This window comes from Brevibacillus brevis (assembly GCF_031583145.1).
In the GTDB taxonomy this organism is placed as follows: domain Bacteria; phylum Bacillota; class Bacilli; order Brevibacillales; family Brevibacillaceae; genus Brevibacillus; species Brevibacillus brevis_E.
In genome coordinates, this window is record NZ_CP134050.1 from 1,779,216 (window position 1) to 1,836,886 (window position 57,671).

General features: G+C 55.8%; 54 protein-coding genes (2 of these 54 cut by a window edge). 30 read left to right on the forward strand and 24 right to left on the reverse strand.

Annotated elements, in window-relative coordinates:
* The 5 genes from RGB73_RS08945 to nagZ form a co-directional block, all read left to right on the forward strand.
* On the forward strand, positions 1–90 hold the 3' portion of the coding sequence (locus RGB73_RS08945) for a DmpA family aminopeptidase (RefSeq protein ID WP_310771077.1). It extends 996 nt beyond the left edge of the window; the window shows 90 of its 1,086 coding nt (coding positions 997–1,086); its start codon lies beyond the left edge, outside the window; its stop codon occupies positions 88–90.
* A 49-nt stretch (positions 91–139) separates the two neighbouring features.
* The gene (locus tag RGB73_RS08950; RefSeq protein WP_310771079.1) at positions 140–1,468 is read left to right on the forward strand and encodes a serine hydrolase domain-containing protein; all 1,329 of its coding nucleotides are present in this window, start codon (positions 140–142) and stop codon (positions 1,466–1,468) included.
* A 181-nt stretch (positions 1,469–1,649) separates the two neighbouring features.
* Entirely contained in the window at positions 1,650–2,918 is a 1,269-nt protein-coding gene (locus RGB73_RS08955) for an exo-beta-N-acetylmuramidase NamZ family protein (protein WP_310771081.1), read from the forward strand.
* Between the two features lie 6 nt (positions 2,919–2,924).
* Positions 2,925–4,613 (forward strand): serine hydrolase domain-containing protein, encoded by a 1,689-nt coding sequence (locus RGB73_RS08960; protein ID WP_310771082.1) that lies wholly within the window; start codon positions 2,925–2,927, stop codon positions 4,611–4,613.
* Entirely contained in the window at positions 4,610–6,727 is a 2,118-nt protein-coding gene (gene nagZ, locus RGB73_RS08965) for a beta-N-acetylhexosaminidase (RefSeq protein WP_310771083.1), read from the forward strand. The genes RGB73_RS08960 and nagZ overlap by 4 nt, the downstream gene beginning before the upstream one ends.
* 83 nt (positions 6,728–6,810) lie before the next feature.
* Here nagZ and RGB73_RS08970 read toward each other — a convergent pair whose 3' ends face one another.
* On the reverse strand, positions 6,811–7,698 hold the full coding sequence (locus tag RGB73_RS08970; RefSeq protein WP_310771085.1) for an AraC family transcriptional regulator: 888 nt from the start codon (positions 7,696–7,698) through the stop codon (positions 6,811–6,813).
* A 157-nt stretch (positions 7,699–7,855) separates the two neighbouring features.
* Here RGB73_RS08970 and RGB73_RS08975 point away from each other — a divergent pair, with 157 nt between their 5' ends.
* The gene (locus tag RGB73_RS08975) at positions 7,856–8,347 is read left to right on the forward strand and encodes a YdhK family protein (RefSeq protein WP_310771087.1); all 492 of its coding nucleotides are present in this window, start codon (positions 7,856–7,858) and stop codon (positions 8,345–8,347) included.
* A 177-nt stretch (positions 8,348–8,524) separates the two neighbouring features.
* On the forward strand, positions 8,525–9,181 hold the full coding sequence (locus tag RGB73_RS08980) for a sensor histidine kinase (RefSeq protein WP_310771089.1): 657 nt from the start codon (positions 8,525–8,527) through the stop codon (positions 9,179–9,181).
* Positions 9,182–9,235: 54 nt separating this feature from the next.
* Here the strand turns inward: RGB73_RS08980 and RGB73_RS08985 are convergent, their stop codons facing one another.
* The 9 genes from RGB73_RS08985 to nikC all read right to left on the reverse strand — a co-directional run bounded on the left by RGB73_RS08985 (position 9,236) and on the right by nikC (position 17,558).
* On the reverse strand, positions 9,236–9,682 hold the full coding sequence (locus RGB73_RS08985; RefSeq protein WP_310771090.1) for a hypothetical protein: 447 nt from the start codon (positions 9,680–9,682) through the stop codon (positions 9,236–9,238).
* 113 nt (positions 9,683–9,795) lie between these two features.
* Positions 9,796–10,725 (reverse strand): DMT family transporter, encoded by a 930-nt coding sequence (locus RGB73_RS08990; RefSeq protein ID WP_310771092.1) that lies wholly within the window; start codon positions 10,723–10,725, stop codon positions 9,796–9,798.
* Between the two features lie 48 nt (positions 10,726–10,773).
* The gene (locus RGB73_RS08995; protein WP_310771094.1) at positions 10,774–12,099 is read right to left on the reverse strand and encodes a sodium:solute symporter family transporter; all 1,326 of its coding nucleotides are present in this window, start codon (positions 12,097–12,099) and stop codon (positions 10,774–10,776) included.
* A complete protein-coding gene (locus RGB73_RS09000) occupies positions 12,096–12,800 on the reverse strand; it encodes a response regulator transcription factor (protein ID WP_310771096.1) in 705 nt (234 codons plus the stop codon). The genes RGB73_RS08995 and RGB73_RS09000 overlap by 4 nt, the downstream gene beginning before the upstream one ends.
* Before the next feature lie 5 nt (positions 12,801–12,805).
* Positions 12,806–13,594, reverse strand: a complete 789-nt coding sequence (locus RGB73_RS09005; RefSeq protein ID WP_310771098.1) for a sensor histidine kinase — start codon at positions 13,592–13,594, stop codon at positions 12,806–12,808.
* A gap of 99 nt (positions 13,595–13,693) precedes the next feature.
* Positions 13,694–14,683, reverse strand: a complete 990-nt coding sequence (locus RGB73_RS09010) for an ABC transporter ATP-binding protein (RefSeq protein WP_310771100.1) — start codon at positions 14,681–14,683, stop codon at positions 13,694–13,696.
* Between the two features lie 4 nt (positions 14,684–14,687).
* On the reverse strand, positions 14,688–15,710 hold the full coding sequence (locus tag RGB73_RS09015) for an ABC transporter ATP-binding protein (RefSeq protein WP_310771102.1): 1,023 nt from the start codon (positions 15,708–15,710) through the stop codon (positions 14,688–14,690).
* A gap of 12 nt (positions 15,711–15,722) precedes the next feature.
* Entirely contained in the window at positions 15,723–16,643 is a 921-nt protein-coding gene (nikB, locus tag RGB73_RS09020; RefSeq protein WP_396136181.1) for a nickel ABC transporter permease, read from the reverse strand.
* Positions 16,644–16,655: 12 nt separating this feature from the next.
* On the reverse strand, positions 16,656–17,558 hold the full coding sequence (gene nikC / locus RGB73_RS09025) for a nickel transporter permease (protein WP_310771106.1): 903 nt from the start codon (positions 17,556–17,558) through the stop codon (positions 16,656–16,658).
* Positions 17,559–17,742: 184 nt separating this feature from the next.
* Here nikC and RGB73_RS09030 point away from each other — a divergent pair, with 184 nt between their 5' ends.
* The 3 genes from RGB73_RS09030 to RGB73_RS09040 are packed head-to-tail and all read left to right on the forward strand — an operon-like array spanning position 17,743 to position 21,486.
* On the forward strand, positions 17,743–18,987 hold the full coding sequence (locus tag RGB73_RS09030) for an amidohydrolase (protein ID WP_310771108.1): 1,245 nt from the start codon (positions 17,743–17,745) through the stop codon (positions 18,985–18,987).
* A 6-nt stretch (positions 18,988–18,993) separates the two neighbouring features.
* The gene (locus RGB73_RS09035; protein ID WP_310771110.1) at positions 18,994–20,214 is read left to right on the forward strand and encodes an amidohydrolase; all 1,221 of its coding nucleotides are present in this window, start codon (positions 18,994–18,996) and stop codon (positions 20,212–20,214) included.
* Between the two features lie 48 nt (positions 20,215–20,262).
* Positions 20,263–21,486 (forward strand): amidohydrolase family protein, encoded by a 1,224-nt coding sequence (locus RGB73_RS09040; RefSeq protein ID WP_310771112.1) that lies wholly within the window; start codon positions 20,263–20,265, stop codon positions 21,484–21,486.
* Positions 21,487–21,759: 273 nt separating this feature from the next.
* On the opposite strand, the gene RGB73_RS09045 is transcribed toward RGB73_RS09040, so the two are convergent.
* On the reverse strand, positions 21,760–23,055 hold the full coding sequence (locus RGB73_RS09045) for a copper amine oxidase N-terminal domain-containing protein (protein ID WP_310771114.1): 1,296 nt from the start codon (positions 23,053–23,055) through the stop codon (positions 21,760–21,762).
* A 282-nt stretch (positions 23,056–23,337) separates the two neighbouring features.
* On the opposite strand from RGB73_RS09045, the gene RGB73_RS09050 reads away from it, so the two are divergent.
* Positions 23,338–23,676 (forward strand): VOC family protein, encoded by a 339-nt coding sequence (locus RGB73_RS09050; RefSeq protein ID WP_310771116.1) that lies wholly within the window; start codon positions 23,338–23,340, stop codon positions 23,674–23,676.
* A gap of 195 nt (positions 23,677–23,871) precedes the next feature.
* Here the strand turns inward: RGB73_RS09050 and RGB73_RS09055 are convergent, their stop codons facing one another.
* Positions 23,872–25,143 carry an amidohydrolase family protein gene (locus RGB73_RS09055; protein ID WP_310771118.1) on the reverse strand — a complete coding sequence of 424 codons (1,272 nt, stop codon included), beginning with the start codon at positions 25,141–25,143 and terminating at the stop codon, positions 23,872–23,874.
* 364 nt (positions 25,144–25,507) lie between these two features.
* Positions 25,508–26,020, reverse strand: a complete 513-nt coding sequence (locus tag RGB73_RS09060; RefSeq protein WP_310771120.1) for an SRPBCC domain-containing protein — start codon at positions 26,018–26,020, stop codon at positions 25,508–25,510.
* 519 nt (positions 26,021–26,539) lie between these two features.
* Between RGB73_RS09060 and RGB73_RS09065 the strand changes: the two genes are divergently transcribed.
* Positions 26,540–27,319 (forward strand): TrmB family transcriptional regulator, encoded by a 780-nt coding sequence (locus tag RGB73_RS09065; protein WP_310771122.1) that lies wholly within the window; start codon positions 26,540–26,542, stop codon positions 27,317–27,319.
* Positions 27,320–27,445: 126 nt separating this feature from the next.
* Here RGB73_RS09065 and RGB73_RS09070 read toward each other — a convergent pair whose 3' ends face one another.
* A complete protein-coding gene (locus RGB73_RS09070) occupies positions 27,446–28,138 on the reverse strand; it encodes a hypothetical protein (RefSeq protein ID WP_310771124.1) in 693 nt (230 codons plus the stop codon).
* 176 nt (positions 28,139–28,314) lie between these two features.
* Between RGB73_RS09070 and RGB73_RS09075 the strand changes: the two genes are divergently transcribed.
* Positions 28,315–29,094: an alpha/beta hydrolase gene (locus tag RGB73_RS09075; protein WP_310771126.1), complete on the forward strand. Its 780-nt coding sequence runs from the start codon at positions 28,315–28,317 to the stop codon at positions 29,092–29,094.
* Between the two features lie 72 nt (positions 29,095–29,166).
* Here RGB73_RS09075 and RGB73_RS09080 read toward each other — a convergent pair whose 3' ends face one another.
* Entirely contained in the window at positions 29,167–30,426 is a 1,260-nt protein-coding gene (locus RGB73_RS09080; RefSeq protein WP_396136182.1) for an MFS transporter, read from the reverse strand.
* Between the two features lie 201 nt (positions 30,427–30,627).
* Between RGB73_RS09080 and RGB73_RS09085 the strand changes: the two genes are divergently transcribed.
* Positions 30,628–31,209, forward strand: coding sequence for a TetR/AcrR family transcriptional regulator (locus RGB73_RS09085; protein WP_310771129.1), 582 nt, complete (start codon positions 30,628–30,630; stop codon positions 31,207–31,209).
* 137 nt (positions 31,210–31,346) lie between these two features.
* Here RGB73_RS09085 and RGB73_RS09090 read toward each other — a convergent pair whose 3' ends face one another.
* The gene (locus RGB73_RS09090) at positions 31,347–32,231 is read right to left on the reverse strand and encodes a LysR family transcriptional regulator (protein WP_310771131.1); all 885 of its coding nucleotides are present in this window, start codon (positions 32,229–32,231) and stop codon (positions 31,347–31,349) included.
* A gap of 150 nt (positions 32,232–32,381) precedes the next feature.
* Between RGB73_RS09090 and RGB73_RS09095 the strand changes: the two genes are divergently transcribed.
* Positions 32,382–33,293 carry an NADP-dependent oxidoreductase gene (locus tag RGB73_RS09095; protein WP_310771133.1) on the forward strand — a complete coding sequence of 304 codons (912 nt, stop codon included), beginning with the start codon at positions 32,382–32,384 and terminating at the stop codon, positions 33,291–33,293.
* Positions 33,294–33,341: 48 nt separating this feature from the next.
* Here RGB73_RS09095 and RGB73_RS09100 read toward each other — a convergent pair whose 3' ends face one another.
* The 3 genes from RGB73_RS09100 to RGB73_RS09110 form a co-directional block, all read right to left on the reverse strand.
* A complete protein-coding gene (locus RGB73_RS09100) occupies positions 33,342–34,667 on the reverse strand; it encodes a sensor histidine kinase (RefSeq protein ID WP_310771135.1) in 1,326 nt (441 codons plus the stop codon).
* Positions 34,664–35,347 (reverse strand): response regulator transcription factor, encoded by a 684-nt coding sequence (locus tag RGB73_RS09105; protein WP_310771137.1) that lies wholly within the window; start codon positions 35,345–35,347, stop codon positions 34,664–34,666. The genes RGB73_RS09100 and RGB73_RS09105 overlap by 4 nt, the downstream gene beginning before the upstream one ends.
* Before the next feature lie 122 nt (positions 35,348–35,469).
* Positions 35,470–35,772 carry a hypothetical protein gene (locus tag RGB73_RS09110; protein ID WP_310771138.1) on the reverse strand — a complete coding sequence of 101 codons (303 nt, stop codon included), beginning with the start codon at positions 35,770–35,772 and terminating at the stop codon, positions 35,470–35,472.
* Between the two features lie 260 nt (positions 35,773–36,032).
* Between RGB73_RS09110 and RGB73_RS09115 the strand changes: the two genes are divergently transcribed.
* Positions 36,033–37,106: a branched-chain amino acid aminotransferase gene (locus RGB73_RS09115; protein ID WP_310771140.1), complete on the forward strand. Its 1,074-nt coding sequence runs from the start codon at positions 36,033–36,035 to the stop codon at positions 37,104–37,106.
* Between the two features lie 225 nt (positions 37,107–37,331).
* Entirely contained in the window at positions 37,332–38,930 is a 1,599-nt protein-coding gene (locus RGB73_RS09120) for a glutathione ABC transporter substrate-binding protein (RefSeq protein ID WP_310771142.1), read from the forward strand.
* A 106-nt stretch (positions 38,931–39,036) separates the two neighbouring features.
* On the opposite strand, the gene RGB73_RS09125 is transcribed toward RGB73_RS09120, so the two are convergent.
* Positions 39,037–41,019 (reverse strand): methyl-accepting chemotaxis protein, encoded by a 1,983-nt coding sequence (locus tag RGB73_RS09125; protein ID WP_310771144.1) that lies wholly within the window; start codon positions 41,017–41,019, stop codon positions 39,037–39,039.
* 226 nt (positions 41,020–41,245) lie between these two features.
* Between RGB73_RS09125 and RGB73_RS09130 the strand changes: the two genes are divergently transcribed.
* The 9 genes from RGB73_RS09130 to RGB73_RS09170 all read left to right on the forward strand — a co-directional run bounded on the left by RGB73_RS09130 (position 41,246) and on the right by RGB73_RS09170 (position 51,425).
* Positions 41,246–42,832, forward strand: coding sequence for an ABC transporter substrate-binding protein (locus RGB73_RS09130; RefSeq protein WP_310771146.1), 1,587 nt, complete (start codon positions 41,246–41,248; stop codon positions 42,830–42,832).
* Positions 42,833–43,176: 344 nt separating this feature from the next.
* Positions 43,177–44,748, forward strand: a complete 1,572-nt coding sequence (locus RGB73_RS09135) for a glutathione ABC transporter substrate-binding protein (RefSeq protein ID WP_310771148.1) — start codon at positions 43,177–43,179, stop codon at positions 44,746–44,748.
* A gap of 203 nt (positions 44,749–44,951) precedes the next feature.
* Positions 44,952–45,587: a LysE family transporter gene (locus RGB73_RS09140; protein ID WP_310771150.1), complete on the forward strand. Its 636-nt coding sequence runs from the start codon at positions 44,952–44,954 to the stop codon at positions 45,585–45,587.
* A gap of 97 nt (positions 45,588–45,684) precedes the next feature.
* Positions 45,685–46,320 (forward strand): NUDIX hydrolase, encoded by a 636-nt coding sequence (locus tag RGB73_RS09145; protein ID WP_310771152.1) that lies wholly within the window; start codon positions 45,685–45,687, stop codon positions 46,318–46,320.
* Between the two features lie 161 nt (positions 46,321–46,481).
* A complete protein-coding gene (locus RGB73_RS09150) occupies positions 46,482–47,924 on the forward strand; it encodes an MDR family MFS transporter (RefSeq protein WP_310771154.1) in 1,443 nt (480 codons plus the stop codon).
* A 135-nt stretch (positions 47,925–48,059) separates the two neighbouring features.
* On the forward strand, positions 48,060–49,310 hold the full coding sequence (locus RGB73_RS09155; RefSeq protein WP_310771156.1) for a GNAT family N-acetyltransferase: 1,251 nt from the start codon (positions 48,060–48,062) through the stop codon (positions 49,308–49,310).
* A gap of 92 nt (positions 49,311–49,402) precedes the next feature.
* Complete coding sequence (locus RGB73_RS09160) at positions 49,403–49,576, forward strand: hypothetical protein (RefSeq protein WP_310771158.1); 174 nt, start codon at positions 49,403–49,405, stop codon at positions 49,574–49,576.
* 131 nt (positions 49,577–49,707) lie between these two features.
* Complete coding sequence (locus tag RGB73_RS09165; protein WP_310771160.1) at positions 49,708–50,178, forward strand: PilZ domain-containing protein; 471 nt, start codon at positions 49,708–49,710, stop codon at positions 50,176–50,178.
* A 152-nt stretch (positions 50,179–50,330) separates the two neighbouring features.
* The gene (locus RGB73_RS09170; protein ID WP_310771162.1) at positions 50,331–51,425 is read left to right on the forward strand and encodes a DUF2087 domain-containing protein; all 1,095 of its coding nucleotides are present in this window, start codon (positions 50,331–50,333) and stop codon (positions 51,423–51,425) included.
* Between the two features lie 57 nt (positions 51,426–51,482).
* Here RGB73_RS09170 and RGB73_RS09175 read toward each other — a convergent pair whose 3' ends face one another.
* From RGB73_RS09175 to RGB73_RS09185, 3 genes are all read right to left on the reverse strand, one after another.
* Complete coding sequence (locus RGB73_RS09175; protein WP_310771164.1) at positions 51,483–51,842, reverse strand: hypothetical protein; 360 nt, start codon at positions 51,840–51,842, stop codon at positions 51,483–51,485.
* 119 nt (positions 51,843–51,961) lie between these two features.
* Positions 51,962–52,396, reverse strand: a complete 435-nt coding sequence (gene gerQ / locus RGB73_RS09180; RefSeq protein ID WP_310771166.1) for a spore coat protein GerQ — start codon at positions 52,394–52,396, stop codon at positions 51,962–51,964.
* Between the two features lie 29 nt (positions 52,397–52,425).
* A complete protein-coding gene (locus tag RGB73_RS09185; protein ID WP_310771167.1) occupies positions 52,426–52,848 on the reverse strand; it encodes a cell wall hydrolase in 423 nt (140 codons plus the stop codon).
* Between the two features lie 231 nt (positions 52,849–53,079).
* Between RGB73_RS09185 and RGB73_RS09190 the strand changes: the two genes are divergently transcribed.
* Entirely contained in the window at positions 53,080–55,209 is a 2,130-nt protein-coding gene (locus RGB73_RS09190) for a M28 family metallopeptidase (protein WP_310771168.1), read from the forward strand.
* Between the two features lie 67 nt (positions 55,210–55,276).
* On the opposite strand, the gene RGB73_RS09195 is transcribed toward RGB73_RS09190, so the two are convergent.
* Entirely contained in the window at positions 55,277–55,843 is a 567-nt protein-coding gene (locus tag RGB73_RS09195; RefSeq protein WP_310771170.1) for a YqaA family protein, read from the reverse strand.
* Between the two features lie 184 nt (positions 55,844–56,027).
* Here RGB73_RS09195 and RGB73_RS09200 point away from each other — a divergent pair, with 184 nt between their 5' ends.
* The 3 genes from RGB73_RS09200 to mqnC all read left to right on the forward strand — a co-directional run.
* Positions 56,028–56,909, forward strand: coding sequence for a spore coat protein (locus RGB73_RS09200; RefSeq protein WP_310771172.1), 882 nt, complete (start codon positions 56,028–56,030; stop codon positions 56,907–56,909).
* An 85-nt stretch (positions 56,910–56,994) separates the two neighbouring features.
* On the forward strand, positions 56,995–57,213 hold the full coding sequence (locus tag RGB73_RS09205) for a hypothetical protein (protein WP_310771173.1): 219 nt from the start codon (positions 56,995–56,997) through the stop codon (positions 57,211–57,213).
* 164 nt (positions 57,214–57,377) lie between these two features.
* Positions 57,378–57,671, forward strand: partial view of a cyclic dehypoxanthinyl futalosine synthase gene (mqnC, locus tag RGB73_RS09210; protein WP_310771175.1) — the 5' portion only. The gene runs 813 nt beyond the window's last position; the window shows 294 of its 1,107 coding nt (coding positions 1–294); it begins with the start codon at positions 57,378–57,380; its stop codon lies off the right edge, out of view.

Here is a 57,671-nt window from a genome sequence, read left to right on the forward strand (position 1 = left end):
TCACTTTCCCAGGCCCGGACGACGACGGGCAGACAGGGGCGCACAGTGTACGCGTTTCCGTTCGAGGAGCTCCTGGCGACTCGAGGCTGACTGACCTGCGCTACAAAGTAAAGTAAGGACGATAGAGGGGGCAGAGGATATGTCGGCTATACCGATCAACGAATCGGCCTTGGATCGGTTCGTTCTGGATTTCAGAGAGCGCCATCAGGTGCCGGGGCTGGCGATCGCCATTTCCCGGCAGGGGGACGTCATCTATCAGAAAGGGTTTGGCGTACGGGATATGCAGACCAAAGAGCCGGTGACACCCGACACGATGTTTGGCGTCGCTTCGGTGACCAAGTCTTTCACGGCTGTCGCGATCATGCAGCTGGCATTTGAGGGCCAGCTGTCGCTGGACGATCCGGTCACTCGCTATCTCCCCTCTTTCCGGTTGCCGAAAGCGGGCGATCCCCACGAGGTGAAAATCCGCCATCTGCTCTCCCATACGACAGGGCTCCCGCCGATTGTACGTCGCGAAGAGTTGACGAAATGGGACGAACATTTCGAACACATCGCGGCTGCGGACTGCGAGCTTTTGGGAGCGCCGGGGGAATTTTTCAGTTACTGCAACGACACCTTCCTTTTGCTGGGGGCGATCATCGAGAGGGTGACGGGCCGCCTGTTCCGACGCTACGTGACTCATTTGCTGCTGGAACCGCTGCAGATGAACCGTTCGACGTTCAGCCTCGAAGAGCTGGCGCGAATGCACAATGTGTCCGTGCCTTACGTGAAGCAGGCAGGGGCGTCTGAACCGAAAAGGGCGGATTGGCCCACGCTGGGGAACTACGAGGTTGGCGGGGGCATTCGCTCCAATGTGCTGGATTTGCTGAAGTACGGGGAGCTCCACGTGAACAGCGGGCGCATCCGGGATGTCAGTATTGCCAGTGAAGCGCTGCTGAAGGAAATGCGCCAGCCGGTCCATCGCCTGACGAGAAATGCCTGGTACGGGTATGCCTTCAAAGTAGTGCCCGAATACGTACCCGGAACGACGCTGGTCGAGCACGGGGGTGGCCAGCCGGGCGTCTCGTCGAATTTCGGATTCGTTCCGGAAGCGGGACTGGTGGTGGCGGTGCTGTCCAATCTCGATCAGGTGCCGATCCGCGATCTTTGGCTCGCGGCGGTCAATGCCGGATTGGGGCTGCCGCTGGAACACAGGGAAGAGCGGGAACCGAGCCTCGAAGCGTCGCCGCAGGAGCTGCAGAGGCTGGTCGGGACTTACCGCTCGGCAGAGGGCGGATATGTCCGTATCTTCCTGCGGGAAGGCGAGCCGGTGGCAGATGTGGCGGGAACACAGTTCGCCATGCGCCCGAGTGCGGTCGACACGCTGGTTTTTCGAGAGACGGAGCAGCCGCTGCGCTTCTTTTTCAAGTCGGAGGAGCGAGCTTGGGCAGTCCTGCTGGGGCTGCGAATGCTCACCCGAGTCGACTAGATTTCTGCTCTTCGGACGGACCTGGATCATCCAGGTTCGTCTTTTTTTTGTGTGGAGCTATTTTCGCAGCTGCGTCATTTTTGACCGCTTTCCCCAAAACGGGGGATTGCCCCTCCAAAAAAAGCCAATAATGAATGGGGTAGTCATGGCTTGCAAACACGATATCAAGAGGTGATGCTGCATGGCTTTGTCCGACTGCTTTCGCCTCCTGTGCTCTTTCGTCCTGCTCGGCTCATTGGCTGTGGGAGGAGCGGGAGAGCTCGCAGATGCGAAGGAAAAACAGATTTCCTACGCCGTTCAGACCGGCATCGAGAGGCTGCTGGAGGATCCCGGCATGCTCGCCGGAAAGCGGGTCGGTCTGATTACCAATGCGACAGGAGTCACCAGACAGCTCGTTCACGATGTGGATGCGCTGCTCGAAAAGAAAGTCAATCTGGTAGCCGTATACGGACCGGAGCACGGCATTCGCGGCGCGGAGCAGGCAGGCTCCGCCACGGATACGTATCGGGACCCGAAAAGCGGGCTGCCTTTTTACAATGTGTATGGAAAAAAGCCGGAGGAAATGGCCCGTCTGCTCAGTGGCGTCGATGTCGTCCTGTATGATATTCAGGACGTCGGCTCGCGCTTTTACACGTACACGGCGACGATGGCGTACGGGATGAAGGCAGCTGCCTTGGCCGGAAAGCCTTTTGTCGTGCTGGACCGCCCCAACCCGATCGGCGGGGAAAAGGTCGAAGGGCCTGTTCTCGATCCGCGGTACCGCTCTTTCGTCGGCCTGTATCCCATTCCCATCCGTCACGGGATGACAGCGGGAGAGCTGGCCCTGTTGTTTCGGGAGCAATTCATAGAAAAGGAGCTCGGCAAAAAGCTCGACCTCACCGTCATTCCCATGGCTGGCTGGAAACGGGGAATGTCGTATGAAGAGACGGGCCTTCCGTGGGTGCTGCCGTCACCCAATATGCCTACCGTCGATACGACTGCCGTCTATCCGGGCAACTGCCTGTTTGAAGGCACCAATCTTTCCGAGGGGCGGGGAACGACGCGCCCATTTGAGTGGATCGGCGCCCCGTACATTGACGGGTGGGAGCTGGCCCAGGCCTTGAATCGTCTGGACTTGCCCGGCGTTCATTTTCGTGCGGCGTATTTTCAGCCCGCCTTTTCCAAGCACGCGGGCAAAACGGTCGGAGGCGTGCAGTTTTACGTGACGGACCCGGATCGGTTTGAACCGGTGAGAACCGCCTTGACCGTGATCGCGGAAGTAAAAAAGCGCTATCCGGGACAGTTTGCCTGGCGACGCGACCACTGGATCGACAGGCTCCTCGGTACGGACGAGGTCCGCAAAGCCATCGACCAGGGAGTAGCGGTCCCGGACATCGTCGCAAAATGGCAGGGCTGTCTGCGCGCTTTTGAAGAACGGCGCAAGCCTTATCTGCTCTATGGTTCGGAGTGATGGAAAATGAAAAAAAGAGCGGTGATCGTCGGATTGTGCGTGTGCTTGTGCGCGGGTTTGATTTGCCCTGCGTGGGCAGCCCAGAAGCCGGACGGTGAGAAGAAGCCGCGGCCCGTCCCTCACCCGCTCACGCACGCGTGGGATGCGCCGGGACCATCCCGTACGGAGCTGCGCCCGGGTTCGCCTGCCGAAGCGGGGCTGTCTGAAAAGGCGCTGGACCAGATCGACCAGGTGATCCAGTCTGCGATCGAGCGCAAACTCGTGCCTGGCGCGGTCGTGCTCGTAGCCCGGCGCGGCGTGATCGCCTGGGAGCAAGCGTACGGATATGCCGCCAAGTACGCGGATGACGGGTACGGCGAGCTGCGTTCGCCCGTCCGGATGCGGACAGACACGTTGTTTGACCTCGCGTCGGTCAGCAAGCTGTTTACCGCAGTAGCAGTCATGCAGCTATACGACCAGGGACGCATCCGGCTGGACGAACCAGTAGTGACCTACCTGCCTGATTTCGTCGGAAAAGGCAAGGAAAAGGTGACGGTTCGCCAGCTGTTGACGCATACGTCCGGTTTCGCGGCATACGTCCCGCTGTACAAGCAGGGGGGCAGCCGCGAAGCGCTGCTGCAGACGGTCCTGCGCCTGCCTCTCGCGGAAGAGCCGGGCCGTGCCCACGTATACAGCGATGTCAACATGCTGGTATTGGGCGTCCTGGTCGAAAGGCTGTCCGGAAAACGCCTGGATGACTTCATCCGGGAGAGCATCGCACAGCCGCTGGGGCTTGCTGAGACCATGTACAACCCTCCCCCTCCATTGCGAAAGAGATCCGCTGCGACGGAGTACCAGGCTGCCACTGACAGGGGACTTATCTGGGGCCAGGTGCAAGACGAGAACGCCTGGGCACTCGGAGGAGTGGCCGGTCATGCCGGCCTGTTTGGGACGGCCCGCGATTTGGCAGTCTTTGCCCAGATGATGCTAAACGGCGGCACGTATGGGGGGAAGCGCATCCTGTCAGAGAAGGCCGCAGCCTGGATGGCTCAAAATCAATTGTCCGCCTTGTCGGATGAAAAGCACGGTCTGGGCTGGCAGCTGGATCGCGGAACGTACATGGATGCGCTCGGCGACAGCCGTTCGATGGGGCACACGGGTTTTACCGGTACATCGCTTCTGGTGAGCCACAGCCAGCAAGCCATCGTCATTTTCCTTACGAACCGGATCCACCCCGTCCGCGATACGGCCTCCCTTACCCCGCTTCGCAATGCGGTCGCAAGGCAGGCCTCCTTGGCGATTTCGGTCGACATTCCCTGGCAGGACGGCGCCTGGTTCGCGGGGACGGGCGACGACCGGCAGGCGACATTGACCGCCGAAGCGAGCATGGCCGCGGGAGGCACGCTGACGTATGACACGTGGTATCGGATCGAGAATGAGTATGACTACGGCTACGTGGAAGTATCGCCGGATAAAATCCGCTGGAAGAAGCTCGGCGATGCGGCGACGGGAGAAAGCGACTGGGTCCGCGTATCGTGGAGGCTGCCGGAAGGGGTGAAATACATCCGGTTCCGCTATGAGACGGACGGGACGATCAACGGCAGGGGCTGGTACGTTCATCATCCGGTGTTGCTCGATCGGACCGGGCGCAAGATCGGGACGGATTGGCTGGCGGAAGGCTGGTCACGCGAAGGCGGGAGGGAGGAGAAGCCATGAATCGAACCGCAACACGCACGCGAAAGGGAGTCATTGCCCACGCTCTGCTGCTTTTCGCGGTAGTGATCGGCACCAGCCAGAGCAGTTCCGGGGCGGGTGCCGCAGCACTGGTGCAGATACCTGACCTGATCATCGATTTGAACATTCCCGAGATCGATGCTGCGGTGATCGGCGATACCCTTCCCTTGCAGGCCCTTCACGTGTACAGGGACGGGCATGTGGAAAAGGCGACCCGCCGTCTGCAATGGAAAAGCTCGAACAAAAACGTCGCCTCGGTCGATGACGAAGGCGTCGTCCACTTTTCAACCAGTCAAGGGACGACCTTTCTCTCTGTATCGGATGGACGTTTGCAGGATCGGCTCGAACTCACCCTCCGCCAGCAGGGGAAACCCAGGGTGACAGTGGTCAAGCAAAAAGGCGAGCGCTACCGAATCATCCGCAAATTGATCGCCCGCATGACGCTTGAAGAAAAGATCGGCCAAATGATAATGGCGGACTTTCGCAAGGTGAATGGCAAGGCCGTGACCAGGCTGCTTCCGGACGTGGAGGCAGCAATCAAGCGGTACCAGCTCGGGGGCGTCATATTGTTTCGGGAAAACATCGAAAACACGGAGCAGACGATCAACCTCGTCCACGCATACCAGCAAGCGGCCCAAAAGTACGGGATGCTGATCGCGCTGGACCAGGAGGGTGGGATCGTGTCGCGCTTGCGGCAAGGAACGGACCTGCCGGGCAATATGGCGTTGGGAGCTGCGCGCTCCGGCGAATTGGCCTGGAAGGCGGGGGATGTCATCGGCAGCGAGCTTGCCAGCCTGGGGATCAATACCAACTTCGCCCCCGATCTGGATGTGAACAACAATCCGAACAATCCGGTCATCGGCGTGCGCTCGTTCGGAGAGGATCCGCGGCTGGTCGGCGATTTGGGCGTTGCGTTTGCCGCAGGGCTTCAGCACAATGGCATCGTCTCGACAGCCAAGCACTTTCCCGGCCATGGGGATACCGCTGTCGATTCCCACCTGGGCTTGCCGCAGGTCACGCACGGCAGGGAGCGGCTCGCCCGGGTCGAGCTATACCCGTTCAAACAGGCGATCACTGCCGGGGTGGATGCGATCATGACCGCACATATCACCTTTCCACAAATCGACGGGAGTACCGTCCTTTCCAAAAAGGACGGAACGACAATCCACCTCCCAGCGACACTCTCTCCACGAATCGTTACGGGGCTCCTGCGCGAAGAGCTCGGGTTTGACGGTGTCATCTTTACCGATGCCATGAACATGCAGGCTATCGCCGATCACTTCGGGGCAGCGGATGCAGCCGTACGGGCGATCCAGGCGGGCGTGGATGTCGTGCTGATGCCGACCGATCTGGACGAGGTCGTGAAGGGTGTGCGGGAAGCTGTGCGGCGGGGCGAGATCAGCGAGACGCGAATCGATCAGTCCCAAAGACGGATTTTGACGATGAAGATCAAGCGGGGAATCGTGAAGGAAGAAGACCCGGTTACGGTTGAAGCCAAGCTGATCCGGGCGATGGAGCGGATCGGCTCGAGGGAGCACAGGCAGGTGGAGGCGGAAGCGGCCATGCGCTCCATCACCTTGGTGAAGAACAACGGCGTGCTGCCCTTGGCGTTGGCAGACGGGCAGAGAATCGCGGTGGTCGGTGACAGCTATGTGGAGGTGCTTGCCGACGCCGTGAAGAAATACCATGCCGAGACGGAGACGATCCGCATCGGCAAGCGCGGGCTTTCTCCCTTCCAATGGCAGCAGGTCATGCGGGCGGACGTCGTCATTCTCGCTTCATGCACGGCGGATGTCAAAGCAAGATCGCCGAAGGCTGCCGGGATCGAGCTGTTCAGACAAATCGTCGAGCGGACTCAAAGGCCGGTAATCGGCGTCGGTATCCGCAATCCGTACGACATCATGGCCTACCCGCATGTAGATGCCTACCTGGCCCAGTACGGATACCGTCAAGCGAGCTTTGCGGCCACAGCAGCCACTATGTTTGGCTGGAATCTCCCGACCGGCAGGCTGCCTGTCACGATTCCGGACGGGAGGGGAGGAACGATGTACCCGTTCGGACACGGCTTGACCTTCGAGCCGATCGGAAGCGAGTGAGCGAAAAAGCGAAAGATCCGGCAGCAGATGTGCCGGATCTTTCAGACAGCCTCCTCGTTGGGAAGGCTTTGATTGGGGGTCTCTTATGCTTCCGCGGCCTTGTCCCTCGCGACTGGAATCCAGATTTCGCTGCGATATGTGGGTGAAGACACATCCTTGTGCTCGTTCCACAGGATTTCCGGGCCTTCAGCCAGCTCGTAGCCGGATGAGGGAAGCCATTCCGAGAAAATCCTCCCCCACGTCTGCTGGAGCGTCTCAGGAAATGGACCTACCGATTCAAAGACCGCCCATGTGGAAGCAGGCACTTCGAGGGATGCCAGGTGATCCGGGCAGGGAGCCGTCGTCGCTACCCCGATGTAATGGTCCAGCTCCCCCTTTTCCTCCATGCGTCCTTCCGAAAAATGGACGGATGCGCTGAGGATGCCCATCGGCTCTACATTCGACATGCTTTTCAGCTCTTGGATCGTTTTTTCGTCCAGCATCTTCGCCATCGCGGCAATTTCGGGATTCGCTCCGTGGAACTGGATGGGCACCCGCTTCATGATCCCGACAATGCGAAATGCCGGGTTTTCTACGATTCGATAATTCATTTCCTCGCCTCCCTGTATGGTCAAGCGGAAGGACATTCGCGGATAAGCCTTCAAGGAATGGCCTTGGTTCCTCGCTTCGGACGGCGTGACTCCGTGCAATGCGCAAAACGCGCGGGAAAACGAGTCGGCGGAGCTGTACCCGTACTTGACGGCCAAATCGAGTATCCGGCAGTCCGTGCTTGCCAGTTCAAAAGCTGCAAGCGTGAGCCTTCTGCGGCGGATGTACTCCGACAAGGTGATGCCCGCCAAAAACGAGAACATTCGGGTGAAATGGTATTCCGAGCAGGCGGCCAACCGGGCTATTTCTTTATAGTCGATGTCCTCGGTCAGGTTTTCCTCGATATAGGCGAGTGCGCCATTCATTCTTTCCAGCAATTCCATGCGCATGACCTCCCTTACACTGGTAGAATAACAGGCGACGATTGTGTGCATCCGACTTTGCGTGCACAAGATTGTCGTCCGCATTTTGTTTCGGGCATGGATTGCGTAAGCATACTGTTGAACGAGCGGACAATCAAGCTTTACGGAGGTGTGCTTCATGAGAAAACTGTTGCTCATGTCTATGATGTTCGTCGCCATGATCGCTCTCGCCGCCTGCGGCCAAGGAAAATCGGCAATCCCGGAAGACGTGAATGCCCTGCCAAACGCTACCTATCCGGTCGGAAGCGATGTCACGATCAAAGCGAACTACCAACCGGGGATGCAAGGGGCCAAAGGTAAAATCGTCGGAGCCTACGATACGACAGCCTATGCTGTCACGTATACACCGACGACAGGCGGAGCGCCCGTGAAAAGCTATAAATGGATCATCCATGAAGAAATCAAGAGCCACGTCAAGCACCCGTATAAACCGGGTACGGAAATTGTGCTGAAAGCGGATCACGTGGAAGGGATGATGGGGGCCAGCGCTAAAATCGATTCTGCGGAAACGACGACTGTTTACATGGTCGATTATACTCCGACGACGGGCGGCAGCGAAGTCAAGAACTACAAATGGCTGACGGAAAACGAGCTTTCTCCTGCCAAGTAAGGCAGGGCGGGAGCGAATGGCGAACAAAAGCTCAGGAGAAAGAGCGGCGTCTTGGACCATTTTGTGTCCAGGCTGTCGCTCTTGTTTTGTACCGAATGGAATTTATAAAATTCCTATCCAGTTTAAGGGCAACGGCGGCTACGCCTAAAGGCATGGTGAAGCAAGGCTTTTCTAACGTTGCCTCAAGGAAACGGGTATGCGCGTCCGGCTTACAGTCTTCGGGCGATTCAAGGCTATGCCGAGATGATCAAGAATCCGGATTATGACTTTGCGATGGAGGAAATCAGGGAATATGCAGGGATAATCGAAACGAAGTCGCTCTATATCAAAGAGGTGATCGAAGACCTCCATTTCGCAACGCGGTTGAAAAATAAAGAGTTTACGCTGCAGAAGAAAACGAGGAATGTCGTTGTCTTGTTGCGGGATATTGTCATCCAAATCTTGAACGATCCAACGCATGAGAGTCGAGAGATTCAGTTTGAAGCCAACGAAGAAAGCATTTATCTGGAAATAGATGAGCTTCTCTTTCGAAGAGCGCTCCATAATTTGATCGAAAACGCGATTGTCCATAACCACTCTCACGTACAAATAACTGTGAGCATCGAAAAGAAAGAACGCACCCATCTTTTCATTCAAGACAATGGAAAAGGGATTCGGAAGGAAGAGCTGGATCGGATTTTTGACCGATATTATCGGGGAACGAATACCGGTGCAGCCCATAAAGGATCGGGACTCGGTATGGCCATCGCTCGTGACATCATAAAAGCCCATGGGGGAGAGATTGTCATTTCCAGTGAGATTGGCCTTGGAACCACGATCGAAGTCCGACTATGAGGCAAACGAAAAAGCACATTCCTTTGACGAAGTCGAAAAGGAATGTGCTTTTGATCAGGATCTGTCCAGCTCGATCCGCACGACGGTTTCCTTCTGGGCAGGGAGCTTCTCCAGCTCGATCATCTGCCAGTTGGGAGACAGGGCCGCACGCACCCAGGCAAGCGCTTCATCGGCCAGACGTACGCGGTCCAGCCCCGTGTCCAGCACCTCATAGTCCTGGTCTGCCACGAGTCCGTAGCGTTTGTTCAGCAAAAATTTGACCCCGTTTACGGTGGCAAACTTGATCTGGTATCCTTCGCGGATAGCGGTCTCGATCGTGAGCGGATCCTGCTTCGAGAGCATGAACAGATCGCTGAAATCGAATCGCCCACCTTCAATATCGGCAAAAGCCGCCCGGTTCTCGGTACGCAGCTTGTGGATAATTTCCTCATCGACAAACCCGTGGGCGCGCGCCGCTTCGAGCAGCATCATTTCCCATTGGGACAGCTTGACGGCAGACACAGAAAGCTCCCTCCTCGCCTTGTGTTCTTGCAGGAAAATCTCATTCCTTCCCTAGTATAAAGCAGGAGAGGGGGGATCTCAACCTGCATATCCGATTAATCCCATGTGAATAATTATAAATTGTGGCTGGTGCGAGGCGACGAACCCGAAGTCGTCGTCAGCGTGACGCCTGCAATGATCAGGAGCGCGCCGAAGAGCTGCACAGCAGTGATTGGCTTCGCTAGCAAAACAAAGCCGAAGACCATGGCAATGAACGGCTCCAGATTGGAAAACATCGCGGCCTTTGCCGCCCCCACTTTCTGCACCTGACTGTTCCAGATCAGCGTGACGATCCCGTGCATCACGACTGCGGTAACGAAGAGCAGGAGCCAGGAAGAGGGGCGGTGGCTGACCGTCGCCAGCGGTGCGCTGACCAGCACAAAAGGCAGCATGGCGCCGAATCCGATCAGGTTGGAGCCCAGTGTCGTGACGAGAGGAGACAGGCGATGGCCGAGCTGGCGGACGAGGATGATCGACACGGCGAAAGAAAGCATCGTGACGAAGATCCAGATGATGCCGATGTCAAAATGCAGCGTAGCGCCGTTGTAAATGACAAAGAGCACACCGGCAGTCCCGATGAGAGAGCCGATGGCCATTCGACCGGTCAGCCTTTCTTTCAAAAAGAGCGCAGCCAGGAGAGCCGTAGTGATGGGGGTCAAGGCCAGCACGAGCGCGGAAGTAGTCGGATCCGCCGTAACCAGGCCTTTGTAGAACGACCACTGATTCAGGAAGACGCCGACGATTCCGAGCGCTCCCAGGCGTAGCCATTCCTTTCGGGAGAGAGCGGGTACGGTCAGGCGCGGGCGGGACCGCACGACTTCAAGGCCGTGCGACCGAACGGCATTACGGCCGAATGCCCAAGCCGTTACAAACAGGCTGATGAACAAGAGGCGCAAGGCCGACAGCAGCAGAGGGGAAAACTCCGCCACGAGCAGCTTGCCGAAGACGAAGTTGCTGCCCCAGGCCGTGACGCAAAACACCAGCAAAAGATAGGAGCGAAGCATTGGAATCCATTCCTTCCGATTCATGAGGCAGCGGCCCGGCCGGCTTTGCTACGAGCCGGACGTCGTGCGTCGGTAGCGCCTCCATACGCCAAAGATGCAGAGATAGGCGAACAGGACAAGAGCGCTGCTGGCCGAGGCGATCCAGACGGCTTTCAAATAGTCTACATACGCCCGGCTGACGTATCCGCTGAGGATGCCGACCGCTGCGCTGATGATGATGAAGTTGCTTGCCTTGCCTTTGGTCAGGACGATGACGATCACGGGCAAGAACAGGGAAGCGTAAATGATGCCGAAAAACAAGAGCAAGTCGAGCAAAGTCGGGGAAAAATACGTCGTCAGGCCGATGGAAACAGCGCCGATCGCGATGGCGAGCGTATAGCTCAGCCGAATTTTTTGCCGTTCGCTCGCTGCCGGCCGAAACAGCTGATAGACGTTGCCGACCATGAGGCTGACCATGGAGTGGAGATTCGCTCCGAACGCCGAAGTGATCGCCCCAAAGGAGCAGAGGACAAACAGCACCAGCAAAAACAGCGTATCGATCTTCCTGACCAAATCGAACAACAGCGAGTAAATGTCGTCAAAACCTCCGGAAAAAATGACGATAAAGACGAGCGAAGAAAAGGCGAGGGGAATCGTGGCAAAAATCAGGCCGGACAAGAGAAACGTAGGTACGACCTTCTTGTCCTCCATCATGTAGAGCCTCTGCCAGGTAGCCTGGTCGACGAATACTTGTCCAAAGCCGATCAGCATGCCGGTGACGATAAAGAGCAGCCCCTCCTTGTTGTTGAGGACCAGCAGATACGGATGGTACAGGCGAATACCGTTAAAGACGTGCTCGACCCCTTTTCCGATAAAAAAGTAAACCGGGATGAGGATGGTCGTCGCAAAGGTGATGACGATCTGGACGATGGCGAAGCGATGGATGGAGCGGATCCCTCCGATGCCGGCGAACAGCACGCAGAACACGAAGAAGAGCAGCTGTCCCAAGGGGATCGGCAGACCGAACAGGATATTGAGCAGCACGCCGCCCGCCATTCCTTGCACAAACATGCCTTCGATGCTCGTGATGAACAGGATGGCGATCATCAGCCAAAAGCCGAACGGGTGCAGCTTGCCCCGCATGTAGTCGCCGATGGTCATGCCGCCGGAAAACTCGCTCCGCACTTTCCGCCCGAGCCAGCCAAAGGCGATCAAGGCGAAAGCCCCCATCAGGGAATACCCGATACCGCCGAACATTCCGTACTTGACCAATGCTTCCGGGGAGCCGAAGATGGTGTTTCCCGTGACCCAGCGGGCGAGGATGGACACGACACCGAGGCCGATCCCGATCTTGAACGCCCCCAGGACGTATTCGCGAAACGATTGATAAGTCAAGTGACATTCCCCTTGTCCCGGTACTCTTTCGGTGTTTTTCCGACCACCTTCCGAAAGATCGTGCTGAAATAGTGCTGGCTGTTGAAGCCCGCCCGCTCGGCAACCGTGGAGATGCTCCAGTCGGTATGTCCCAGCAGAAACTTCTTCGACATCTGGATTCGATACTGCATCAAATATTCGGAGAAAGAGACGCCGACCTCTTCATGAAACCGGCGGCTGAGATACGTCGGGTTGATGTGGACCTCCGAAGCCAGATCAGCGAGGTTGAGCTTCTCCGCGAACCGCTGATGGATGATGTTCATGGCATCCGAGATGATCCGGGTGTAGGCGGAGAGAGCCGTGTTCTTTTGGTACTTGGAAAGCAGCTCGACCAGCTCGCTTTCGATGACGGGCTTGGTCATGTAGTCGACCACGCCGAGCCGGATCGACTGCTTGGCGTAATGGAAGTCCTGGTAGGCCGTGACGATGATCAGCTCGATATCGCGGTGCTGGGCACGCAGCTCTTCACCCAGCGCCAATCCGGACTTGCCGGGGAGGTTGATGTCCAGAAAGGCGAGATGGAGAGGCACCTTCTGGCTGATCGCCATGGCTTGGCTGCCATCCGCCGCCTTGTAGAGATTCCACAAGGGAAACATCGGCCGGATGAAGTACTCCAGCTGCTCCAGCTCCAATGGCTCGTCGTCTACTAACAGTACGTTCATCACTCTCACCTCATTTCATAGGAGTCACAAATGACACGCGGCCACTCCACGATGACATGCGTCCCGCTGCCTTCAGCGGGAGTCAGCTTGAGCCGGGCATGGTCCCCAAAACAGAGATGGAGCCGCCGGCGGATGTTGTCCAGCCCGTGGCCGCTCTCCTCCTGGGGATGGATGACGAAATCCCGTTCAGGCGAATCTTCTTCCAGGACGGACGAGCCGTTGTCAATGACATCCAGCCGCACGACATCGTCTTGCTGGCTCAGACCGATTTGCAGAATGGCTTCTCCCATCTTTCGCTCCAGACCGTGCTTGAACGCGTTTTCCACCAGCGTCTGCAGGACGAATGGCGGAATGCAGGCGGCGAGCAGTTCTTCGGCGCAGTCCAGGTGGACGGTGAGCCTGCTCCCGAAACGCAGCTTCTGGATCTCCAGGTATTGCTCGGTGTAGTGGATCTCCCGGCGCAGCGAGATAAGCGGCTCCGTCGATTTGTACTTGAATTTGAGAAACTGCGACAACACTTCAAGCGCGCGGATCAGCTCGCGAGTCCGATTGAGCCTGGCCAGACTGAGAATCACGTTCAGCGTATTGAACAGGAAGTGGGGCTGGATTTGCTGATTCAGCTGGTTGTACAAGGCTTGCTGCAGCTCCTTTTCCAGCTCGATCTTCACGTTTTTGTTTTCCAAGAGGTCGATCCGCTTCTCGAAAATAAACAGGAACAATAAAGCAATAGCTCCTATGATAGGAGCCAAAATGAAAAGCAGGATGAGCAACGTAAACCCTTCAAAGCTTATCATGAGATCCCTTCTGTACGATGTTTTCTCATTTCTTTGCTACTATCCATCATAGCATGAGGAAGGTGTTGCTTTTTATTTTTATCAAATTTTAATGTTTGCTTACTGAACGAGGTGGCAGGCCACCTGGTGGCTCTCGTGCAGGCTGGTCAAGGCAGGTGCTTCCGTCTTGCAGCGCTCCACCGCATACGGGCAGCGGGTGTGGAACCGGCATCCCTGGGGTGGATTGATTGGCGACGGCACATCGCCGCGCAGGATGATCCTCTCCTGCTTGCGGTTTACGTCCGGCACGGGAATCGCGGAGAGCAGCGCCTGGGTGTACGGATGCTGCGGGCTGTCGAACAGCGACTTCTTGTCGGCGATTTCCACGATTTTTCCCAGGTACATCACCATGATCCGGTCGGAGATGTGGCGGACGACCCCTAGATCGTGGGAGATGAACAAATACGTCAGCTTGAACTGGCGCTGCAAACTCTTGAGCAGATTGAGCACCTGCGCCTGGATAGAGACGTCCAGCGCCGAGACGGCTTCGTCACAGATGATCAGCTTGGGCTGCATCGCGAGGGCGCGGGCGATCCCGATCCGCTGGCGCTGGCCGCCGCTGAATTCATGAGGGAAGCGGTCGATCTGATCCGGCCGCAGTCCGACGTAGCCGAGCAGCTCGATGATGCGTTCGCGGCGCCGGCTGGCCGGTACCACATTCTGGATCGCCAAGGCCTCTCCGAGAATCTGTGCTACCGATTGCCGGGGATTGAGCGAGGCGAAAGGATCCTGAAAAATGACCTGCAAATCCTTGCGCATCCCGCGCATTTGCGATTTGCTCAGCGCGAGCAGATCTTTGCCTTCGAACAGCACGGAGCCGGCGGTCGGTTCGTCCAGCCGCAGGATGGCGCGTCCGGTAGTGGATTTGCCGCACCCGGACTCTCCCACGATGCTGAGCGTCTCCCCCTCGTAAATGGTGAAGCTGATGTCGTCTACCGCTTTTACGTGATTGACGGTCCGGCCCAAAATGCCGCCTTTGATCGGAAAGTGCTGTTTCAGGTTGCTTACCTGGAGCAGCGGTTTTTTTGCTTGTCGAATGAGTCCACTCATCTGGTCATACCCCCGTTTCCGTTGCCGTTTTTGCTGTACCGTCCCACTCGGAGGTGTAGATCCAGCAGCGTACCTGGCTGCCGTCTTCCTGCTCCAGCAGCTCTGGCAGCCGGGAGTGGCACAGCTCCGTCGCGTGCGGACAGCGCGGTGCGAAGCGGCATCCGGCAGGCATGTTGAAGGGGCTGGGAACATTGCCGGCGATCGCTTGCAATTCCTCCACGTCTTGATCCATGCGGGGGAGGGAATTCATCAGCCCGACCGTATACGGATGGCGAGGCTTTTCGAAAAGCTGCTTCGCCGTGGTGTACTCGACGACTTTCCCGGCGTACATGACGGCTACCCGGTCGCACGTCTCGGCGACGACCCCCAGATCGTGCGTGATCATGATAATGCTCATGCCCAGCTCCGTCTGCAGCTTTTTCATCAACTCGAGAATCTGTGCCTGGATCGTCACGTCGAGGGCGGTCGTCGGTTCGTCCGCGATGAGAATCTCCGGGCGGCAAGCGAGGGCCATGGCGATCATGACGCGCTGGCGCATGCCGCCGGACAGTTCATGCGGCTCCTGGGTCGCGCGTTTTTCCGGGGATGGGATGCCGACGAGCTTCAACATTTCCACCGCTTTGTCCCAGGCTTCCTTGCGGCCCATGTTTTGATGCAGTCGCAGCACTTCCGCGATTTGTTCGCCGACCGTGTACACCGGGTTGAGCGAGGTCATCGGCTCCTGGAAAATCATCGAGATATCGTTGCCGCGAATGGCCCGCATCTGGGCTTCCGACTTTTTCAACAGGTCCTGGCCCTTGAAGAGAATTTCTCCTCCGACGATTTTTCCCGGCGGACTGGCGATCAGCCGCAGGATGGAGAGGGATGTAATGCTCTTCCCACAGCCCGATTCGCCGACGAGGCCCAGCGTCTCTCCTTTGTTCAGGGAGAAGTCGACGCCGTCCACAGCCTTGCTTACGCCGTCGTCGGTGAAAAAGTGCGTTTGCAGATTGCGAACGTCCAGGATTTTTTCTTGTTGTCCCGGCATGATGCTCCCTCCTTAGTTCAAGTCAATTCGTTTGTTGAAGTAGCGATACAGCACATCGACGAGCAGGTTGACGAAGACGAAAATGATCGAGGCTATGAGAACGCCGCCCTGAACGACGGGCAAGTCGCGCATGCGGATGGCGTCGACGATGAGACGCCCCAGGCCGTTGATCGCGAAGACGGATTCGACGAGGACGGTCCCGCCCAAGAGGTAGCCAAATTGCAGCCCGACGACCGTAATGATCGGAATCAGGGCGTTTTTCAGCGCGTGCTTGTAGATGATGACCTGCTCGCGCAGACCTTTCGCTTTGGCGGTGCGGATGTAGTCTTGCCGCACGACGTCGAGCATGCTGGAGCGCGTCATCCGGGCGACAATCGCAGCCCCGCCAGTGCCGAGCGTGACGGCAGGCAGCACGATGTGCTTCCACGTCCCCCAGCCGGCGACGGGAAAGAGGTGGAGCTTCACCGAAAAGTAGTAAATGAGGCTCAGACCGAGCCAAAAGCTGGGCAAAGACACCCCGAGCAGGGCGACGATCATGATCGTGATGTCTGCCGCGGAATATTGCTTCGTCGCGGAAATGATCCCCGCGATCATGCCGAGCACGATCGTGACGAAAATGCTGGCGATGGCCAGCTCGATGGTAGCAGGGAGACGAGCCATGATTTCGTCGAACACGGGCAGGTTCGAGCGCAGCGACGTGCCCAAATCACCGGAGAACACGTCTGTGACGTAATGGAAGTACTGGATCAGGACCGGCTGATCCAGGCCGAGCTGCGTGCGGATATTCGCGATGGTTTCTGCCGAAGCGCCTTCGCCGGCCAGCAGGACGGCCGGATCTCCCGGGACCATCTGCATGATCAGGAAGACGACCAGAATGACACCGAGCAGGACGGGAATCATCTGCAGCAAGCGACGGATAATGTAGACGAACATGAGCATTCCCTCCTATTGTTTCATTCGCGGATCGAGAGCGTCCCGCAGGCCGTCTCCGAAGATGTTGAAGCCCAATACGAGCGTCGAGATGGCAAGGCCAGGGAACATGGCGAGGTACGGCGCCGTAAACAGGAAGTCGCGCCCGTTGCTCAGCATCGCGCCCCACTCCGGCAGGGGAGGCTGGGCGCCAAGTCCGAGGAAGGACAGGCCCGCCGCCGACAAAATCGCCGTGGCCAGGCGCATGGTTGCCTGCACGATGATCGGTGACAGAATGTTTGGAAAAATATGTTTGAAAAGAATCGTGAAATCATTGGCGCCGAGCGAACGGATCGCGTCGATATACTCCAGCTTTTTTACGGTCAAGGTCGAGCCGCGGACGATCCGGGCGAACACGGGGATGGAAAACACCCCCACCGCGATCATGACGTTGAACAGGCTGGGACCGAGCGCACTGACGATCGCCAGAGAAAGCAGGATACCGGGAAACGCCAGGAGAACATCAATGACACGGGAGATGACGGTATCCACCCATTTTCCGTAATAGCCGGACAAGAGTCCGAGAATGATGCCGAAAAACGCTCCGATAAAGACGGCGACAAAGCCGACAGACATCGACAGTCGGGTACCGTACAGCAAGCGGCTCAAAACGTCGCGGCCCTTGTCGTCGGTGCCCATCCAGTGTTCGGATGACGGCGGTTTCAGCTTGCCTGCCAGATCGATGGCGTACGGATCATGAGGGGCGATCAGCGGGGCCAGCAAGGCGATCGCGATGTAAAACAAGACGATGAAGCCGCCGACCATGGCCAGTTTGTTTTTGCTCAGCTTGCGGTAAAAGGTCCGCCACCTGCCTGCACGTGCCGGCGCAGTTTGGGGACCAGTCGCTTGATTGGCTGGCGATGCGTACTCAACCTTCATAGGTGCAACCCTCCTTTTGCTTGAGTCCAAGTTATCAGAAAAATGTATGAAGTAAAGGCAATTTGAACAACTCGTAAAGATAGTGAAAATAGACGTAAAAATTGTGCAAATCTCGTCAGGAAGCATGCAGGATAATGATGGGGAAAGGCATGGAGAGAGCCGAAAAAGAGAGGATGGATGGTGGATGGCTGTTACCTTTTGGTTGACCAATGTTCGTCTGGAGACGGGCTATCGCCGCGAGAACGGCGTCGTCAGCGGGACGGAAACCGCTTTGTTTCACATCTTGATAAAAGACGGAAAATTTGCGCGGATCGCACCGGCACAAGAAATGCCGCAGGACGGTATTCCGCAGCGCGACGCAGGCGGTCTTCTGGCCTTGCCGTCCTTCGTGGAAAAACACGTGCATCTGGACAAGACACTCCTGGGAGAAGAGTGGCGGGCGGTCATTCCGGTATCCAGCATCATTGAGCGTTGCGAGATCGAAAAGCGCGTGCTGCCGGGACTTGCGACCACCACGCAGGAGAGGGCGGAAAATCTGCTCGGCGTCCTGCTTTCGTACGGTTCTACCCATGTACGGACGCATGTGGACATTTACCCGGAGGCAGGCATCTTTAACCTGGAGGAAGTCAAAAAGGCGCTCGCGACCTATCAGCATCTGGTTTCCCACGAGATCGTCGCATTCCCGCAGCACGGACTGCTACGCACCGGCGCAAAGGGATTGCTTCGAGAGGCGCTGCAACAGGGAGCGACCCATGTCGGCGGCGTCGACCCGGCCACCGTGGACGAGGATATCGAGGAATCGCTGCACCAAATGATGGAGCTGGCTGTAGAGGCCGGGGCGGGAGTCGACCTGCACCTGCACGATCCCGGGCATTTGGGGACGTTCACCATGAAGCGGCTGGCGGCGATGACCGTCGACGCAGGCTGGCAAGGGCGGGTGGCCATCAGCCATGCCTTCGCCCTCGGCGACATTCCGTCTGCAGAGGCAGAAGAGATGGCGACGATTTTGCGCGAGGCGGGGATCACCATCATCACGAGCGTGCCGTACAGCCGCGTCATTCCACCGGTATCTTTGCTGCACCAAAACGGCGTGGATGTGGCGGTCGGCTGCGACAACATCTTCGACACCTGGCAGCCGTACGGTAACGGCGACGTCCTGGAGCGTCTGTGGCGATTGGCTGAGCGTTCTCGCTGGCTGGATGAGCTGTCGCTTTCCCAGTCGCTGCGCTTTATCACTGGTGGAAAGACGACGCTGGACGCAGGGGGCAAACAGTTGTGGCCGGCAGCCGGAGAAGACGCCAGCCTCGTCCTCGTAGAGGCGAGCTGCTCGGCGGAGGCGGTGGCACGACGGGTGGACCGCCAAGCGGTAATCTCCCGCGGCCAGCTCGCAGCGGGGCAGCTGGATGAAGTGCCGGCCAGGGAGGCGTAAGTACGCATGCCATCCCCGTACTGGATCATCAATGCTCGCCTTGAGTGCGGTTACGAATGGGAGCAGGGGGCGATACGCGCTACTCGGACCGAGCTGTGTGATTTGCTGATCGAAAACGGAAAGATCGGCCGGATCGTGCCTTCCCGCGAGATTCTGGAGGACGGCTTGCCGAGAGTGGATGCCCGCGGGCTGCTCATCCTGCCGTCCATGGCGGAAAAGCACATTCATCTGGACAAGACCTACTTCGGCGGGCCGTGGAAGGCGACGACGCCGGTCAAAAACCTGTTCGAGCGGCACGAGGAGGACAGGGGGCTGCTGCCAGCCCATTTGCGAAATTCGCAGCAGGGAGCAGAGAGCATTATGTCGCTGCTGATCGATACCGGAGTCACTCACGTCCGTACCCATTGCCACGTCGATCCACAAGTAGGGCTCAGCTTTCTGGAAAGGCTGCTCGCGGCATTTGACACTTTCGCGGGGCGGCTGTCCCACGAGATCGTCGCATTTCCCCACTACGGCATGCTTCGTACCGAAGCGGCGAGTAGCGTACGCGAAGCGCTTCGGCATGGGGCTACACATGTAGGGGGCGTCGATCCGGGGGGTGTGGACGGACACATCGAGAAGTCACTGCAGACGATATTCGAGCTGGCTGTCGAGGCCGATGCGGACATTGACCTGCATTTGCACGACCCGGGCCATCTCGGGCTGTTCACCATCAAGCGGCTGGCTGCCTTGACGGAAGAAGCAGGCTGGCAAGGTCGCGTCACCGTCAGCCACGCGCTGGGGCTAGGAGACGTCTCGCCGGAGGAAACGCGAGAGATCGCCCTGCAGCTGGCCGCACTGGGGATCTCGATCGCATCCACGGTTCCGATCAACCGGCCGACTATACCGATCCCCTTGCTTCATTCGACAGGGGTAGCCGTCATGCTGGGCAACGACAGCCTCACCGACAACTGGACGCCGTTTGGGACCGGTGATTTGCTGGAAAAGGCAGGACGGCTCGCGGAGCGCTTTCGCCTCACGGACGAACGGTCGCTGGCTGCCGCTCTAGGATATGTCACAGAAGGCCGGATCCCGCTCGACGAGGAAGGCAGCCGGCAATGGCCTCTTCCCGGAGACGAGGCCAGCCTGATGGCGGTCGAGGCGTCTTGCTCGGCGGAGGCGGTCGCGAGGAGGGCCACGCGGCGAGTGGTGCTGTACCAGGGGACTCGCGTGTCGGGGGAGTGGTAATCACGCATGGCAGGGACGTTTATTAACTACGAAAGGGTGTCAGGATAGATGGTTACGAGCTATTGGATCACCAACGTTCGCTTGGAGAGCGGATACCGCAAGGAACAGGATAAAATCGTCGCGACCCAGACGGAAATCGCCCATCTTTTGATCGCGGACGGCCGGATCGCGCAAATCGAATACGGGACAGAGCCGCCCCGGACGGATCTTCCGAAGCAAGATGCAGCCGGACTTCTCGCTCTGCCTTCTTTCCGGGATATGCACATTCACATCGACAAGACGTACTACGGAGGGCCGTGGAAAGCCGTCACGCCGATCAAGACGATTCTCGACCGGTTGGCGGAGGAAGCCCAGCTGATGACCCAGCTGCTGCCGACAGCGCAGGAGCGGGCGGAAAAAATGCTGGCGCTTTTGCTCTCGGCCGGGACGACGCACGTCCGGACACATTGCAACATCGATCCGTACATCGGATTGAAAAACCTGGAGGCGACACTTATGGCCATCGAGACATTCCGCGGAAAGATGAGCTGCGAGATCGTCGCATTTCCGCAGCAGGGGCTCCTGCGCAGCAACCAGGTGGAAAATATCCGCCAGGCGCTGAAAATGGGCGCGACCTACGTGGGCGGCGTCGACCCGGCCACAGTGGACCAAAACATCGAAAAGTCGCTGGCTACCGTGTTTGAGCTGGCAGTGGAGGCGGACGCGCCGATCGACCTGCACCTGCACGATCCCGACTACCTGGGCATTTTTACCTTCAAACGGCTTGCGAGGATGACGGAAGAGGCAGGCTGGAAGGGACGAGTCACCATCAGCCATGCCAACTCGCTGGCGGACATCAGTTTGGCTGAAGCGGGGGAAGTCGCCGAGATGCTCGCGGAGCAGGGCATTTCCATCACGAGCACGGTACCAGTCGTCAAGCCGACGATTCCGATCCCCCTGCTGCGCGAAAAAGGCGTGGCGGTCTCGCTCGGGGACGACAGCATTACGGACCACTGGTCGCCGTTCGGGCAGGGAGACAGTCTGGAAAAAGCGGGAAGGCTCGCGGAGCGCTTCCGGATGCAGGATGAGCGTTCCCTTTCCCAGGCGCTTGGCTTCATCACCGGAGGCAAGACGCCGCTGGACAAAGAGGGCAGCCGCCAGTGGCCCAACGTCGGAGACGAGGCTGACATCGTCTTCCTGCACGCCGCTTCGGCAGGGGAGGCCGTAGCGCGCCGCAGCAAGCGCCAGGCGGTCATGTTCAAAGGGAATGTCGTACACGGTTCGCTGCACTAGCATGATCGGGTAAGGAAAAGGAGTGACTCCGAAAGTAGCTCAAACTGCTTAGAGGGCACTCCTTTCCTTCGGAGACAGGCATGTGGGGGACGCCTTGAGTACGTCATCACGCATGAAACGGGATGGTGTGGCCCGTACTTCAGCCGCATGAGCCGGCAGGAAGCGGAATGACCGAAAAAGAGCATAAAATAGCAGTGCCAGCCAAGGGACCAGCGTTTGCGCCCGCAGCTGACACTGCTTTTTCATTTGCTGTACCGGCTGCGCCAGGCAGGATCAGTTCGACCTTGCAGCCAATTTACTCCAGCTTTTGTAATCATGGACGGCAAAGCCCGCGTAGCTCGAAAAATGGGAAAGCTTTTCCTTCGCTTTTTGCAATTCCGCTTCCATCGCCCCTGCACTCAAGGAGTGAAACGACGTCATTGGGCCTTCCGAGCTGGGGGCCGTCTCCACGGCTACGATCACGTTCTTCTTCAGTGTGGCGGCTTCCCGCAAGATCGCATTGGCGTTGGCCACGATGCCGTCATTTCCGAGGGCGACATTCCGATAATCCATGATGACCACCGAATCCGCCTTTTCCAGCAGCCATGCGCTCATGCTGTAATCAGAGCCCGGGACCTTGACCATGTGCAGCCAAAAAGGAACGTCGAACGCAAGGGTCAAGCCGCTCCCTTTTGCTTTCTCCTCGATGAAGCGCATGCTGTTCATCCAGGTTTCAATCACCCGCTTGTTGTCTGTCTTCCATTCGGCCAAAATATAGGGCTCTATGTCGAAATGCAGCCCCGTAAACCTCTCTTCCGGCCCGACTGCCGCGTTGTAGCTTTGCACCCAGGCGATGAACGATTCGATTTGGTCCTGGTAGTGCGGAAGGGCCCACTCGGGGCGTCCGCCAAGCGCTTCCACCCTGATCTGTTTCTCCCTCGCCTTCCTCACGAAGTCGCGATAAACCGGTACGGGTACGTCCTTGTCAATCTGAAGGTAGATCGCAGTCAGACGGTGATCGCTGGCAAATGTGAAAACGCTGTCCGGGGACGTCTGGATAATGGCGGCGTCCCAGATCCAGGTAGCTTGCTGCAGCTTTGGCGTGCTGACGGCAGCGTTTGGAGGCGGAGAGGCGGGGACGATTTTCGTATTCCCGGGAGTCGTCACCACAGCCAGATTGCGCTCGGCGACCCAATCGATTTGGGCGTGAAAGGCTTCTCCGATAAAGCGGAGTGGCACCATCGTGCGGTTGTTCCTGATCACCGCGGGAGTATCGAAGGCGACCATCTCGCCGTTCAACTGTGCACGGTTTTGCCCGATCTGGAAACGGATGCTTTGCCCCTTTTTCGCAAGTGTCACTTCATTTGACTGCCCGTACCACTGAACACCGAGACCCAGCTCTTCCGCTACGAAGCGTACGGGGACCATCGTCCGGTCTGTCTGGGGATCGAGATAGGGCGGTTCATCGGGGAAGGACACGTATTGCCCGTTCACGGCTACGTCGATCGGTGATGCGGCAAGTGCCGGCGAGGAGGCTGCGGTGCCAAGCAACAGGAGCAGGGGTAAGGCTGCCAGCCGATTTCTTTTCATGTGGGTATGACCTCGTATCTTCCGTTATGCGTAAATGCCTTCCCGGCGCCAGATGCACCGAATGGCTATTCTATTTTACAATACCTGGCTTCTGAATTCCCTGATCAAATGGTTGCAGTTTCAGCCGTTTTTGCACACAAGGGGATAAGTTGAATCCGGATCGGGTGCCGATTTGCAGGACTCTGTTCCGAACGTAAAGATTATCATATGTATGAACTTGACATCATATCGATGTAAAGGCTTGAAGGACTGAATCAGTGATGAGGGAGAGGAAGTGTGTTCATGAAACTGAATCATCTCAATCTCACGGTAACTGACGTGAACGCGGCACGCGAGTTTTTGGAAAAGTATTTTGAGCTGCAAACCAGGCATACGCGGGGAAATTCATTCGCTGTGCTCTCCGACAAAGATGGACTCGTGCTGACCTTGATGAAAGGGACGGAAGCAGAATATCCCAAGACTTTTCACATTGGTTTTATTCAGGAAAGTGAAGAGCAAGTAAACGCGATCAATCGACGAATGAAGGAAGATGGTTTCGATGTGGGGGAGCCGCAAAGAGCACATGGATGGACTTTCTACGTGAAAGCCCCTGGCGGATTTACGGTTGAGGTCCTTTGCTGAATCGGGCAGAAAGGACCTGAGCAATGGAAATGCAAAGGGACAGACTAAAGAAGCAGCGGCAGTCCCGGGGTGGATTTTTCGCCCCCGGAACTGCCGCTGCCTTTTGGATACCCGGCGAGACCTGTACCCTTTAGCTGTAAAAGGCATGGCGTAGCCAGGTGTTCCAGGAAGCAGTCTGTCTTTTTGCACATGCATTTACGTTGCTGCGATTTCCTTCCCGCCGCCAAAAGAGCGGTGAGTGATGTCCTCCAACCCCCCGAGCACAATCTTCCCTTTAAACATGACCGCGGGACGGCGGGATCGTCTGGCTACCGCTTCAGCCGAGCAGCTGGCCTCTGCAAAGACGATGCTCGCCTCATCGCCTACCTTCGGCCATGCGCGGTTGCCTTCCTTGTCCAGCGTCGTTTTTCCACCCGTGATGAAAAACAGGGACTGCACGAGAGAGCGCTCATCCACCCAGCGATACCGCTCGACCAGACGGTTCAGCTTTTCCAGCATGTCGCCAGTGCCGTATGGCGACCAGGAGTCGTAGAACCCGTCGTAGCCCAAAGCGACCCTGACTCCTTTTTCATGCAGGATCGGCACGGGAGGCATCGGTCGATTGATGGGGACCGTGGTCATGATTTGCACGCCGTTTCGCGCGAGACGCTCCGCCATCTCCGCGCTCTCTTCGGGGGCCACGTCTCCCAAAGCGAAGGCATGGCTGATCGCCATCCGGTTTTTCCAGCCCGCTTCCTCGGTCAGGTCGAGGATCCGCTTGATCGTATAAAAGCCGAGCGTTCCCGGGTCGTGCAGATGGATGTCGACGTCCGCATCGGCTTCGATCGCGATGTCCATCATTTCGCGCAGGGACCCTTCCAGTTCATTGTCGATTCCAGCAGGGTCCAGACCGCCCACGAGGGTCGCGCCTTCGCGCATGGCCTGTCTCATCAGCTGGCTCGCTTTCGTCCGAAGCAGTCCTTGCTGGGGAAAGGCCACGATCTCGTAGGTAAGCTTGTCACTGTAAGACTCGAGGGCTTCGCGTACGCCTTCGAGGTTTTTCAGGCCAACGAACGGGTCGATGTTCACGTGTGTCCGCACATGGGTGGCACCGCCTGCGAGCAGCCAGGAGAGCATGGCCTGTGCCCGCTGTTTTGTCGTGCCCGTCAACAAGGGCATTTCTCTCTCCTCGAATTGCAGCCGATCGATCAGCTTTTTCGGCGGCAGACATGATTTCCACGCTGCCCCAGCGTACGTCTTGTCCAGGTGGTTGTGCATTTCTGCAAACGATGGCAGCGCAAGCAGGCCGTTTGCATTCTGGATGGGGAGGGGAGTAGACGGCGGATTGGCTGCCGACTCGATACGGACGATACGGCCATCTTCAATGAGCAGATGGGCCAGCTCCGTGACCGTATGATCGACTCCATCCGGTCCCGTCTCGAATCCGGCGTCCAGGCGTACATTGGTGAGCCAAAAAGCATTCGTCATTAAACATCAATCCCTTCGCGTTGAAAATCAGGAAAACGAGTGAAATGGGTCAGAAGCCATGCTGCTTTTAAAATTGTAGAGAATATTTCGAACATAAAGTTGCACGTTCTTTACTTGTTTTTGCATCATCTTTACGTGTTCGGGGGAAAGGCGTCTCCTTCTTGGGATATGCCATTCGCTTGCCAACACGATGGTGTTATGAGAAAACAAAGTAGTAGACTGACGCGATAAACGAAACAGCAGCAGCCATGGACGAGAAAATAAAGTCCTAGACTGCTGCTGTTTTATTGAACAAACATTCCCAGCTGAACCGTAAAGTTCAAAGTGGTTACGTTTTTTGGCCGATTGACTTTTTTATCGCATTCTATTTCAGGGAGACAAGATAATCGGCAAGTTTATCGAAAGTAGCCTCAAGATCTTGTTGAAGCTTTGGAGCCATACCTTTGTAGGTATCTTGTTCCTCAGCTGAAGCGTTCACAGGGCAACCTTTCAATTTTAAAACAGTTTTACCTTCGTCATCTTCTAGCGTTATGATATTCATAATTTCAAGAGGCCAGCTCACGCTAAAAGGCGCTCGGATCGTATTGCCTTGCTCATCAGAAAAGGATCGGATATAAGCCACTTTCTCAGGTTCGACAACCTCTTGGTATGCAAATTTTCCCCACATCACCTGATTTCCGTCAGGAGACGTCTGGATACCTAAAAACTCGCCACCTGATCGAGCGTCCATTTTAACGATTTCGAGGGTGACCCCCTTTGGCCCCCACCATTTCGCGAAATGCCCGAGCTCTGTCCATGCTTTAAATACGAGTTCGCGAGGGGCATCGAATACACGCGTAATTGCAATTTCGAACGATTGATTCAGATTGTTATCCATGAAAATCCTCCTTGTTTTTCATGTAGCGCAATACCTCCGTGCCCTTCTGCCGTAAGCTGTGGCACTTTCTCGGAAACAGGACCATTCAAATAAGAAGAGTTCTGCCACGACACATGATCCAGCGTCCGCGAAAAGACGTACATGGGTTTCCGATCGAGCTTGCGTGCGAAGGCGATCTTGAATGGAGGTCCGTGCAGCCTCCTTATGTCTACAATTTAACATCCAAAAGCAGGCCCGGTTTCTCATGGATTGCTAATGGGCACAGTCCAGGCCATGCCGAATACTACTTTTTTCTCAATCTACAACTTTATTTTCCTAGTCTACTACTTTATTTTCATCTGACAGTTGGCAGTCCGTTTGCTCCGATGGTAAACGGCAGATGCGAAAAGCGGGGCGGCATCGCAGGGTAGGGCTGAACCATGATCTGTAGCTGTTGGCACGGGGAGTTGACCTCTGAACGAAAAGGGAGTAGTGTTTTATAGTACTACTGATAGCCTGTGTAAGAAAGAAGGGAATAGCTTGATTGATGAACTTCGAAAAATCGGCTTGTCTGATCTGGAGGCAAGATGCTATCTGGTGCTCCACGAGGACCCGAAGATATCCGGCTATGAGGTTGCCAAAAAAGTATCGGTTTCCCGCACGAATGTGTATGCGGCCCTGCGCTCGTTGACGGAAAAAGGCATATGCCGGGTAATCGAGAGCGAGCCAATCCTCTATGATGCCGTCCCGATTGAACAGCTGATCCGTTTGTTGAAATCCGATTTCGAGCAAACAACGCGTGTTCTGCAGGAGCAATTGAGTGCTGCTCCAAAGACGCCGCCCTCTTTTTACAGCTGGCAAGGCGACAAAGCGATCGAAACGGCCATTCGGCGATTGGTTGCCAATGCGGACAAAAGCATCGTAGCAGATATTTGGTCAGAAGACGTGCATTGGGTGGAAGAGCCTCTTTTGGAAGCGGAAAAGCGCGGGGTTGCCGTTACGCTAATCTCTATCGGGGAATGTACGACAAGCTTGAAACATGTGTTGATCCACAAAAGAAGCGCAGAATGGAGTACCGTTCGCGCGCGGAAATTTTCGATTTTGTGTGATGCCCAGTCTGCACTGCTCGGCAGCTTTGGAAGAGGCCTCAAACCGACTGTGCTGGAAACAGATCATCCCTCTCTCATCGAGCTCTTGCAAAATGCGTTCTACCATGACCTCGTCATGGAGCAAATGGAGCGGGATTTCGGCCAAGAGCTGGATAAAAAGTACGGGAAAGATTATGAGAGCATTCTTCATCCGTACAAGGAATACTTGTAAACAGTATTCCTTTATTTTGGGAGTTACTACAGTGGTATTTTTGCATGCATCTATGAACCGTAATAGAAACAAGCTCAGCCCGCTGAAGTAGCAGCGGACTGAGCTTGTTTCTCTGTGGGTCAGCGATTAGTCTTCTTCGTCAAAATCCGGGAAGATGTCCACCAGATAGCGGTGCAGTTCGCCATTGGCATCCAGCAAAACATTTGCGCTCTTGATTGGCTGGTTTTCTGATTTCTCCTTCGGGGTGAAGGTCACCAGCGTGAATGGCTTCCCTGGCAATTCCTCCTCCGGGTAACCTGTGAGGACATACGTATATTGCTTGCTGTATTCAAACTGGCTTGCACGATCCTTTAGGAAGAAGTCCAGGTAATGCTCCGCTCTTTCAACTGCTTCACGTCCCTGGAGCGGTTTGTCGGTGTTGGGACTCTCCGAATTATGGTCGAAAATAATGACTTCCCCTGTCTCTGCATTGAGCTTCAAATGGGCGATGAGGTAGTCTTGGTCGAACAGCAGCGCGACGAGTACAGTAATTTTGTTGCCATTTACGTCTTTCTCTACTGATTCTCTAATGCTGTCGATCCTGTAATCTGTCAGCTGGGGCACAATTTCCGTGAGTTCTTCCAGCTTGTTTTTTACCATTTCTTCCGCAGCCTCGGCAGAGAGCACGTTTTTCTTAGCTTTCTTCTTCGATGCTTTGCTGACTTCAGCCTTTGCGTAGACGGAGGTACTGGCAGCATTCCCAGATGCTGCCCATACGGGTGTGGCGGAGAGTAGAAAAACGGCGGCTAGTGCAGAGGCAGCAAAACTTTTGGCTTTCATGCTTCACATTCACTCCTATTTGGTAGTTTTACAATCAATAAATAAGACGAATGACTGTTGGAATAGTTTCATATATTTACCAAATTTTATAATTAAATGGAAATCTGATGAGACGCAATCTTGAAAAAAGTTCGTCTGAAACCGTATAATGGTAGTCCTTGGGAGGGGATAATGCCGTGAAAGACCACAAATGGATCGAACGAAATGGAAAACGTCTCTCTGCTATGATTCACTTGCCGGATGGTGTGGCAAATCCGCCTGTCGTCATTTTCTGCCACGGTTTTACGGGAGAAAAAGTGGGTGGCAACCAGTTTGTCCTGCGGCTGGCCAATGCGGTGGAGGCGGCCGGTTACGCTGCCATCCGGTTTGATTTTTCCGGATCGGGGGAAAGTGCGGGAATATTTGAGCAAGACACGACGATTTCCGGCTGGACAGACGATCTGCGTAACGTCGTCGAATGGACGAGGCAAGAACCTCTGTTTCGGGACTCCCCGGTATTTCTTGTCGGCCAGAGTCTCGGCGGGTGCATCGTCCTTCTCCATGACGGTACAAAACAGCCGGTGGCCGGCAGAATCGCGATCGCACCGGTGGTGGATCCCAAGCAAAATTTCCATGACACGATCCTGGGACCAGAGCTGTGGGAAGCAGCCGCAGCCGGACAGACGATTTCCCATTTTTACGGAAAGGGATTTTCGCTGCGGCCCGATCTTGTCCACGACATCCTCGAGCATGGGCACTCGCCTCTGGCCGCGTGCCAGTCCTATCGCGACCCGGTTTTGCTGGTCCACGGTACGGAGGATACGTCAGTGCCCGCAGCAGGCTCCACCCGGTTTGCCGAAGCGTACGGCGGTCCCGTCGAGCTTCTGCTGATGGAGGGGGCGGACCATAGCTTTTCCCGCCAGATGGATCTATTGCAACAGAAGATCGTGGAGTGGCTTTCCGCTCAGGCATACTAGCCTCGGAGGGACAAAGCCCGCTCTTTTCCGCGAAAAGGCCATGGAGGGGGTTCCGTGGCCTTTTGGTGCTGCCTATTTTCCCGGTGTAGCCTCCGGAGAGGGATTGCGGCGGGTCCACACCCAAAGAAGGAGGGCGGCTGCGCTGACCGTAGCGCCAAACAGGCAAACCGCATCCCAGCCCGCGTATGCGTAAAGATTGGTCGAAGCGATGGCACCTGTAGAGCTGCCGATGGAATAAAAAATCATGTACCCGGCAGTGAGCCGGCTCCGCGCTTCCGGGCGGACGGCGAAGATCAAGCTTTGGTTGGTGACGTGGACTGCCTGCACGGCCATATCCAGGATGACGATGCCGACCGCCAAGGCGGCCAGCGACGATTCCGTGAAGGTGATGGGCAGCCAGGAAACAAGCAAGAACAACAGGGCGATCCCGGTTGTTCGTTGCCCCAGCCCGCGATCGGCGAGCCGCCCCGCTCCTGCGGCAGCGACCGCGCCCACTGCGCCAGCGAGGCCGAATGCGCCGATGGCGGTATGCGACAGTGACAAGGGGGCCGAACTGAGAGGCAAGACGAGCGAAGTCCAGAGCGTGCTGAATGCCGTGAAAATCAAAAACGCGAATACGGCGCGGATGCGCAGGATTCTTTCCTGAACGAACAGCTCGATGATCGATCGCAGCAAAAGCAGGTAGGGAAGCCCCGTTCTTTTTTCTTTGGATGACGGCAGGACGCAAAGCAGGGCGACTGCCGTGACCAGCATGAGCACTGCCGAGACGAGATAGACAAAGCGCCAGCCCAGAAGGTCGGTCAGGATCCCTGCGAAAGTCCTCGCGAGGAGAATCCCGATCACGACTCCACTCGTCACTGCCCCGACGATGCGTCCTCGCTCAAGAGGGGCAGCCAGAGTGGAAGCGTACGACACGAGCACCTGCGTCACGACTGCCAGCATCCCGACGACAGCCAAGCCCGTGAATAATACGGGGATCGCGGGGGCCAGGCCAACTACCAAAAGGGCGGCTGCTGAAAGAAACATCATCCCTGCGATAAGCAGGCGCTGGTTCCAGGCATCGCCGAGCGGAACAAGGAGAAATAGTCCCAGTGCATAACAAACCTGCGTGACGGTAATGACGATGCCAATCCACGAATGGGAAATGCCGAACTCGCTGGCCAGGGAGTCCAGCAGGGGCTGTGCGTAGTAAACATTGGACACCGCCAGCCCGCAGGCTACGGAAAACAACAGAGTAACCTGGCGGGGCAGGGCTGAGGCGACTGTGCCATCCGCTGTGGGATGGTCCGTGGCGACGGCCTCTCTTTTGGCGAGCTTTTCCATACAATCCACTCCTTCTTGAAATTATTATGTACTCATCAGTATAATATACCAATCAGTACATTTTGCTTTGACGATAATGTACCGTCTGTTAACCTTGTTTGTCAATAGGGGGATCGCCTGGATTCTTGACATCGAGCAGGGGTTTGACAACAAGCTTCCACGATCGTAGAATCATAATATACCGAACGATATAAAAAGGGGTGCAAGAGTATGGTTCGACTTCGCGAGTTTGATGAGGAAAAGGCTTTGGACGCAGCCATGCAGCTCTTTTGGGAAAAAGGATACGAGGCAACCTCTTTAAGCGATTTGACCGCAAAAATGGGCATTTCCCGGCCGAGCCTGTACGCGGCCTACGGAGATAAAAAGGAACTGTTTGAGTCAGCGCTGCGCAAATACGCTCGCTCCCACGCCGCCTACGTAAGGGCCAGGCTCCAAAGCAGTTCCTCTGTCAAGGAGTCGTTTCGCTCCTACTTCGATGGGGTGGTGGAGGAGGCGTACGAAGGAGGGAAAAACCGGGGGTGCTTCTGCATCAATACGATGGTCGAGCTTGCCCCGCACGAAGAGATCTTTGCGATTCTGACGCGGGAGCATCAAATGTACCTCTCTGTGCTCTTCCAGGAAACCATCGAACGAGGCAAACAGTCGGGTGAGCTTGACGCCGCTGCGGACGCAAAAGCGTTGGCGCAGACCTTGGTCATATCGCTGATTGGACTTACGGTGCTGCTCAAGTCCAGGCCCGAACGAGCTTTCGTTGACAATTCCGTAACGGTGATGCTGTCTTTGCTCGGCTAAAAGCATTGGAAGGAGAGCGAACGCCATCATCCACTGGTTGATTCGAACCAAAAAGTCGGCCTGCCCGCATGCAGACCGACTTTATTTGTGAAGGGCCGAGGAAGGCGATCTCCCGAAGAAAGGCAGTAAGGATAAGATCACGTCCGGGATTGCAGATCGACAAAATAACGAACGACGTAATCACGAAACGTCCGAGCCGACTGGGAGAGATAACGATCTTTCCGCCAGGCGAGCTGGTACGTCCGCAGGCAGTAAGGCTTCTGGATCCGGATCAAATGGGCAGATCCGGCTTTTTCCCCAAGCGTCTGGGGCCAAAAGGCGACCCCGATCCCGGTCTGCAGGAAATGAGCGACGGCAGAGTGCTCGTCGACCTCGCAAATGATGTGGGGAGCAAATCCTGCCTGCTGGCAAAAACCGTCCGTCATCCAGCGGAAAGGGTTGTCTTCCTTGATGGAGATGAACGGCTCATGCGCCGCTTCCGCCAGATCGATTGTGGTTCGATTGGCCCAGCGATGGCCGGGTGGTACGGCCAGCAGGATCTCTTCGGTCAGGATGCTCACGCCGTCAATTCCCTCTCGCACAAGTGGCGGGAACGTGAAGCAAAAGTCAATCTCGCCCTTGATGAGCTGCTGCTCTTTTTCCGCGGCCGGGGCTTGCGTGATGCGCAGCTGGACGTCCGGGTGCAAGGCGAGAAAGGAGCCGATCATCTCGGAAAAGCATTTATGCGTCGTGGTAGAGACGAGTACCTTTCCCTGTTCCCTTCCAGCCAGATCGGCAATCTCCCGCTGTCCGTCATCCAACAAGGCGAGTGCTGCCTCGACTTTGCCGAGGAATGCTTTTCCGAAGGCATTTAATTGAATTTGCCGTCCCCTCCGGTCGAAAAGCGGGACGCCCAAATCTTCCTCCAGGCGGGAAATCGTCTTGCTCAAGGCAGGCTGAGCAATGCGGAGCTCCTGGGCTGCCTTTGTCATGTGCTCCAGCCTGGCCACCTTGCAAAAGTATTGCAGCTGCAACAATTCCAATGGCCTCACTCCAATTCATATACTTGAGTGTATAAATTGATTGGGAAAGATGTATTTTTGTTTATGATAGGGGAATTGTAGAATAAATCCTGCCAGATAGCAATCAGTCAAACGTGTCGCAAAAACGCTGGCAGGAAAGGATGAGTGTCCATGAAAGCGGCAGGAATTTTGACGTTTGGCCCCCCGGAAGTTTTGCAGTTGATCGAGGTCGATTCCCCGCAGGCAGGAAGACAAGAAGTGCGGGTTCAAGTCAAGGCGGCAGGTGTCCAGCCTTTCGATTTGGCTGTGCGAAGCGGCTGGGCTCCACCGGGAGGAGAGATCCGGTTTCCGCAGGTACTCGGAAATGAATTCGCCGGGATTGTAGATCAGGTCGGAGAAGAAGTAAGCGGCTTCTCGATCGGAGACGAAGTCATCGGCTTTCGCGTGCTGGGGTGTCAGGCTGAGTATGTGGTCGTCGGTCCGGAGCAACTGGTCAAAAAGCCGAAGGAAATGCCCTGGGAGGTAGCGGCTGTATTGCCGGCGTCGGGACAGACGGCGCATACCGCCTGGGAAGTGCTTGGAGTGCGCGAGGGGGAGACGGTGCTCGTTCATGCGGCCGCGGGTGGGGTCGGAACGTTCGCCGTTCAGATCGCCATAGCCAGAGGAGCGACGGTCATCGGGACGGCCAGTGAAAAAAATCATGAATACCTCCGCTCTCTCGGCGCTATTCCCGTCCGCTACGGTCCGGGACTCGTCGAGCGCGTGCGAGCCCTCACCCCCGACGGGGTTGACGCGGCGCTTGATGCAGCAGGGGCTGATGCGCTCATGGCCTCGGTGGAGCTGGTGCAGCAAAAGGAGCGGATCGGTACGATCGTGGCATTTGAGTTGGCGGAGCAGCTTGGCCTTCGATTCATCCGCAACCAGCGTTCCGCCGAACGGCTGCAGGAGCTCGTCGATTTGTATCGGCAAGGAAAGCTTCACATCACAATACGCGAGGCGTTTCCTCTACGTCAGGCAGCCGCCGCTCATCGCGAGCTGGAGTCAGGGCACGGGCGTGGGAAGATCGTCATCGTCATGGAGTAATGAGAGTAAAAGCCGGCCGGCATGCACACGGGCCGGCTTTTGGCTATCCTAAGCGTCATGCAGGGGCAGGACGATTTTGATCCCGAGCCCTCCGCCTGCAGGCAGAAACGCGCAGATTTCCCCATCCTGCTTTTCGATCATGCCTTTGCAAATGGCGAGCCCGAGTCCGCTGCCGTTTTTCACTTTCGAGCGGGCCTTGTCCACGCGGTAAAACGGATCGAATATTTTTTGCAGCTCTTCCGCCGGCACTCCGGGTCCGTTGTCGGTCAGCTCGAAGATCGCGTGTTCGCCATCGGTGTAGACGCTCATCGAGACGCGTACATGATCGCAGCCGTGGGAATGATTGAGCGAATTGTGGATGATGTTGGCGAATACCCGGCGGATCCGCTGCTCGTCGACGAACAGGAACGGGTTTCCTTCAAAGGAACAGTCACAATGAAAATCCGCGGCGAAAGTCGGCAGCTCCTCCTTGTACTCCGACGCGATCGATTCCACGAAGGAAACGAGCGGCACCTTTTTTCTGGTCAACAGCGGATGGTTGGCGTTTTGGACGTACTCGGAGAGGTCTTGCGTGAGCTTTTCGATTTCCGTCGCTTTCCGATAAATGATCTGGTAATATTCCAGGCGTTTCTCCTCCGAATGCACGCGCCCCTTCATCAGCCGCTCGATGTATCCCTTGATGGAAGTCAGCGGAGTCTTGAGATCGTGCGAAATCGCGGCCATGGCAGCAGACTGCTTCCGCTTTTCCAGCGAGAGAGTCTCGTTGGCCAGAAGCAGGGAGCTGTAGATTTTTTCCCACTCCATTTCGCTCGGGTATCTGGGCATCCCTTCCTTCAGGAGCTCGCTGTGCTTTTGGTAAAACGTCACGAGCGGCAGCATCGCCAGTCTGCGGCTGTATACCGCAAGAAAGATCGTCGACAGGCAAAAAAGCAGAACGGATACGCCAAGGAAGTGGCTGGACGCCTGAAGCGGACGCAGCATGTTCCACGTGACCGGGTGGGTAAAGGTAAACACGTATTGATGCTTCTCGTCCGTGTACTGGTCGTCCTGCAGGGTGACGGAGAAGATGTTGTGCGATAAAGAGTCGGCCGTAATGGACTTCTCTTTGGTCCGGTCGAACATGCTGATGCGCATGGAGTGGTTCTGGGCATACGTGTGCAAAAATTCGCGGGTCTCGCCAGGCTTGCCCCGCAGCTTGTTGATCTCTTCGATAAACTGACGGTCCTGCTGCTGAAATCCGTGCCGCAGCTTTTCCCATTCCGAAGCAAAATCGGCGATTTCAAATTTCCAGTAGTACACGCCAAGGATGAGCAGGCAAAGAAACAGGACGACGCAGTGAGCGATGAGCAGCTTGACTTGGATGTGGTTTTTCACTGCATGTCACCGACGAACTTGTAACCGATGCCCCAGACGGTTTTGATGTAATGTTTGTCCTGCTCCAGCTTGGAACGCAGGTTTTTGATGTGGACGGTCACGGTATTGATGTCCCCGAACTCGGTCTCGCCCCAGATGGCGTTGTAGATCTGTTCGCGGCTGAGTACCCGGTTCGCGTTTTCGGCCAGGTACAACAGAATCTGGAACTCCTTGGTCGACAGCTCCACCCGTTTATCGTGATGGAAGACCTCAAACGTATCCTTGTTGATCGTGAGGCTTCCGCTGTGTATGAGCTTGGCTGCAGATATGTATCGATTTTCCCGGCGGAGATGAGCGCGTACCCTGGCGATCAGCTCCGAAATGCTGAACGGCTTCAATATGTAGTCGTCCGCGCCGACCTCCAGGCCGATGACCCGGTCCAGCTCCCTGTCCTTCGCGCTGAGGAACAGAATGGGAATGTTGACAGCATTGCGTATTTTCCGGCAAACGTCCAGGCCGTCCATCTCCGGCATCATGATGTCGAGCAAAATCAGGGAAAGGGAAGGATCCAGCGCTTTTTCCAGCGCCTCTTTGCCGTTTGACGCTTCCACGGTGAGAAAGCCTTCGTCCTGAAAGCTCTCTGCGAGCAGACGCACAATATCGGGATCATCGTCGGCGATTAAGATGGTTGGGCTATTCATTTGAAGACCTCCTTATTCACCATTATTATAAATAGTTACGCTTCTCAGGAATATAAGGAGTAAATGCCTTCCCAGTAAAAAAAAGGCGTTCCGGTCGCGGAACACCTTTTTCGTGCTGATTCTTAGTTGGAATCGTCGCTTGGTCCTGGGAAGCTGAGCCAGTTCGTCGTCAAGCTGTCCACGGTAGTTGCGGAAGCCGCAGGTGCAGTCGCAGCGGTGCCATCCGTAGTTGTGGACGTTGCAGGAGACGTTGCAGCCTCGCCGGTAGTCGGGTTGACGATGCTGTGGTATTCTCCGACCATAGTAGTAAAGACGCTGGCAGTACTTTCTTTGTCATCGTCGCTTTTTGCGAAGGCCGGAACAGCCAGAGACGCTGTAATTGCCAGTGCGGCAGTCAGAGCTACGAAACGACAGGCTTTTTTCATGATTTTCATCCTCCATGATCCCTCTCCCCAGAGGGGGGAATATCTTCAAGTTTTGTTATAAACCACATTTCTGTAATCCTTCTGAAAAAAGTATGAAGTTTTATGAAGAACTGCACGAAGAAGTGCATTTGGGCGGCTCAACCTTAAAAGTAATTATTTTCGGAATAAACTTGAGCGAGAAATCGTTCAAAATAGTTGATATTTTACTAACAATGTGTAGTACTAGAGAAGTAGGATTTCATACTAAGGAGATGTAGAAGATGGAGTGTCAGCTAACGATTACCCTGGCGGAGCAAAAAAAGGAGAAGCCTTCGGCAGATAAGCTTGGGTTCGGCGTGCATTTTACCGATCACATGTTTACGATGGACTATACGGAAGGGAAGGGATGGCACGATCCGCAAATCGTACCGTACTCCCCGCTCACACTCGACCCCGCAGCCATGGTTTTCCACTACGGTCAGGCTGTGTTTGAAGGATTGAAAGCCTACCGCAATCAGGAAGACAGCGTCTGGCTGTTTCGGCCGGACCAAAACTTCAAGCGCATGAACCGCTCCCTGAGCCGCCTCAGCATGCCCCTGATCGACGAGGAATTCGTGCTCGAGGCGCTGAAAAAGCTGGTTGCTATTGAAAAAGAATGGATTCCGACGGAGAGCGGAACGTCTCTATATATTCGTCCTTTCGTAATTGCGACGGAAGCGTGCTTCGGCGTCCGCGCTTCGCATACGTACAAATTCGTCATCCTTCTGTCCCCGGTAGGCGCTTACTACTCCGGCGGCATGAAGCCGGTCAAAATTTACGTGGAAAACAACTACGTCCGGGCAGTGCGCGGCGGCACCGGAAACGCCAAAACCGCGGGCAACTACGCGGGCAGCCTGAAAGCGCAGGAGGAAGCGAAAGAGAAAGGCTACGAGCAAGTGCTCTGGCTGGATGGCATCGAGAACAAATACGTGGAAGAAGTCGGCAGCATGAACGTGTTCTTCAAGGTCAAGGGCGAGGTGTGGGTCCCTGCTTTGAACGGCAGCATTCTGGAAGGGATCACACGTGATTCCACGATTCACTTGCTGAAAGACTGGGGCGTGCCCGTGGTCGAAAAGCGCGTTTCGATGGAGGATCTGTACGAGGCGTACACCAAAGGGGAGCTCGAGGAAGCATTCGGCACCGGTACCGCCGCCGTCATCTCGCCGATCGGGGAGATGAGCTGGAACGGCCTTCGCATGGTCATCAACAAGGAAGAGACCGGACCGCTGACGACCAAGCTTTACGATACCATGACAGGCATTCAGTACGGCCAGCTCGAAGACAAGTTCGGCTGGTCTGTAAAAGTAACGGAATAGCCCAGACGCAACGAGCAGGCACAGTCGTCCTCGAACGAAGAGGAAGGCTGTGCCTTTTGCGTTCCACGTAATCAAAATTTTATGATCGTCCAAAATAACAATAGTAAAAATAATGAAAAGAGAAGTAAAGATAGTGGAAAGAAAAAAGTTAGAAAATTATTAAAATTAATACTACTGCACCGCAATTTTTCATGATTACTCATTTGCAAAAGGGGGCCTTCATTCGTGAAAAAAAAGAGCAAGCTTCGTTCCATCCTCGCCCTGTCCGTGCTGATCGCAACCGTTCTCACGGGTTGCGCATCCGGGCAGCAGGCCAATAGCCCGACCGGCGCAAGCAAAGCAGCGGACAGCCAAACGAAAACCGCTCCCGCGCCTGCGGAGGGAGGCACTTTGATCATCGCCCGCTTGTCCGACGCCAACAATCTCGATCCGCATTTCAGCACCCAGATCAACTCGATGGCGGTCGTTCAGCACAAACTGTACGAGGGACTCGTGCTGCAAGGGCCGAACAGCGAGTACAAGCCGCTCCTGGCAAGCGAATGGAAGCAGATCGACGACCTGACCTGGGAGTTTGTCCTGCGCGAGGGCGTGACCTTCCACGACGGCACCCCCTTCGATGGCGAGGCGGTGAAAAAGACGATCGACCGCATTTTGGACAAGAATGCCCCTACTCCCAAAGCCAACATGTTCGGAATGATCAGGGAAGTAAAGGTGGTGGACACTCACAGGATCCAATTCGTGCTGCACTATCCCTTTGCGGGGCTCTTGTCTGTCCTGGCGAGTGCGGAGGGAGGCATCATCAGTCCAAAGGCCATCGAGCAGTACGGCAAAGACCTGAGCAAGCATCCGGTCGGGACGGGCCCGTTCGTGTTTGAATCGTGGACCCCCGGGCAGGAGATCGTGCTCGTGAAAAATGAAAACTACTGGGGGAAAAAGCCCAGGATCGACAAGGTCGTCTTCAAAACCGTACCTGAGGACACCACGCGGGTAGCGATGGTGGAGACGGGCGAAGCGCACATCGCGGAGCAGTTGCCGGTGACGGAGCTCGAGCGCGTGCAAAATTCCCCGAACATGACACTCGGGCGTTATCCGTCCTTTGCGGTGGACCACATCGGCATGAACGTCACCAAGAAGCCGTTTGACGACGTCCGCGTGCGGCAGGCGATTGCCCATGCCATCGACAAGGAAGCGATCATCCAGGGCGTGTACAACAACGTCGGGAAAGTCGCCAACTCTACCTTGGGGCCACAGGTCATCGGGTACAGCCCCAATGTAAAAGGGCCGGAATACGACCTGAACAAAGCCAAGCAGCTGCTTGCCGAAGCGGGATATCCGAACGACTTTAAGGCGACGGTGTACTTGAATGACAACAAGGCGAGGATCAATGTGGCTGAAGTGCTGCAATCGCAGCTCAAAGGGATCGGCATCGACCTGCAAATCCAGGTGATGGAGTTCGGGGCGTACCTCGATCTGGCTGCGAAAGGCGAGACACAGATGTTCATCAGCGGTTGGGGAAATGCCACTGGCGACGCCGACTACAACCAGTACAATCTGTTCCACAGCACGTCGCACGGAGTGCCCGGCAATCATTCCTTCTATTCCAATCCGAAGGTGGATGCGCTCATCGAAGCGGGCCGCAAAGAGAAAGACCCGCAGAAGCGCAAAGATATTTACGAAGAAGCACAGCAGATCGAGATGGAGGAAGTCCCTCTGCTCCCGTACCGCAGCAGCGAAAACCTGGCGGCGATCTCCAAAAGCGTGCAAGGCGTGACCATCAGCCCGTCCGGGTATGTCGAACTCAACGATGTGACGATTCAGGAGTGAGAGCAAGTACATCTAAGCAGCCGCATGGGAAGGAACTACCTGCATCAGAAAAAGGAAAGGGGAGCAGATGATTTCTGGCTCCTCTTTCCTTTTGGCCGGACTAATACTAATACGTAAACTTGTTGATCAGCACTTTGAGCTCCTCGGCCAGCGATGCCAGCGCCTGGGAAGAAGAGGAGATCTCTTCCATGGAGGCGAGCTGCTCTTCCGTCGAAGCCGCGACCTCTTCGGCCGATTCCGCGTTGTTCTTGGCGATCTGCGCCAGCTCTTTTGCCACCTCGCTCACAGCCCCTACGCCAGCCGAGATTTGCGACGCGATGCTGGATACTTCCTCGATCCGCGGAGCTGTCTTTTGCGTGCTTTGCAAAATTTGCTCGAACTTGTGGATCGTATCCGTAGAGACTTCCAGCCCTCCTGCCACGTCCTGCTTGACCTTTTCCATGGTCAGCACGGACTCTTTCGTTTCCCGCTGAATTTCCGCGATCAACTCCGAGATTTGCGCGGCGGAAGCCTGGGATTGTTCCGCCAGGACCCGTACCTCAGTCGCTACGACGGCAAATCCTTTTCCGTGCTCGCCAGCACGTGCCGCCTCGATGGCTGCATTCAAGGCAAGCAGGTTGGTCTGCTGGGCGATGCCGCTGATGACTTCGGAGATCGTGCCGATTTCTTTCGAACGCTCATACAGCGATCTGATCATGGTATCGGATTTTTCCACCGACTCGTGAATCGAGTTCATTTGTCCCATCACTTGCTGGATGGACGTCCCGCCTTCGTCGGCCTGGACCGTCGTGTCTTTCGAGAGGTCGGATAGCACGCGGACCGTGTCTACGATGCGTTCGACCCCGTAAGAGATTTCCTCGAGGGCCTGTACGTTTTGGTCGACTCCGCTCGTTTGCTTTTCCGCGCTGGTGGCCACTTCCTGCACCGCAGCCGCGACATGCTCGGAGGTAGCGCTCGTCTGCTGGGCGCTCGCCGTCAGCTGTTCGGAGGACGCGGCTACCTGTTCCGCCCGCGTCTCGACATCCTGGATCAGCGTCCGCAGGTCGGACTGCATCTGCTGGAACGCCTGGGCGAGCTCCCCGATCTCATCGTTGGACTGCACCTCGATCGTTTCGGTCAGGATGCCGTTGCTGATTTTGACCGCTTGCGCGTGTAGCAGCTTGATGGAGCGGATGACGCCTCGGAGGATCACGGCAATCAGACAACCGCCGAGGAGCAGGCATGCGACGATGGTAATGACCGTGTTGATGAATATCGGTTGGACGGCTTCCGTGATTTCACGGATGAGCATGGTTCCGCCGATTTTCCAGCCAGTCAGCTTGTTTGTGGTGAACAGCATGCTTTTCTCGTCGCCGTTCAGCGTGTAGGAAAAGCTGCCGGACTCGCTTTGATACGCCTGGTCGTAGAAGCTCTCCTGTGCGACTTCACCGGCTTTCATCGTCGGATGGACGACGTATTTTTTGTCCTGGTCCAAAATCAATACGTATCCGTCTTTCCCGATTTGTACGGAAGAAGCGGCTTTCTTGATCTGTTCGATGCCGAGCGTGATCCCGACGACTCCGGATCCGTCATCCGTCGTTCTGGCGATGGTCACGATGACTTCCCCAGTCACAGCAGACAGGTACGGGGGCGTAATGATGGCTGTCCCCTTGTTGGCCATAGCATTTTTATACCAGTCTCTCGTACGGGGATCGAAACCGGGTTTGGCCTCCTGCTTCGGGTAGCGGTAGTAGTAGCCCTCCTCGGTCCCCATGCTGATGCTCGCCACCTCTGGGTGCATCCCCATGTACATTTCGAAATAACGCATGACGTCCGGGCTTTCGCCGGGATGGTACATGCTTTTGTTGATGACGGAAGCCAAGTATGTGGCGTCGTCCATTTTGGGCGTGAAGGTGGAATTGACGACCGTATTGACGAGCTCCACGTTTTCGCCGGCACTCTTCAGCATCTGGCTTTCCATCGCAGCTTTCGACTGGGTGTATGCCAGTGTTCCGATGACGAGCGAAGGAAGGATGAGAATCAAGAGAAACGTAGTGATGAGCTTCGTCTTGAAGTTTCCGCGCCGGACATTCCATAATCGAATCTTCATGTTTGCAAGCATCCTCTCTGATGATGGATAGAAAAAAGTGATATTTTTCGCCAATCATTTATATCGGATAAAGGGGGATGATGAATTAGCTGCAAACTAGTAAAAATACTGAAAATAGAAGTAAAGAGAGTGAAAAATTATAGGCAGAATTGTAGGTAAAATGAAACGAGCGCGAATGATGGAAAAATTCACAAGAATACAGCGCGCGAAAAAGGGGGACATCACTATGAAAAGGACGCGCTTTTTTCAGACGCTGATTGCGCTGACAGTTGCGGTATCGGCTGCGCTGACAGGCTGCTCGTCTGGCCAAGAGGCAAGTCAAACCGCCAACGGTTCGGCTCAACCGGCAGCCAACCCGCAATCGGGCAAAACAGGCGGCACGCTCGTGATTGCACGGCTGTCCGATGCGAATAACCTTGACCCGCATTTTCTCACCCAGATCAACTCGGCTGCGATCATTCACCACAAGGTATACGAAGGACTCGTCCGGATGGACAAGGAGAGCAAGTACGTGCCAGCGCTTGCCACGGAATGGAAGCAGCTGGATGACGTGACGTGGGAGTTCAAGCTGCGCCAGGGCGTCACCTTCCACGACGGCGCACCGTTCAATGCGGAAGCGGTCAAAAGAACGATTGCCCGCGTGCAGGACCCGAGCGTCGGCTCCAACCGGGCGAATCTGTTTGAGGCGATCAAGGAAGTAAAAGCCGTGGATGACCAAACCGTCCAATTCATCCTGCACTATCCGTATGCTCCGCTCTTGTCTGTGCTGGCCGGTGCGGAAGGGGCGATCCTTTCTCCCAAGGCAATCGATCAGTACGGAAAAGATCTGAGCAAACACCCGACGGGCACCGGACCGTACAAGTTCGAATCGTGGACGCCCGGACAAGAAGTAGTCCTCGTGAAAAACGAGAACTATTGGGGCGGGCAGCCCAAGCTGGACAAAGTCGTCTTCAAGACCGTCCCTGAGGACACGACCCGCATTGCCATGGTAGAGACGGGAGAAGCACAGGTAGCCGAGCAGCTGCCCGTAACGGAAGTAGATCGCGTGCAAAATTCGAGCAGCATGACGCTCGGGCGCTTTGAATCCTTCTCCAGCGACCATATCGGGATCAACACCAAGAAGAAGCCGTTTGACGACGTGCGGGTACGCCAGGCGATCGCGTATGCCGTCGACAAGGAGTCCATCATCAAAGGAGTGTACAACGATGTAGGGACACCGGCTCACTCCTCCATCACCCCGACGATGGTGGGCTACAGTCCAAATGTAAAAGGGCTGGATTACAACCTGGAAAAAGCAAAGCAGCTGCTGGCAGAGGCAGGCTACGCCAACGGACTCAAAGCGACGATTTACTTGAATGACAACAAAGCCCGGATCAGCGTAGCGGAGGTATTGCAGCAGCAGCTGAAACAAATCGGGATCGACCTGCAAGTGAAGGTGCTGGAATTCGGGGCGTACATCGATGCGGCCTCCAAGGGGGAGACTGACCTGTTCATCAGCGGCTGGGGCAATGCTACGGGCGACGCCGACTACAACCAGTACAACCTGTTCCACGCCAAGTCGCAAGGCGCGCCGGGGAACCACTCGTTTTACAGTAATCCGGAGGTGGACAAGCTGATCGAGGACGGCCGCAAGGAAAAGGATCCGGCGAAACGTACACAAATCTACGAGCAGGCCCAACAGATCGAAATGAACGAGGCAGCACTGATTCCGTACCGCTTCTCCGAGAATCTCGCTGCTATCGAGAAAGGTGTGGAGGGCGTCTGGATCAGCCCTGCCGGCCACATCGAAATCGACGAGGTAACTCTTCCATAATCATGACGCTCAGGAGCAGCATCGCGAGACTTCCCGAGGGGATCGAGCCATGCTGCCCTTTTCTTCTAGGGGGAAACTTTCCTGGGAAATGCTCGGAGAAGGAAAATCGATCAGGCAAATTCGCAATCAGGGGGGTGCACGGGGAGCCTTGTCATGAAAGGCTGGAGGCATTGCTGCCCTGAATCGGAGTACGTGCAGGAAAAGGAAGAGTCAAAAATAAAGTAAGTGTAAAAATATTATAAATAGATGTAAAGATGCTGAAAGGCTTGCTTGACCCCTTGCTTTATAATGCAGATAAGAACCTAACACAGAAATTTCGACAACATCTCACAGGGGGCATACAGATGAAGAAAGCACGCTTGTTCGGATCCTTGCTCGTCCTGACTTTGACCGTCGGAGCAGTACTGACCGGCTGCGGAGCGGGGCAGGATCAAGCCGGTTCAGGTACCGCAGCGCCTGCGGAAAGTCCAAAAGCAGGGGGCACGCTGATCGTAGCTCGCAAGGCGGATGCCAACAATCTCGACCCGCACTTCATTTCCAACATTCCATCCGCGAACTACATTTACGGCAAAGTATATGAAAGCCTGGTGGCTCGCGACAAAAACTCGGAGTACAAGCCTGCTCTGGCGACGGAGTGGAAGCAGGTGGACGACCTGACGTGGGAGTTCAAGCTGCGGTCGGCGGTCACTTTCCACGACGGAGCTCCGTTCAATGCCGAAGCGGTAAAAAAGACGTTCGACCGGGTGCTGGACCCGAAAGTCGCTTCGCCACGAGCTTCCAACTTTTCCATGATCAAGGAAATCAAAGTGGTGGATGAACAAACCGTGCAATTTGTCCTGGAATATCCGTTCACTCCGCTTCTTTCCATCCTGGCGAGCTCCGAGGGCAGCATCCTGAGCCCGAAAGCGATCAGCGAGCATGCGGACACGCTTTCCAAGCAGCCAGTCGGAACCGGGCCGTTCAAATTTGAATCGTGGACACCGGGCCAGGAAATGACACTGGTGAAAAACGACAGCTACTGGGGAGAAAAGCCGAAGGTAGACAAGGTCGTCTACAAGGTCGTACCGGAAGACACGACCCGCATCGCGATGGTGGAAGCGGGAGAAGCCCATATCGCCGACCAGCTCCCGGTTACGGAGGTCGAACGCGCCCAATCGTCTCCGAACATGACGATGGTTCGCGCGGAGGGCTTGGGTGTCGAGTACATCGGGTTCAATGTGACCAAAAAGCCGTTCGACGATGTCCGTGTCCGCCAGGCGGTCGCCCATGCCATCGAAAAGGAAGCCATCGTCAAAGGCGTGTACAACAACGTAGGCACGGAAGCCGTGTCCGCCATGTCTTCCAAAGTCATCGGCTACAATCCCGATCTGAAGGACTACGCGTACGATGTGAACGAAGCGCGCAAACTGCTCAGCGATGCGGGCTATCCGAACGGCTTCAAGACGACCATCGTAACCGATGACCGCAAAGAGCGGATGAACGTCGCTGAAGTCATTCAGTCCCAGCTGAAAGGAATCGGGATCGACGTGGACATCAAAGTGATGGAGTACGGGGCTTATCTCGAATACACCGACAAAGGCGAGCACGACATGTTCATCGGGGGCTGGGGCAATGCGACCGGGGACGGCGACTACAACCAGTACAATGTCTTCCATAGTTCGTCCAAAGGAAGCGCCGGCAACCTCGCGTTTTACAACAACCCTGAAGTGGATCAGCTGATTGAGCAGGGGCGTCGCGAAAAAGACGCGAAAAAGCGCAACGAGATCTACGCCAAGCTGCAGGAAATCGAACTGAACGACGCGCCGGTCATTCCGATCCGCACGATTGATCACGTGTCGGTGACATCCAAGGATGTGCGCGGCTTCTGGCTGAATCCGGTAGGGTATTTGATGTTGGACGATGTCACGATTCAATAAGCATAGGGGAAAGCGGGGATGGCCCAAAGCCATCCTCGTTTTCGTCTGAAGGATGGCTTCTCGCAGGTCGGCAGAATGCCGGCGATCGTAATGTATATGGACGCAGGAGGAAAAAAATCCCACGATCGGATAAAGGAAGACTGTTTCGGATGGAAGAAATATGTTATATTTTCTGACATGAAGGTAACTGAGGGGGATTTCATGTGAGCTGGTTTCTTTCCGGTTTTTTTCTCTCGCTTTCTCTTTGTCTGGACCTAGGGATCGTCAATGTCGCGATTCTACGCGCAGGCGTCGCAAGGGGGCTGCTCCCGTCCTTTCTGATCGGGGTCGGTTCCAGCATCGGCGACCTGGTCTACGCATTGCTTTCCATGGCAGGGATCTCTCTTCTCCTAGAAAACAGGATCATCCGCTGGGTGCTGTGGCTCGGAGGGACAGTGGTTCTTTTGTACATGACGTGGAACATGCTGAAGGAATTCCGCAAGCCGAAAACAATCGAGCTTCAAGAGGAAGAGGAGCAGGTTGGCACCCGCAATTGGAAGGATTTCTCCTCGGGACTTGGCCTTGCCTTGGCTTCGCCATCCGCGATTCTCTGGTTCGCTACGATCGGCGGCAGCGTCATCGCTTCGTCCGGCGCCGAGTCTTCCGCAGCGCTGCTCATGTTTTTTGGCGGCTTTTTTTCGGCGTCCATCGCCTGGTCGCTGTTCATGGCGGGCGTTTCCAGCCAGGGCGGAAAGTGGCTGGGACAGCGCCTCGTGCGCGGCTTCTCGTTCGTATCGGCGCTGCTCTTCCTCTACTTCGCCGGGAAAGTGTTCGTGGACGGCTACTATACGCTGTTGTAGCCAACGGGCTCGATCGCTGGTAAGGTAAGAGGAGGATAGAGAGAGAGGGATAGAGACAGGGATAGAGACAGGGATAAAGACGAGGAGGGAGAAGGGCATGCGCGAAGAGATGCTCGACATCATTGACGAAGAAACAGGGGCCCCGATCGGAGTGGCCGCCCGAGGGGAAGTGCACCGACTGGGGCATTGGCATCAAACCTTCCACTGCTGGATATACACGGTGAGAGAAGGCGGGATCGAGCTGTTGTTTCAGAAGCGCCACCCCGAAAAGGATACGTGCCCCAATCTGCTGGACATTACCTCCGCCGGACATCTGGCAGCGGCCGAGGGGCCCGCTGACGGTGTGCGTGAGCTGGAGGAGGAGCTGGGAATCAAGATTCCGTTCGCTGCGCTCCAATCGGTCGGTGTCATCAAGGATGTGATGGTCTCTCCCGGCATCTGCGACAAGGAGCTGTGCCATGTATACGCCTGCGCTTCCGACAGGCCGCTGCACGACTACCGGCTGCAGCCCGAAGAAGTGACGGGGCTCTTTTGGGTGCGGCTGGACGAGCTCGAACGGCTGTTTGCGGGGGAGCTTTCCCGGATCACGGCAGAGGGCTTTCTGTCCGAGGCCGACGGAACGAAGAAGGACGTCGTGCTCGAAGTGGCCCAGGCTGCCTTCGTCCCGCATGAGTCGCATTACTACCGGCGCGTTTTTGCCGCCGTGCGCAGACTCGCCTCTGGTTCGGCATAAACAAATAGGCTTGTTCGCGATACCTGTTCCGGCTTCACGGGGCAGGCATTTTTGTTTGCGAAGCAGCAGATTTTCAATATTATGGGAAGGGCGTTCTGTGCTATACTGTAACAATGCTTTTCTAGATAGAGACGTTTTTGGTAGGTAGAGAGGAGATTGCAATGAGGGCAAAAATCATGATGGCGCTGATGCTTTCGACGTTCCTGGCCGCAATGGAAGGAACGATCGTCAGTACGGCAGTGCCCCGCATCACCAGCGATTTGTCTGGATTCGAGCAGGTTAGTTGGGTGTACGCGATCTACATGCTGGCGACAGCTGTTTCGGCACCCATTTACGGAAAGCTGGCCGATCTGTTCGGCAGAAAAAACGTGATGATGGCGGGCATCGGCATTTTTCTCGCAGGTTCTACGCTCTGTGGACTTGCGACGTCGATGGGGCAGTTGATCGTCTTCCGTGCGCTGCAAGGCTTGGGAGCGGGATCGGTCATGCCCATCACGATGACGATTATCGGAGACTTGTATAACGATCAGTCTTCACGGGCAAAAGCCCAGGGCTGGATCAGCGCCGTCTGGGGGTTGTCCGGCGTGGCGGGTCCGCTGGTTGGAGGCTTTTTGGTTGATACACTCACTTGGCGGTACATCTTCTTTCTGAATTTGCCGTTCGGCCTTTTGTCGTTTTTCATGCTGGTCCTGTCTTACAAGGAAAAGCTGGGGAGCAAGACCAAGCGCCATATCGACTACCAGGGGGCGCTCGTATTTAGCGTCGGGACGATTGCGCTGCTGTACGCGCTCTTGACGGGAAGCCAAAACCAGTCGTGGCTCAGTCCGACGACCGTATCCTTGATCGTGTTCAGCCTGGTCACCTATCTGGCTTTTCTCTCCGTCGAAAGAAAGTCGCCGGAGCCGCTGATACCGCTCACGCTCTTTACGAACCGCAACGTCACATTGATCAATCTGCTGACGCTGCTGGTCAATGCGATCGTCATCAGCCTGGTCGTTTACCTGCCCATCTGGAGCCAGGGCGTGCTAGGAGAAAGCGCAACAATGGCTGGATTCGTGCTTACGCCGATGTCCGTCTGCTGGACGCTCGGAGCCGTCGTGTCAGGCAACCTGCTGGGAAGGCTGCGGGCCGAACAGTTGATCACAGCAGGCACGGCTGTGCTTTCGGTCGCATCCCTGCTGTTGTTCCTGCTTTCCCCCCAATCGCCAGGCTTCCTGATTTACGTGGCGGTAGGCTTGATCGGCTTGGGCATGGGACTCATCAGTCCGATCGTCATGGTCAAGATTCAGGCGTCCGTCCCGGTGGACAAACGGGGGACGGCCGTTGCTTTAAATACCTTCACGGGTACGTTCAGCCAGACCTTTGGAGCAGCGGTGTTCGGCATGTTCTTCAACATGGTGACCGTAGCGAGCGGATTGTCCAATCTGGGCTCTTCCTTCGAGCACGGCGCGGCTGTACAGGGGCAGCTCGAACAGGCTCGTGACGTACTTGCTTCGGGCGTGCACGCGGTGTTTACGGGCACGCTGGTCGTGGCGGCAGGCAGCCTGGCTCTCGCTTTGCTGATCGCGCGCGGACAGCGGGAGCGGTTGCGCGAAAACGGATAGGAAGGCGTCGGCCATCATGCCGGCGTCTTTTTGCGCAGATGGGCTTTTTCTAGGGGTTGCCGAATCGCCCAAATATTGGGTACTATTTTCCTGATGGCGATGTCCACAATACGACGGATAGGGGTGCAGGGGACGATGGAAGAAATTCGGCCGATTTCACTTGAGGATATCCAGGATGTTGTCAACATTACCGCGATGGCGTATCCGGGAAGCAATCTCCTTTCGCCGGAAAACGGGAAAAGGTTTGAAGCGCGTGTGCGGGAGACGCTGGAGAACGACCAGACGGCCAGCTTTCACGGCCTTTTTCGCGATGGGCGCCTGATCGGCGTCATGAAGTGGTACGACTTCTCGATGAACGTCCGTGGCAGCATGATGCTCACGGGAGGCATCGGCAGCGTCGCGGTCGATTTGCTTCACAAAAAGGAAAAAGCGGCGAAGGCCATGCTGCAGGGGTTCCTTGCGACGTACCGCGAGCGCGGGATCAGCCTGGTGTCGCTGTATCCGTTCCGCGTCGATTTCTACAGGAAGATGGGGTTCGGAGCAGGGACCAAGGTCCACCAATACCAGATCCTGCCCGCGAGCCTTCCTTTTACGGCAAAAGACAAGGTCGTCTACCTGGGACAAGGGGACCGGGAGCAAATCCTCGCCTGCTATCAACGCATCGTAAGACAGACACATGGCATGATCAAAAAAACGGAGCACGAGCTGAAGGCTTTTCTGGAGCAGCCGGAGCAAATCGCCGTCGGGTGCAAAAGGGATGGCCGCATCACAGGCTACCTGGTATTCCAGTTCCGCCGCTCTCATGAACAGAATAGGCTGCAAAACGACATCGTCGTCAAAGAGTTTTTGTACGAGGACCGTGAAGCGATGGCACAGCTGCTGTCTTTTTTGCACAGCCAGGCGGATCAGGTGCACCGCATCGAACTGACGACGGCTGATGACGATTTTCACTTGCTGCTCGCCGATCCGGGCAATGGCACGAACAGACTGCTTCCCAGCGTCTACCATGAGAGTCATGTCTCCGGCGTCGGACTGATGTACCGGGTGATCGATGTTCCGGGGTTTTTCCATCAATTGTCCGAGCAGCGCTTTGGCAGGGAAAGCTGTCTCTTGCGGCTGAACATCCGCGATTCGTTTTTGCCGGAAAACGAAGGAAGCTGGCTGGTCGATTTTCGGGAGGGCCGTCCCCATTTGGTGGAGAATGGTCAGGCCGATGTCGAGCTGACGATGGACATCTCGGATTTTTCCTCCCTCGCGATGGGGGCGGTCAGCCTGCGCAAGCTGCACATGTACGGGCTCGCAGAGGTCGATGAGGAAAAAGCGGTCCCTGTGCTGGACAGACTTTTCGCGGCAACGGAAAAACCTCGCAGTACCACCCCGTTTTGATCAAACAGGAATTGTCACAATATAGACACAAAAGCGGCATCTTTTCTGGACCCCCTCCATATCATGGTACAAAATGGGAGGGGGTCCTTTTCGTGATCTATTTGACCTTGGTGATCTTTTTCGCCTTCTTGCTGGTTGTCTGGTTTGTGGTCAAACTCCTCTTCCGCCTGGAACGCCGCGATTCAATCACGTACGACCAGCGTCAGCTGTGGGAACATTATGATGTGAGTAAGCAGGACATGCGTTTTCCGAAGCAGAAAAAATAAAGGGTGAGGGAAGCGCCGATGCCGATCATGGGCGCTCTCCTGCCTGGCTTGGCCAGGACGAATGCTTCGGCTGCGTCAGACTTCCGCAGAAGGCTGGCCGTGGTGATTCCCAAAAAAAGAAGGTGAGCGATATGAATGGAGGAACCGAGGGACATCAGCGGGAGTACTTTCGTCTAAAGCTGGATCATCCTCTCTGCGCCGACATGACGATCGTGCTCATCAAAGGAAAAACGATGGAAATTGGCAGTGCCAAAGTACTGATCGATGACTTGGGTGCAGGGGGATTGCGCTTCTTTTCCCATTTGAAGATGCCGGCAAACGATCAGCTCGTTCTGCAGTTTGATACGGTTCTTTGCGGACAGCCGTTGAAAATGTACGGCCATATTGTGCGGACCCAAGCTTGGGAAGAACGCTATTATGAATACGCAGTACGTTTTACGATGGAGGAAGCCCAGCATCTCGAAATCAACCGTCTGGTAAACCGGCTGGCCATCCGATACCGCAATCGGAAAGAGCTCGGAGACGGACCGTTTTGGCGGGGGGACCCGCGCGCATTTTTAGATCAGCAGGCCGAGCTCTCCATGCAAACCAACCATTCGTAGACAATCAGCTCCTGCGTCGGGCACGAAATCCCGACGAGGAGCTTTTTTGTTTGACAGTAATTAAACGAAATGATAAATTGTCTACTATAAAACAAACAAAAGAAAGTAGTGTTTGGAAAGTGGCGCTAACTGAACAGTTTTGGGAAGCTTCCATGGAGGAATGGAAGGCGGGGTACCAGGAACGGAAACACGACTACTTCTGCTTGCTTTGCGGCGAAACCGTCGAGAAGGGGATCATCTACCCGGTTGGAGAACGCTTGTACGAAGCGGCGAGGTACATGGCGCACCACATCGAGGAAGTGCACGGCTCGGTTTTTGACTACGTAAGCCGGCTGGATAAGCGGATCACCGGCCTGTCCGATCATCAAAACAGCTTGATGCGCCTGTTTTACCGCGGTTTGAGCGACCAGGAGGTGCAAAAGGAGCTGGGGATCGGGAGCGCATCCACGATCCGCAATCACCGCTTTGCCCTGAAAGAGAAGGAAAGGCAAGCGAAAGTGTTTCTGTTGATGATGGAGCTGCTGAAAGAGACGGGCAAAAAAGCGGCTCATGGGAATGCGGCTCCGGGCAAAAAACAGGAGCGGCAGACGCCATTCACCGAGGCGGAGCAAGCAGAAGCCATGCGAAAGTACTTTCCGGAAGGCGAGTTTGGCCCTTTGGCCGCATTCCCGCGCAAGCAGAAACAGCGGCTGGTGGTGCTTGGTGAAATCGCCAAGCGGTTTGATCCGGGTAGAACCTACACGGAAAAGGAAGTCAATGCCATTCTCGAAGCCATCTATGATGATTACGTCACGGTGCGGCGATACTTGGTTGATTACTCGTTTCTGGGCCGGAAGCCGGATGGAAGCCAGTACTGGGTGATAAACAAAGGAGAGGAGCAAGAGACCCCGATGAATCGAAAACAAGAACTGAAGCAGATGTACAAGGAAGCGAAAACGGAGGCGGGAGTCTACCAAATTCGCAACACGGTCAATGGAAAAGTGTGGATCGACGGGACGATCAACCTGAAGACGATGAACGGGAAGCAGTTCATGCTCAAGCACGGTTCCCATCCGAGCAAAGCGCTGCAAAAAGAGTGGAACGAATACGGAGAAGAGGCATTCGCATTCGAGGTGCTGGAAGTGCTGGAGCAAAAAAGCGATCCGTATTTCGACGCTGCAGACGCTCTGGAAAAGCTGGAAGAAAAGTGGCTGAACAAGCTCCAGCCTTACGGAGAGCAAGGCTACAACGAGAGGAAGAAGCGGTGAAGGCTGCCTTTGTGGCAGCCTTTTTTCCGTAAAAAGGAGGGGGGAAATAAGAAGGTGCTATCCGCTGGAAGGCTTGGCCTTGTCTTCTGCATCCTCGTCCCTGTGAACGCCATCGTCAAGCAGATGGAACCGCTCGAGCTGGTCCCGCAGCCCTTCGCGAAGCAAAATCTCTTTTTGCTTTTGGCCGATCAGATCATAATGGGGAAAGGGAGGGCGGTCGTGGATGTAGGCTGGATTCAATCCGTTTGCCAGGCACCATTCCGTCAGTGTGCGGCGATTCGCACACCCCACCTTGGTGACTGTCTTGATCCCGGGAAAGCGGGGATCGATCCAGTAATGGGTCAGATAGGCGATCTCTTCTCTCGTCACCGCTTCCTTCCAGCGATTCAGTTCTTCCCGTGTAATTCCAAAAGCCACGTCGATTCATCCTTTTGCATTTGCATAGGGTCGGTTTTCCCTATTATAGCAGAACAGGCAGACACAAAAAGACAGACTCCCGGAGCGGTACAGAAGGGAGTCTGTCTTTTCGCATGGCATTACCGAATGCCTGGCGGAAGAGCAGGCGGGATGTAGTTCAGCTCTTCATCGGATGTGATGTAGTCCGTGTGTACCATGAGCAGCAAATAGCGTTTGCCTGTTTGCGGATCGCTGAGGATGATGTGGTCGCGTCCCGCAGTCTCCAGCACGCCTCGGAAAATTTTGGCGTTCCATTGGCTGTTGTTCTCAAACGTTTGATACACGGTGATGACTTTGCCGCGGTTCAAGCGCAAAATGTTTTCGATGTAAGACTCCTCGACGAATTGACCCGGGGCAAAAGGGACGCCGGGAATAGCCGAACCGCTGGGCTGCATGGGCACCATCTGGGGCTGCTGCTGTTGCTGCTGTTGCTGCATCCCGAACGGATACTGGGTCGACGGGTACATGTCATATCCGTATTGCGGGTACGAAGGGTATGGCATTTGTTGACTCATGATGAACTCGCTCCTTTATCTAGCCTTCTCTAGTAGACGCGTGGACATTCTGACGGTTTTGGAACGAAGAAGCAGTGTGCTTTGTAGCGTCCGACATTTTGTTGATCCCACCAGGTTGGCGGACAGGCGCCTTGAGGGCGGAAAAACCATAAGGCATTGGTAGCGGGGTGTGTCCGTTCTCCGTTGATGACGCGTCTGGCCAGACGCTTATCTTTTTCGCGGGCAGGTTGGTAGAAATACGACTTTTGTACCGATTCGTACCCGCCCGGAGATTGATACACCATGTCGCGCATAGTCCGGATGTTTTTAAAGTCCAGGCAATTGCCAAGAATCCGGTTTACTCCGACATTGCCGACCATCAGCATGCCAAGCTCGCCTTCACTTTCCGCTTCTGCCCGCAGCAATCGGGCCAGCAAATCCACATCGCTGGAGTTCGCTTTGATTACGGCCATTGCTTCACCTCCTCCTCCAAAACTGACAATACCAATATATGGGCGGGAGTGTGATCGGTGATTGCCGGAAAGAATTTTTCCGGGCGGCTTGTCGGACGACGTCAAAAAGACGCAAGAAAGATCCGTTTTCGTTTTATGGAAAAAATAAGAAAAACGGACTATGTTTGAAACGACGCCGCATATAGTAGATTTGTATTAATCAAATAATTCAGATAATTAGGAGGGATTGCCTTGACCGATGACAAAGCTCGATCAACATCCAAAGGGGGACATGCCCCATTGCTGCTGCGAATGTCCATCCTGTCAGCGCTCGCCCTGACAGCCGTACTGCCTTCGCAGGCACTGGCGGCCCCTGGCCAAATGGCAGGTTTTTCACCCGAAAAAGAGAAGTGGCAGCGCTCCTATGAAAAGGCGTTTGCGGGGATGGTGAGCAAGGAGTCCGTCGCCAAGTTCTCCAAAGACTTGAGCGTACGCCCTGGGGTCGTGGGTACCCCCGGAAATGCCGCCAACGTCGATTATGCGGTGCGGGAGCTGAAAAAAGCGGGACTCAAGCCGGAAGTGAAGACGTATGACGTGTACATGTCCGTACCGAAGAAAATTGCGGTCACCCAGACCTACCCACAGAAGCGGGAGCTCCAAGTCATGGAAAACCTGCCGAAAGGGACGCGCTATGCATCGGATGTCATTCCTGGCTACAACGCCTATTCGGCGTCCGGAACAGTCGAAGCGGAGATCGTCTATGCCAACTACGGAAGGCCGGAGGATTTTGCGGAGCTGGAGAAGCGGGGCATCTCCGTCGAAGGAAAAATCGTCATCACTCGCTACGGCGCCAATTTCCGTGGAGTGAAGCCGGAGCAAGCGGAAAAGCGCGGAGCGATCGGCATGCTCATCTACAGCGATCCGGCCGACGACGGATACAGCAAAGGAATTGTCTATCCCGACGGGCCGTGGCGACCGGCTGATGCGATTCAGCGCGGGAGCATTTTGTACATATTCCGTTATCCTGGCGATCCGCTGACTCCGGGCGAGCCATCGACCGAGGGGACCAAACGTCTCGATCCCGCGGAAGCGGCGTCGCTGCCGGGAATTCCGACGACACCTCTGTCTTACGGCGAGGCACGCCCCCTGCTTGAGGCGATGGAAGGGGAAGAGGCTCCCGCTTCCTGGCAAGGCGGCTTGCCGTTCACCTACAAAATTGGCCCTGGAAAGACCAAAGTGCGGATCGATTTGAATATCGAGTACAAGAATCAGCCTGTCAACGACGTGATCGTGCGCATACCGGGAGCCAAGCATCCCGAGCAAACCGTGGTGATCGGCGCCCATCGCGATGCGTGGGCATACGGGACCAGCGACAATACGTCGGGCTGGACGACGACGCTGGAGATCGCTCGCGTGCTGGGGGAAATGGTGAAGAAGGGCTGGCAGCCGGATCGGACCATCGTGCTGGCGGGTTGGGATGGTGAGGAGTACGGGCTGCTGGGCTCCGTGGAATGGGCGGAAGAACATCGAAAAGAACTGACGGAAAATGCAGTCGCGTATATCAACATGGATGGAACGGGCGGCCAGTTCTTCGGTGCAGGCGGGGTACCGTCACTGAAGCAATTGATTTACGACGTCACCAAGGAAGTGAAGGAACCGAGAAGCGGATCTTCCATTTACGATGACTGGTTCGTGCGTTCCGGCCGCAAAGAGCCTTCCGTCGAGCAGCTCGGCAGCGGCTCGGACTACACCCCGTTTATTCAACACCTGGGCATTCCTTCCATGGATTTGGGATTCGGCGTGTCGGGCGGACTTTATCACAGCGCCTACGACAATCAGGATCTGATGGACCGCTTCATCGATCCCGGCTACGAGCACCAGGCAGCGGGCTCCCAGCTCGTGGGCATCGCGGCTTTGCGTCTGGCGAACGCCGAGGTCATCCCGCTCCAATACTCCGCATACGCTGCGGACGTCGTGAGCTTGCTGGAAGAGTTCGCCTCGAAGGGGACGCTAGGCGTAGATTTGGCTTTGGTGATCGCACAAGCGCGCGAATGGCAAGCCGCATCCACTGAGCTGGAATCGCTGGCCCAGCGAATGATTGCGGATGGCGTGACAGCGGAGGAGCAAAGCCGATTGGAGCAGGTCAATCAAGCCCTGATGAAGCAGGAGCGCGATCTGATCGTATCGGAAGGGCTGCCCAGCCGACCTTGGTACAAGCACCAGATCTGGGCGCCGGGACTGACGACCGGCTATGCGGCACAGCCGCTGCCAGCCCTGGCGGAAGCGGTACAGGCAGGGGATGCTGCAGCGGTCAAACAGGCAGCCGACCGTCTAGCTGCCGTCTTGAAAAAAGCGACGGAGACGGCCCGGGCGGCTCAATAGGAAAAAGCGTCCATCCGCATCAGGCGGCTTGGACGCTTTTTTTACGGCTGCACGTCACGGGCATCGGTCACGAATACCGCTTCCTGCGTTTCTTCCAGATGACCCAGGCAATGGCGACCAGTGCGCCAATTCCTAAAATGGTGACTTCCAAATATTCGTCGAGAAGAATTTTGGCATGTTTTCCGTAAAAGTGAAACAGCGTGCCGATCAGAAAAAATTTCAATCCCCGCCCAATGATGGCGAAGAACATCAGCTTGGTCAGCGAGTAGTTGAAAACGCCGCTCAGCACGGTAAATACCTTGAAGGGGATGGGCGTAAAGGCGCCGATCAAGACAGCGGCATCCCCGTTTTTGGCAAACTGCTCCGTTGCCAGAGTCGTCCATTTGTCGGGAAGCAGCTTGCGCAACAGTGGTTTTCCCAGCCATTTTCCCAGCATGTAGCCGATCGGTGCGCCGAGGATGGAAGCCGTAAAAGCGACAGTCGCATACCGCAGGGCGGAGGCGGGATCGAGCAGGCTCATTGCAATCTGCATAAAAAAAGGCGGGATTGGACTGATAAACGAGTCCAGGAATGCCATGCCGAAGAGTCCCCATATTCCGTAATGCATAAAAAGTTGCGTGATTTGTTCCAGCATGGGCATCTCCTCACGAAATTTCCTATCTTGCCATTATACAGGAAAGATTCAGGTTTCAGTAGTTAAGATATGCCGGATTGTCCAAACTCAGCACCAGCTTCTAGGACCGGACACTTTCGGACATACTGTTAGAGATTTTCCAATTCCTTTCCGTATACGCGAGAAAAAGGAGGAGCAAACACTGATGCATACCCATCCGTACGGAGCGCACGAAGTGATCGAACTGCATGAAGTGCTGAACGGAGCGATAGACGCCATCAATACCGCTTATTTGTACGCTCCGTTCATTCGCGACCCCGAGCTCATGCAGGTGGCACACCACCAGTTGCAGTTCATGCAGGGAGAGTACAATAGTCTGGTCTACACGGTACAAGGCCTGGGAGCAGGGGAGCAGCTCGCCTATCGCCCTGTCCGCACGTTCCCGACGGCAGGCATCGCGCAGGCGTTTTCCCCGCAAGCGGGCGTGCCCCAGCCAAATCCCGGAGGTATGGATGACCGGGATGTTGCTTCCGTGTTGCTTTCCCTGCACAAAAACGGTGCCAAATTGAAAATGGCGGCGGCGCTGGAGGCCGGCCACCCGCAAATCCGCGACCTGCTCTTGCAAGGGGCGGTCAACTGCGCCCACCAGGCGTACGAAGTGTGGGGATACATGCAGCGCAAAGGGTACTACATGTGGGCTGCGATGCCGGAAGCTGCGAACGCGCAGCTCCTGCGAGGCTATCAACCGTTGCGGTCACCGGGGGAAGCCGCTCAGCAGCCGGCGAAAGCCGTCCCGGCGGAGTCGGCCGCGGAGAAAAACCCCGTTTCCGCCCAACTCATGCGGGAAGCCGCTGGACCGGGGAGAGTGGAGCCCATGGAACAGCCCCTTACTCCCGTCAATGCCGCTCCCGCTTTTTCTCCTTCCTCCTACCGGCAAGAGTACGAAGGAACAGAGGGTACTTCGTTGGCTGCAGAGGCCGTTCAGACCCAAGGAGTAGAGATGGACGGAGCCATCTACCAGCAAACGGAAGGAAAACAGACCCGGAGTCGCAAAAAAAATCCGATTTCCGATTCTCCCCTTGGTTAATAAGTCCCGTTTTTTCGTTGACGGTAGGAAAGATTATCCACTACTATAAAGAAAGATAGAGGACATACAACCGTGGGAGGGGCACATGAAAACGCTGGGTTCGGGGAAAGTCACCTTTTATGCACCGGATGGCACCCATTTGCAGTTGACGGGAGAAATTGACGTGCGCGGAGATCGCGTCTCTGTGACGGAAATCATCTACTTTAACGGACAGCCGAATGGTGCACGGGAGACGAATCTTCCGCTTGCGCAAACGGTTATTTACTGGGAACCGGAAGTTTACGAGCAAATCGGATTCGAATAAGACAGGGATTCCTGAACAGACAACCTTGCCTCAAGGCAGGGTTGTTTTTTTTGTAAGGCGCTATGTAAGTTTTTACACGCTTTGCACCCCCGGTTATAGCCGGGGTGGTCCAAGTGTGTTATCATGTGGAGTGGAATTTACGTAGGAAACAAGGAGTGATCCTTATGATCGACAGCATTTTGGAGCGGGCACTCGCAGGCGAACGCCTGGGCCTGGAGGATGGCTTGGCCTTGTTTGCAAGCGATCAGATTGAAAAGATGGGGCACTACGCCAACCTGATCATGCAGAAGCACCATCCGGACCCGATCGCGACCTTTGTCATCAGCCGAAATATCAACTACACCAACATTTGTGACACGTATTGCCGTTTTTGCGCTTTTTATCGTCCGCCTGGATCTTCCGAAGGATACGTTCTCCCCAGAGAAACCATTTTCCAAAAAATTCAGGAGACCGTCGAC

Excerpts from the sequence above, each read along its gene's own strand:
- RGB73_RS08950 (WP_310771079.1), top strand. The coding sequence starts at position 140 with ATGTCGGCTATACCGATCAACGAATCGGCCTTGGATCGGTTCGTTCTG.
- RGB73_RS08955 (WP_310771081.1), top strand. The coding sequence starts at position 1,650 with ATGGCTTTGTCCGACTGCTTTCGCCTCCTGTGCTCTTTCGTCCTGCTC.
- RGB73_RS08960 (WP_310771082.1), top strand. The coding sequence starts at position 2,925 with ATGAAAAAAAGAGCGGTGATCGTCGGATTGTGCGTGTGCTTGTGCGCG.
- nagZ (WP_310771083.1), top strand. The coding sequence starts at position 4,610 with ATGAATCGAACCGCAACACGCACGCGAAAGGGAGTCATTGCCCACGCT.
- RGB73_RS08970 (WP_310771085.1), bottom strand. The coding sequence starts at position 7,698 with ATGGAATTGCTGGAAAGAATGAATGGCGCACTCGCCTATATCGAGGAA.
- RGB73_RS08975 (WP_310771087.1), top strand. The coding sequence starts at position 7,856 with ATGAGAAAACTGTTGCTCATGTCTATGATGTTCGTCGCCATGATCGCT.
- RGB73_RS08990 (WP_310771092.1), bottom strand. The coding sequence starts at position 10,725 with ATGCTTCGCTCCTATCTTTTGCTGGTGTTTTGCGTCACGGCCTGGGGC.
- RGB73_RS09000 (WP_310771096.1), bottom strand. The coding sequence starts at position 12,800 with ATGAACGTACTGTTAGTAGACGACGAGCCATTGGAGCTGGAGCAGCTG.
- RGB73_RS09005 (WP_310771098.1), bottom strand. The coding sequence starts at position 13,594 with ATGATAAGCTTTGAAGGGTTTACGTTGCTCATCCTGCTTTTCATTTTG.
- RGB73_RS09010 (WP_310771100.1), bottom strand. The coding sequence starts at position 14,683 with ATGAGTGGACTCATTCGACAAGCAAAAAAACCGCTGCTCCAGGTAAGC.
- RGB73_RS09015 (WP_310771102.1), bottom strand. The coding sequence starts at position 15,710 with ATGCCGGGACAACAAGAAAAAATCCTGGACGTTCGCAATCTGCAAACG.
- nikB (WP_396136181.1), bottom strand. The coding sequence starts at position 16,643 with ATGTTCGTCTACATTATCCGTCGCTTGCTGCAGATGATTCCCGTCCTG.
- nikC (WP_310771106.1), bottom strand. The coding sequence starts at position 17,558 with ATGAAGGTTGAGTACGCATCGCCAGCCAATCAAGCGACTGGTCCCCAA.
- RGB73_RS09030 (WP_310771108.1), top strand. The coding sequence starts at position 17,743 with ATGGCTGTTACCTTTTGGTTGACCAATGTTCGTCTGGAGACGGGCTAT.
- RGB73_RS09035 (WP_310771110.1), top strand. The coding sequence starts at position 18,994 with ATGCCATCCCCGTACTGGATCATCAATGCTCGCCTTGAGTGCGGTTAC.
- RGB73_RS09040 (WP_310771112.1), top strand. The coding sequence starts at position 20,263 with ATGGTTACGAGCTATTGGATCACCAACGTTCGCTTGGAGAGCGGATAC.
- RGB73_RS09045 (WP_310771114.1), bottom strand. The coding sequence starts at position 23,055 with ATGAAAAGAAATCGGCTGGCAGCCTTACCCCTGCTCCTGTTGCTTGGC.
- RGB73_RS09050 (WP_310771116.1), top strand. The coding sequence starts at position 23,338 with ATGAAACTGAATCATCTCAATCTCACGGTAACTGACGTGAACGCGGCA.
- RGB73_RS09055 (WP_310771118.1), bottom strand. The coding sequence starts at position 25,143 with ATGACGAATGCTTTTTGGCTCACCAATGTACGCCTGGACGCCGGATTC.
- RGB73_RS09060 (WP_310771120.1), bottom strand. The coding sequence starts at position 26,020 with ATGGATAACAATCTGAATCAATCGTTCGAAATTGCAATTACGCGTGTA.
- RGB73_RS09070 (WP_310771124.1), bottom strand. The coding sequence starts at position 28,138 with ATGAAAGCCAAAAGTTTTGCTGCCTCTGCACTAGCCGCCGTTTTTCTA.
- RGB73_RS09085 (WP_310771129.1), top strand. The coding sequence starts at position 30,628 with ATGGTTCGACTTCGCGAGTTTGATGAGGAAAAGGCTTTGGACGCAGCC.
- RGB73_RS09095 (WP_310771133.1), top strand. The coding sequence starts at position 32,382 with ATGAAAGCGGCAGGAATTTTGACGTTTGGCCCCCCGGAAGTTTTGCAG.
- RGB73_RS09105 (WP_310771137.1), bottom strand. The coding sequence starts at position 35,347 with ATGAATAGCCCAACCATCTTAATCGCCGACGATGATCCCGATATTGTG.
- RGB73_RS09110 (WP_310771138.1), bottom strand. The coding sequence starts at position 35,772 with ATGAAAAAAGCCTGTCGTTTCGTAGCTCTGACTGCCGCACTGGCAATT.
- RGB73_RS09115 (WP_310771140.1), top strand. The coding sequence starts at position 36,033 with ATGGAGTGTCAGCTAACGATTACCCTGGCGGAGCAAAAAAAGGAGAAG.
- RGB73_RS09125 (WP_310771144.1), bottom strand. The coding sequence starts at position 41,019 with ATGAAGATTCGATTATGGAATGTCCGGCGCGGAAACTTCAAGACGAAG.
- RGB73_RS09130 (WP_310771146.1), top strand. The coding sequence starts at position 41,246 with ATGAAAAGGACGCGCTTTTTTCAGACGCTGATTGCGCTGACAGTTGCG.
- RGB73_RS09135 (WP_310771148.1), top strand. The coding sequence starts at position 43,177 with ATGAAGAAAGCACGCTTGTTCGGATCCTTGCTCGTCCTGACTTTGACC.
- RGB73_RS09145 (WP_310771152.1), top strand. The coding sequence starts at position 45,685 with ATGCGCGAAGAGATGCTCGACATCATTGACGAAGAAACAGGGGCCCCG.
- RGB73_RS09150 (WP_310771154.1), top strand. The coding sequence starts at position 46,482 with ATGAGGGCAAAAATCATGATGGCGCTGATGCTTTCGACGTTCCTGGCC.
- RGB73_RS09155 (WP_310771156.1), top strand. The coding sequence starts at position 48,060 with ATGGAAGAAATTCGGCCGATTTCACTTGAGGATATCCAGGATGTTGTC.
- RGB73_RS09165 (WP_310771160.1), top strand. The coding sequence starts at position 49,708 with ATGAATGGAGGAACCGAGGGACATCAGCGGGAGTACTTTCGTCTAAAG.
- RGB73_RS09170 (WP_310771162.1), top strand. The coding sequence starts at position 50,331 with ATGGAGGAATGGAAGGCGGGGTACCAGGAACGGAAACACGACTACTTC.
- gerQ (WP_310771166.1), bottom strand. The coding sequence starts at position 52,396 with ATGAGTCAACAAATGCCATACCCTTCGTACCCGCAATACGGATATGAC.
- RGB73_RS09185 (WP_310771167.1), bottom strand. The coding sequence starts at position 52,848 with ATGGCCGTAATCAAAGCGAACTCCAGCGATGTGGATTTGCTGGCCCGA.
- RGB73_RS09195 (WP_310771170.1), bottom strand. The coding sequence starts at position 55,843 with ATGCTGGAACAAATCACGCAACTTTTTATGCATTACGGAATATGGGGA.
- RGB73_RS09200 (WP_310771172.1), top strand. The coding sequence starts at position 56,028 with ATGCATACCCATCCGTACGGAGCGCACGAAGTGATCGAACTGCATGAA.
- RGB73_RS09205 (WP_310771173.1), top strand. The coding sequence starts at position 56,995 with ATGAAAACGCTGGGTTCGGGGAAAGTCACCTTTTATGCACCGGATGGC.